Annotated in this window: 57 protein-coding genes, 1 tRNA gene, 1 other RNA gene, 1 pseudogene and 1 riboswitch (1 of these 61 running past the window's edge); of the genes and pseudogenes, 27 read left to right on the top strand and 33 right to left on the bottom strand. The window is 68.3% G+C overall.

Annotated features, from left to right (window positions below; translation table 11 throughout):
• Together GEM_RS04920 and GEM_RS04915 are read right to left on the bottom strand one after the other, a co-directional pair.
• A protein-coding gene (locus tag GEM_RS04920) for a translocation/assembly module TamB domain-containing protein (protein WP_014896343.1) crosses the window boundary here: on the bottom strand, nt 1-3,997 show its 5' portion. 77 nt of this gene lie to the left of the window's left edge; the window shows 3,997 of its 4,074 coding nt (coding positions 1-3,997); its start codon is at nt 3,995-3,997; its stop codon lies off the left edge, out of view.
• A 28-nt stretch (nt 3,998-4,025) separates the two neighbouring features.
• Nucleotides 4,026-5,852, bottom strand: coding sequence for an autotransporter assembly complex protein TamA (locus GEM_RS04915; protein WP_014896342.1), 1,827 nt, complete (start codon nt 5,850-5,852; stop codon nt 4,026-4,028).
• A 253-nt stretch (nt 5,853-6,105) separates the two neighbouring features.
• Between GEM_RS04915 and GEM_RS04910 the strand changes: the two genes are divergently transcribed.
• The 4 genes from GEM_RS04910 to panD all read left to right on the top strand — a co-directional run bounded on the left by GEM_RS04910 (nt 6,106) and on the right by panD (nt 8,682).
• Nucleotides 6,106-6,294 (top strand): DUF3460 family protein, encoded by a 189-nt coding sequence (locus GEM_RS04910; protein WP_006761252.1) that lies wholly within the window; start codon nt 6,106-6,108, stop codon nt 6,292-6,294.
• A 4-nt stretch (nt 6,295-6,298) separates the two neighbouring features.
• Nucleotides 6,299-7,171 (top strand): segregation and condensation protein A, encoded by an 873-nt coding sequence (locus GEM_RS04905; RefSeq protein WP_014896341.1) that lies wholly within the window; start codon nt 6,299-6,301, stop codon nt 7,169-7,171.
• Between the two features lie 243 nt (nt 7,172-7,414).
• Nucleotides 7,415-8,254 carry a pantoate--beta-alanine ligase gene (panC, locus tag GEM_RS04900; RefSeq protein ID WP_014896340.1) on the top strand — a complete coding sequence of 280 codons (840 nt, stop codon included), beginning with the start codon at nt 7,415-7,417 and terminating at the stop codon, nt 8,252-8,254.
• Nucleotides 8,255-8,295: 41 nt separating this feature from the next.
• Nucleotides 8,296-8,682, top strand: a complete 387-nt coding sequence (panD, locus tag GEM_RS04895) for an aspartate 1-decarboxylase (RefSeq protein ID WP_006484038.1) — start codon at nt 8,296-8,298, stop codon at nt 8,680-8,682.
• 158 nt (nt 8,683-8,840) lie between these two features.
• On the opposite strand, the gene GEM_RS04890 is transcribed toward panD, so the two are convergent.
• The 4 genes from GEM_RS04890 to GEM_RS04880 form a co-directional block, all read right to left on the bottom strand.
• A complete protein-coding gene (locus GEM_RS04890) occupies nt 8,841-9,500 on the bottom strand; it encodes a ParA family protein (RefSeq protein ID WP_014896339.1) in 660 nt (219 codons plus the stop codon).
• Between the two features lie 126 nt (nt 9,501-9,626).
• On the bottom strand, nt 9,627-10,040 hold the full coding sequence (locus tag GEM_RS04885) for a DoxX family protein (RefSeq protein WP_014896338.1): 414 nt from the start codon (nt 10,038-10,040) through the stop codon (nt 9,627-9,629).
• 163 nt (nt 10,041-10,203) lie between these two features.
• Nucleotides 10,204-10,332 (bottom strand): hypothetical protein, encoded by a 129-nt coding sequence (locus GEM_RS32125; protein WP_014896337.1) that lies wholly within the window; start codon nt 10,330-10,332, stop codon nt 10,204-10,206.
• Between the two features lie 83 nt (nt 10,333-10,415).
• Nucleotides 10,416-11,918, bottom strand: coding sequence for a cobyric acid synthase (locus GEM_RS04880; protein ID WP_014896336.1), 1,503 nt, complete (start codon nt 11,916-11,918; stop codon nt 10,416-10,418).
• Nucleotides 11,919-11,993: 75 nt separating this feature from the next.
• Here GEM_RS04880 and cobU point away from each other — a divergent pair, with 75 nt between their 5' ends.
• From cobU to GEM_RS04860, 4 genes are read left to right on the top strand one after another with little or no spacing between them, the layout of a single operon-like run.
• Nucleotides 11,994-12,554, top strand: a complete 561-nt coding sequence (gene cobU, locus GEM_RS04875) for a bifunctional adenosylcobinamide kinase/adenosylcobinamide-phosphate guanylyltransferase (RefSeq protein WP_014896335.1) — start codon at nt 11,994-11,996, stop codon at nt 12,552-12,554.
• Nucleotides 12,548-13,492, top strand: coding sequence for an adenosylcobinamide-phosphate synthase CbiB (gene cbiB, locus GEM_RS04870; protein WP_014896334.1), 945 nt, complete (start codon nt 12,548-12,550; stop codon nt 13,490-13,492). The genes cobU and cbiB overlap by 7 nt, the downstream gene beginning before the upstream one ends.
• Complete coding sequence (gene cobD / locus GEM_RS04865; protein WP_014896333.1) at nt 13,485-14,504, top strand: threonine-phosphate decarboxylase CobD; 1,020 nt, start codon at nt 13,485-13,487, stop codon at nt 14,502-14,504. The genes cbiB and cobD overlap by 8 nt, the downstream gene beginning before the upstream one ends.
• Nucleotides 14,501-15,418 carry a cobalamin-binding protein gene (locus GEM_RS04860; protein WP_014896332.1) on the top strand — a complete coding sequence of 306 codons (918 nt, stop codon included), beginning with the start codon at nt 14,501-14,503 and terminating at the stop codon, nt 15,416-15,418. The genes cobD and GEM_RS04860 overlap by 4 nt, the downstream gene beginning before the upstream one ends.
• 76 nt (nt 15,419-15,494) lie before the next feature.
• Here GEM_RS04860 and cobC read toward each other — a convergent pair whose 3' ends face one another.
• The 6 genes from cobC to GEM_RS04830 form a co-directional block, all read right to left on the bottom strand.
• Complete coding sequence (gene cobC / locus GEM_RS04855) at nt 15,495-16,079, bottom strand: alpha-ribazole phosphatase (RefSeq protein ID WP_014896331.1); 585 nt, start codon at nt 16,077-16,079, stop codon at nt 15,495-15,497.
• A complete protein-coding gene (locus GEM_RS04850) occupies nt 16,064-16,840 on the bottom strand; it encodes an adenosylcobinamide-GDP ribazoletransferase (RefSeq protein ID WP_014896330.1) in 777 nt (258 codons plus the stop codon). The genes cobC and GEM_RS04850 overlap by 16 nt, the downstream gene beginning before the upstream one ends.
• On the bottom strand, nt 16,830-17,885 hold the full coding sequence (gene cobT, locus GEM_RS04845; protein ID WP_014896329.1) for a nicotinate-nucleotide--dimethylbenzimidazole phosphoribosyltransferase: 1,056 nt from the start codon (nt 17,883-17,885) through the stop codon (nt 16,830-16,832). The genes GEM_RS04850 and cobT overlap by 11 nt, the downstream gene beginning before the upstream one ends.
• A 52-nt stretch (nt 17,886-17,937) precedes the next feature.
• A complete protein-coding gene (locus tag GEM_RS04840; RefSeq protein ID WP_014896328.1) occupies nt 17,938-18,750 on the bottom strand; it encodes an ABC transporter ATP-binding protein in 813 nt (270 codons plus the stop codon).
• Entirely contained in the window at nt 18,747-19,745 is a 999-nt protein-coding gene (locus tag GEM_RS04835) for a FecCD family ABC transporter permease (protein ID WP_041490454.1), read from the bottom strand. The genes GEM_RS04840 and GEM_RS04835 overlap by 4 nt, the downstream gene beginning before the upstream one ends.
• Nucleotides 19,746-19,836: 91 nt before the next feature.
• Nucleotides 19,837-20,520 (bottom strand): hypothetical protein, encoded by a 684-nt coding sequence (locus GEM_RS04830; RefSeq protein ID WP_014896326.1) that lies wholly within the window; start codon nt 20,518-20,520, stop codon nt 19,837-19,839.
• A 65-nt stretch (nt 20,521-20,585) separates the two neighbouring features.
• Nucleotides 20,586-20,839, bottom strand: a riboswitch (cobalamin riboswitch).
• A gap of 165 nt (nt 20,840-21,004) precedes the next feature.
• Here GEM_RS04830 and GEM_RS04825 point away from each other — a divergent pair.
• The 5 genes from GEM_RS04825 (at nt 21,005) to GEM_RS04810 (ending at nt 23,394) form a co-directional block, all read left to right on the top strand.
• Nucleotides 21,005-21,355 (top strand): ATPase, encoded by a 351-nt coding sequence (locus GEM_RS04825; RefSeq protein ID WP_014896325.1) that lies wholly within the window; start codon nt 21,005-21,007, stop codon nt 21,353-21,355.
• Nucleotides 21,352-21,666, top strand: a complete 315-nt coding sequence (locus tag GEM_RS04820) for a cell division protein ZapA (protein WP_011885730.1) — start codon at nt 21,352-21,354, stop codon at nt 21,664-21,666. Before GEM_RS04825 ends, GEM_RS04820 begins: the two co-directional genes overlap by 4 nt.
• Before the next feature lie 80 nt (nt 21,667-21,746).
• Nucleotides 21,747-21,928: non-coding RNA, 6S RNA (gene ssrS, locus GEM_RS29505), on the top strand.
• Nucleotides 21,929-21,999: 71 nt separating this feature from the next.
• Nucleotides 22,000-22,461 (top strand): EVE domain-containing protein, encoded by a 462-nt coding sequence (locus tag GEM_RS04815; RefSeq protein ID WP_014896324.1) that lies wholly within the window; start codon nt 22,000-22,002, stop codon nt 22,459-22,461.
• A 192-nt stretch (nt 22,462-22,653) separates the two neighbouring features.
• Nucleotides 22,654-23,394 carry an SIMPL domain-containing protein gene (locus GEM_RS04810; RefSeq protein ID WP_014896323.1) on the top strand — a complete coding sequence of 247 codons (741 nt, stop codon included), beginning with the start codon at nt 22,654-22,656 and terminating at the stop codon, nt 23,392-23,394.
• A 136-nt stretch (nt 23,395-23,530) separates the two neighbouring features.
• Here the strand turns inward: GEM_RS04810 and lgt are convergent, their stop codons facing one another.
• The gene (lgt, locus tag GEM_RS04805; RefSeq protein ID WP_014896322.1) at nt 23,531-24,421 is read right to left on the bottom strand and encodes a prolipoprotein diacylglyceryl transferase; all 891 of its coding nucleotides are present in this window, start codon (nt 24,419-24,421) and stop codon (nt 23,531-23,533) included.
• 89 nt (nt 24,422-24,510) lie between these two features.
• Nucleotides 24,511-25,428, bottom strand: coding sequence for a LysR substrate-binding domain-containing protein (locus tag GEM_RS04800; protein ID WP_014896321.1), 918 nt, complete (start codon nt 25,426-25,428; stop codon nt 24,511-24,513).
• 135 nt (nt 25,429-25,563) lie between these two features.
• Here GEM_RS04800 and ilvD point away from each other — a divergent pair, with 135 nt between their 5' ends.
• Together ilvD and GEM_RS04790 are read left to right on the top strand one after the other, a co-directional pair.
• Nucleotides 25,564-27,237, top strand: coding sequence for a dihydroxy-acid dehydratase (gene ilvD, locus GEM_RS04795; RefSeq protein WP_014896320.1), 1,674 nt, complete (start codon nt 25,564-25,566; stop codon nt 27,235-27,237).
• A gap of 125 nt (nt 27,238-27,362) precedes the next feature.
• Nucleotides 27,363-27,692, top strand: coding sequence for a c-type cytochrome (locus GEM_RS04790; RefSeq protein ID WP_014896319.1), 330 nt, complete (start codon nt 27,363-27,365; stop codon nt 27,690-27,692).
• Between the two features lie 151 nt (nt 27,693-27,843).
• Here GEM_RS04790 and GEM_RS04785 read toward each other — a convergent pair whose 3' ends face one another.
• From GEM_RS04785 to GEM_RS04775, 3 genes are read right to left on the bottom strand one after another with little or no spacing between them, the layout of a single operon-like run.
• On the bottom strand, nt 27,844-28,635 hold the full coding sequence (locus GEM_RS04785; protein WP_014896318.1) for a DUF2486 family protein: 792 nt from the start codon (nt 28,633-28,635) through the stop codon (nt 27,844-27,846).
• Nucleotides 28,636-28,660: 25 nt separating this feature from the next.
• The gene (locus GEM_RS04780; RefSeq protein ID WP_014896317.1) at nt 28,661-29,077 is read right to left on the bottom strand and encodes a DNA polymerase III subunit chi; all 417 of its coding nucleotides are present in this window, start codon (nt 29,075-29,077) and stop codon (nt 28,661-28,663) included.
• 34 nt (nt 29,078-29,111) lie between these two features.
• On the bottom strand, nt 29,112-30,623 hold the full coding sequence (locus tag GEM_RS04775) for a leucyl aminopeptidase (RefSeq protein ID WP_014896316.1): 1,512 nt from the start codon (nt 30,621-30,623) through the stop codon (nt 29,112-29,114).
• 122 nt (nt 30,624-30,745) lie between these two features.
• On the opposite strand from GEM_RS04775, the gene lptF reads away from it, so the two are divergent.
• Genes lptF through GEM_RS04760 form a run of 3 tightly spaced genes read left to right on the top strand, consistent with a single transcriptional unit; the run spans nt 30,746 to nt 33,398 of the window.
• Nucleotides 30,746-31,837, top strand: a complete 1,092-nt coding sequence (lptF, locus tag GEM_RS04770; protein ID WP_014896315.1) for an LPS export ABC transporter permease LptF — start codon at nt 30,746-30,748, stop codon at nt 31,835-31,837.
• 3 nt (nt 31,838-31,840) lie between these two features.
• Entirely contained in the window at nt 31,841-32,989 is a 1,149-nt protein-coding gene (gene lptG, locus GEM_RS04765) for an LPS export ABC transporter permease LptG (RefSeq protein WP_014896314.1), read from the top strand.
• A 25-nt stretch (nt 32,990-33,014) separates the two neighbouring features.
• Nucleotides 33,015-33,398, top strand: coding sequence for a sirohydrochlorin chelatase (locus tag GEM_RS04760; protein ID WP_014896313.1), 384 nt, complete (start codon nt 33,015-33,017; stop codon nt 33,396-33,398).
• A 121-nt stretch (nt 33,399-33,519) separates the two neighbouring features.
• Here GEM_RS04760 and cobA read toward each other — a convergent pair whose 3' ends face one another.
• From cobA to GEM_RS04730, 6 genes are all read right to left on the bottom strand, one after another.
• The gene (cobA, locus tag GEM_RS04755) at nt 33,520-34,269 is read right to left on the bottom strand and encodes a uroporphyrinogen-III C-methyltransferase (protein ID WP_014896312.1); all 750 of its coding nucleotides are present in this window, start codon (nt 34,267-34,269) and stop codon (nt 33,520-33,522) included.
• 70 nt (nt 34,270-34,339) lie between these two features.
• Nucleotides 34,340-35,656 (bottom strand): sulfate adenylyltransferase subunit 1, encoded by a 1,317-nt coding sequence (locus tag GEM_RS04750; RefSeq protein ID WP_014896311.1) that lies wholly within the window; start codon nt 35,654-35,656, stop codon nt 34,340-34,342.
• A gap of 22 nt (nt 35,657-35,678) precedes the next feature.
• Entirely contained in the window at nt 35,679-36,641 is a 963-nt protein-coding gene (gene cysD, locus GEM_RS04745; protein WP_014896310.1) for a sulfate adenylyltransferase subunit CysD, read from the bottom strand.
• A 75-nt stretch (nt 36,642-36,716) separates the two neighbouring features.
• Nucleotides 36,717-37,466 (bottom strand): phosphoadenylyl-sulfate reductase, encoded by a 750-nt coding sequence (locus GEM_RS04740; protein WP_014896309.1) that lies wholly within the window; start codon nt 37,464-37,466, stop codon nt 36,717-36,719.
• Nucleotides 37,463-38,005, bottom strand: coding sequence for a DUF934 domain-containing protein (locus GEM_RS04735; RefSeq protein WP_014896308.1), 543 nt, complete (start codon nt 38,003-38,005; stop codon nt 37,463-37,465). The genes GEM_RS04740 and GEM_RS04735 overlap by 4 nt, the downstream gene beginning before the upstream one ends.
• 25 nt (nt 38,006-38,030) lie before the next feature.
• Nucleotides 38,031-39,710, bottom strand: a complete 1,680-nt coding sequence (locus tag GEM_RS04730; protein WP_014896307.1) for a nitrite/sulfite reductase — start codon at nt 39,708-39,710, stop codon at nt 38,031-38,033.
• Between the two features lie 216 nt (nt 39,711-39,926).
• Between GEM_RS04730 and GEM_RS04725 the strand changes: the two genes are divergently transcribed.
• From GEM_RS04725 to GEM_RS31765, 4 genes are all read left to right on the top strand, one after another.
• On the top strand, nt 39,927-40,868 hold the full coding sequence (locus GEM_RS04725) for a CysB family HTH-type transcriptional regulator (RefSeq protein WP_014896306.1): 942 nt from the start codon (nt 39,927-39,929) through the stop codon (nt 40,866-40,868).
• A 64-nt stretch (nt 40,869-40,932) separates the two neighbouring features.
• Complete coding sequence (locus tag GEM_RS04720) at nt 40,933-42,090, top strand: ABC transporter substrate-binding protein (protein ID WP_014896305.1); 1,158 nt, start codon at nt 40,933-40,935, stop codon at nt 42,088-42,090.
• A gap of 95 nt (nt 42,091-42,185) precedes the next feature.
• Nucleotides 42,186-42,270: transfer RNA gene (locus GEM_RS04715), tRNA-Leu, on the top strand.
• A 150-nt stretch (nt 42,271-42,420) separates the two neighbouring features.
• Nucleotides 42,421-42,588, top strand: a complete 168-nt coding sequence (locus GEM_RS31765; protein WP_014896304.1) for a hypothetical protein — start codon at nt 42,421-42,423, stop codon at nt 42,586-42,588.
• On the opposite strand, the pseudogene GEM_RS04710 reads toward GEM_RS31765, so the two are convergent.
• From GEM_RS04710 to GEM_RS04690, 5 genes and pseudogenes are all read right to left on the bottom strand, one after another.
• Nucleotides 42,549-42,950: pseudogene (locus tag GEM_RS04710) on the bottom strand (alpha/beta fold hydrolase); the annotation flags it as partial. The gene GEM_RS31765 and the pseudogene GEM_RS04710 sit on opposite strands and share 40 nt — an antisense overlap.
• Nucleotides 42,951-43,023: 73 nt before the next feature.
• Nucleotides 43,024-43,953 carry a LysR family transcriptional regulator gene (locus tag GEM_RS04705; RefSeq protein ID WP_014896302.1) on the bottom strand — a complete coding sequence of 310 codons (930 nt, stop codon included), beginning with the start codon at nt 43,951-43,953 and terminating at the stop codon, nt 43,024-43,026.
• Between the two features lie 174 nt (nt 43,954-44,127).
• Entirely contained in the window at nt 44,128-44,901 is a 774-nt protein-coding gene (locus tag GEM_RS04700; RefSeq protein ID WP_014896301.1) for an SDR family oxidoreductase, read from the bottom strand.
• A gap of 198 nt (nt 44,902-45,099) precedes the next feature.
• Nucleotides 45,100-45,600 carry a DinB family protein gene (locus tag GEM_RS04695; protein ID WP_014896300.1) on the bottom strand — a complete coding sequence of 167 codons (501 nt, stop codon included), beginning with the start codon at nt 45,598-45,600 and terminating at the stop codon, nt 45,100-45,102.
• A gap of 67 nt (nt 45,601-45,667) precedes the next feature.
• Entirely contained in the window at nt 45,668-46,036 is a 369-nt protein-coding gene (locus GEM_RS04690; RefSeq protein ID WP_014896299.1) for a copper resistance protein CopC, read from the bottom strand.
• Nucleotides 46,037-46,141: 105 nt separating this feature from the next.
• Between GEM_RS04690 and GEM_RS04685 the strand changes: the two genes are divergently transcribed.
• On the top strand, nt 46,142-46,858 hold the full coding sequence (locus tag GEM_RS04685) for a pseudouridine synthase (protein ID WP_014896298.1): 717 nt from the start codon (nt 46,142-46,144) through the stop codon (nt 46,856-46,858).
• Nucleotides 46,859-46,963: 105 nt separating this feature from the next.
• The gene (locus GEM_RS04680) at nt 46,964-47,152 is read left to right on the top strand and encodes a hypothetical protein (RefSeq protein WP_014896297.1); all 189 of its coding nucleotides are present in this window, start codon (nt 46,964-46,966) and stop codon (nt 47,150-47,152) included.
• Here GEM_RS04680 and GEM_RS04675 read toward each other — a convergent pair.
• The gene (locus GEM_RS04675) at nt 47,135-48,172 is read right to left on the bottom strand and encodes an NAD-dependent epimerase/dehydratase family protein (RefSeq protein WP_014896296.1); all 1,038 of its coding nucleotides are present in this window, start codon (nt 48,170-48,172) and stop codon (nt 47,135-47,137) included. The two genes, GEM_RS04680 and GEM_RS04675, sit on opposite strands and share 18 nt — an antisense overlap.
• Before the next feature lie 106 nt (nt 48,173-48,278).
• On the opposite strand from GEM_RS04675, the gene GEM_RS04670 reads away from it, so the two are divergent.
• The 3 genes from GEM_RS04670 (at nt 48,279) to GEM_RS04660 (ending at nt 51,259) form a co-directional block, all read left to right on the top strand.
• Entirely contained in the window at nt 48,279-49,310 is a 1,032-nt protein-coding gene (locus GEM_RS04670) for a CDP-6-deoxy-delta-3,4-glucoseen reductase (protein ID WP_014896295.1), read from the top strand.
• A gap of 295 nt (nt 49,311-49,605) precedes the next feature.
• Nucleotides 49,606-50,790 carry an acetylornithine transaminase gene (locus tag GEM_RS04665; RefSeq protein ID WP_014896294.1) on the top strand — a complete coding sequence of 395 codons (1,185 nt, stop codon included), beginning with the start codon at nt 49,606-49,608 and terminating at the stop codon, nt 50,788-50,790.
• A gap of 13 nt (nt 50,791-50,803) precedes the next feature.
• Entirely contained in the window at nt 50,804-51,259 is a 456-nt protein-coding gene (locus tag GEM_RS04660) for a GNAT family acetyltransferase (RefSeq protein WP_014896293.1), read from the top strand.
• Between the two features lie 33 nt (nt 51,260-51,292).
• Here the strand turns inward: GEM_RS04660 and GEM_RS04655 are convergent, their stop codons facing one another.
• The 4 genes from GEM_RS04655 to GEM_RS04640 all read right to left on the bottom strand — a co-directional run bounded on the left by GEM_RS04655 (nt 51,293) and on the right by GEM_RS04640 (nt 54,944).
• Nucleotides 51,293-51,964, bottom strand: coding sequence for a DUF2278 family protein (locus GEM_RS04655; protein ID WP_014896292.1), 672 nt, complete (start codon nt 51,962-51,964; stop codon nt 51,293-51,295).
• A 294-nt stretch (nt 51,965-52,258) separates the two neighbouring features.
• Nucleotides 52,259-52,975, bottom strand: coding sequence for an ABC transporter ATP-binding protein (locus tag GEM_RS04650; protein WP_014896291.1), 717 nt, complete (start codon nt 52,973-52,975; stop codon nt 52,259-52,261).
• The gene (locus tag GEM_RS04645) at nt 52,975-53,751 is read right to left on the bottom strand and encodes an ABC transporter ATP-binding protein (RefSeq protein ID WP_014896290.1); all 777 of its coding nucleotides are present in this window, start codon (nt 53,749-53,751) and stop codon (nt 52,975-52,977) included. The genes GEM_RS04650 and GEM_RS04645 overlap by 1 nt, the downstream gene beginning before the upstream one ends.
• A 23-nt stretch (nt 53,752-53,774) precedes the next feature.
• Complete coding sequence (locus GEM_RS04640) at nt 53,775-54,944, bottom strand: ABC transporter permease subunit (protein ID WP_014896289.1); 1,170 nt, start codon at nt 54,942-54,944, stop codon at nt 53,775-53,777.
• Nucleotides 54,945-54,954: the final 10 nt, after the last annotated feature.

Below are 54,954 nucleotides of genomic sequence, written 5' to 3'. Positions count from 1 at the left end.
CGACGCCCTGGAACGTGCCGCCGTACGCGGATACCGACCAGAAGCGCGTCAGGTTGATCGTCGCCTTGAATGCGTTGCTCGCCGATTGCAGGCCCTGCTCGAAGCCGAGCACGAAACGCTCGTTGATCGCCTTCGACACCAGCACGACCTGCGGATCGATCAGGCCGACTTCGCTGCGGCCGACCGAGACCTCGTCGAGGCCGAAGGTCTGCGCGACGCGCTTGCCCGTCACGCTGCCGAGCAGCCCGAGCGCCGCCGTCATCGCACCTTGCTGGCCGACGTTGTTGCCCTGGTCGGTGCCGTGCCCGAACAGCAGCCACGACAGCTTTTCGTTGTCGGTGACGTTCGGCTCCGACACCAGCTTGACCGTCAGCGACTGGATCGTGCCGGTGACCTGCACCCCGGCCTCGACCTCCTGGTTGCGCCGCATCGCGAGGATGTTCACGCCCGGATTCGACACGGGGCCGTTGAACGTGAAGAAGCCGTTCTCGATCGCGAGCTTGCGGCCGAACGACGTATACGTCGATCCCTCGGTCACGCGCACGTTGCCGACCGCGCGCAGCGGCACGCCCGGCGCGCTCATCACGGTAATCGTGCCGCGCAGCCCGAGGTCCGCACCGTGGCCCTTGAAGCGGAAGTTGTTGCCGAGGCCGATGTCGATGTTCGCGCGCGGCGCGAGCGACGGCGCCGGCTTGTCCTCGATCTTCTGCGGCTTCGCGACCGCCGTGCCGGTCGGCGTCTCGCCGCGCACCGTCCCGTCCGGCCGCATCACGACGACATCGTCGGACAAGTGCGGCGCCGCGTCCTCCGGCAGGTCGAACAGCGCGCGGTCGACGACGAACTTGCCGTCGATCGACAGCGCGCCGCGCGGCCCGTCGTTCGCGACGGTCGCCTTGCCCGACAGCGACAGCTTGCGATCCGGCGCCGCGAACAGTTCGAGCTTGTCCGCGACGATGCTCGCGGTCAGGTCGGGCGCCTCGCCGTCGAGACGCACGCGGCCGATCGCGCGCAGCGTGCCGTCGCCGCCGTGGAACTCGACCTGCTGGAATTCGACGAGGTTCTCCGCGAGCCTCACACGCACGATGCCGTCCTTCAGCTGCACGCCCTGGTCGACGAGCGTGGCGGACAGATCGTCGCCCGTCAGCATTCCCGACACGTTCGGCTTCACCGGCGTGCCGGCGACCGTCAGCTTCAGCGCCGCGCGCCCGCCGAGCAGGTAGCTCGGCCCGAACAGGTTGCCGGTCGCCTTCAGCGACGGGATGTCGGCGTCGATGCGGCCCGTCAGCGGGCCGTCGTCGGCGACGCCGAATACGCCGTCGCGCAGCGCGAACGGCACCGCGACGTTCGCGTCGAGCGAGCCGACCCGGTTCGCCTTCGCGAGCGCCACCACGTTGAGCCGGTTGCCGGGCGCGAAGCTCGCGCGCGCGGAAAGTTCGGTCAGCCCGAGCGATGCGATGCCGCGCCCGGTCTCGATCGTCACGTCGCCGCCTCGCCGCTTCACCTGCAGGTAGCCGGTCGCGTTCGTGCCGAGCGAGAAGTCCCAGTCGGCGTCGAGCACGACGTCGGTGCGCACGGGCGGCCGCTGCCCGGTCAGCTCCTGGCGGACCTCGAGGAAACGCGCGACCGAGGCGCCGCTCATGGAGCCTGCCGAGCGCATCTGGCCGTGATCGAACACGAACGACTTCAGGTCGATCGCCGCGCCTTCCAGCGTGAGCCGCGTCGCGCCGAGCGTCACGCGGCCGGCGCCGGCCGACACCGTGAGCGGCGCCTGCAGCGCCACCGCCGGCGTGCCGCGGTTCGCAAGACGCGTGACGGTGCCGTCCCAGCGCATCCCGTCGCGGTTCTCGACTAGGCCGCCGTTCGCCGCGAGCGTCAGGTCGATCACGCGGCCGCCGGCCATCCCGAGCGCCGACGCGTCGAGGGTGTGTTTCGCGCGCGTGCCGTCGAGGTTCGCGCGCAGCGATTTCAGCTGCAGCGAGCCGAGCACGAGGTCGGTCGCGTCGGCCGTGAACACGAGCGCGCCGTGCGCGCCGTCGCGGATGTCGGCGTGGCCGTGGGCGGCGCCGATCCGGTTCGAGCCGACCACGACGTGCTCGGCCTTGTAGGTGGCCGTCACGTTCGGGTGCGCGAAGCTGCCGGTCAGGTCGCCCTGCGCCTGCACGAGCCCCTGGACGCCGAAGCCGAGCCGGTCGAGCTCCGGCGCATCGACGACGAAGCGCAGCCGGTCGCCGGGTGCGCCGAAGCTGCCGCGCAGGTCGACGTGGTTGCCCGCGATCGACAGGCTCGCGTTGCTCGGCAGGACCCGCGTGCCGGCGAGCTGCACGACGCCGGCGCCGGTCAGCGGCACGCCGTCGTACAGGCTGTCGCCGAGCTTGAAGGTCGCCTTCGTCGATACCTGCGGCGCGAACGCGCCCGATGCCGTCAGCGTGCCCGATACGCTCGTCTCGCCGCGCTTGGCCGGTGCCTTGGCCGCCGGTTTCGCCGGCTTGCCGCCGCCCGCACCCGGTGCGCTCATCGCGGCGAGCAGCAGCGGATCAAACGCGGTCAGTGTCGCCTTCGCGTCATAGCTCGAATGCGCGTCGTGACGGAATACGCCCGTCAGGTCGATGCGGCCCTTGCCCGCCGTCACGCGCGCGTCGGTCAGCACCGTCTGCTGCGACGTCAGCGCGACCTTCGCGCGCGCACCGAGCGCGAGCTTCGGGTCGTTCAGGTTGAAGTCGACGGTCGTCACGTCGCCCGCGAGCGTCACGCCGAGCGGGCCGCCGAGGCGCATCGGCCGCAACTCCGCGACGAACGCATTCAGGTCGAGATTCGCGACCTTCAGGTCGAAGCGGCCCTTGCCGCCCGTCAGCGTGCCGTTGCCGGTCACGCTGCCGTCGCGGACGAGTTTCAGCACGAGGCCGTCGAGCCGCTGCGCGTGCGCGTCGAGATTCACGGTCGCGTGCGCGTCGACGACCGGCAGCAGGTGATCGCCGAGCGTGCCGGGCTTCGCGTTGACGATCGACACGGGGCCCGTCACCGCGAACCCCTTCGCCGCTGCCGAGCCGGCCGGCGCGGTCACGGGCGCAAGCTCCGCGCGCACCGCGAGATCGGCGGCCGGCGCGCCTGGCGCGATCGCCTGCGGGTTCACGTGATCGAACGCGAGCGATGCGCGCGTGAGCGGCACCGCTCCGAACGGGGCGGCCTCGACGTGCGCACGGCCGTTCAGCTTCATCCCGCTCGCGGAGACGTCGGCGACGAGCGCTTCGAGCGAGCCCGACACGTTCGCGCTCGCGTTGACCGGTTCGTTGGCGAGCTTGCCCACGTAGGTCGCATTGCCCGTCAGCGCGAACGGCTTCACGCCGTCGAGCTTCGCGCGGGCGGTCAGCGCGCCGTACGGCGTGTCGACGCCGTCGAGCGCGAGTTCATGGTGACGGCCGTCGCTGCGGCCGTTCAGCGCGAGATGGTCGAGCTGTGTCGTCGAGCCGCCTTCGTGGATCGCCAGGTGCTCGACGCGCAGGTCGTCGATCCGCAACTGCAGCGGCAGGCTCAGGTCCTGCGGCGTCTTGGCCGGGGTCGACGGTCCCGGTGCAATCCGCACGTCGATCGTGCCGGCACGAAGATAGGCGATGGACAGTCGCCAAGGCGCGCGGGTCAGCGCCCAGCGGCCGTCGAGCCGGTCGATTCGCACTTCCGTGCCGGCGCCGCCGGGACTCGTCAACGCGAAGCCGTGCAGGCGCACGCCGGTCGCGAGCGCGCCGCCCTCCAGCGTGCCCGCGAGCCGGCCGCCCAGCACACGCACGGCCGCCTGCCACGCGAGCCGCGTGCCGCGCTCGGTCGCCGCCGCGGCCAGCACGAGCCCGGCCGCTAGTACGACGAGCAGCACGACCGTCGCGAGCGTCCACGCGACGACGCGGCCCGCACGCACGCGGCGCGGCACACGCGACGGCGCGTCGGGCGCGCGCTCGGGCGAGTCCGGATCATGAGGCGGCGGCGTGTCGTTCGGGTCCTTCGTCATGCGGTTCGTCGTGGATCGGGCAACAGGTTCAGAAAGCGATGCCGAGCGTCAGGTACGGGCGCACGCTGTGGTTGCGCAGCCCGTACGCGACATCGACGTTGATCGGGCCGACGGGGCTGCGCCAGCGCGCGCCGATGCCGACGCCCGGGTAGAACACCCGCTCGCCCCACGCATCGGTCGCGGTGCCGATGTCGAAGAACGTCGCCGCGCCCCAGTCGCGGTTGAACCAGTGCTGGTATTCGGCGGTGCCCGTCATCAGATACTTGGCCGGCAGCACGGAGCCGTCGACGTTGTTGCCGATGCTCTGGTAGCCGTAGCCGCGCACCGAGTTCGAGCCGCCCGCGCGGAACAGCAGCGACGCCGGCACGCCGGTCGAGCTGCCGCTCGTGAACACGCCGCCGAGCTCCGCACGGAACACGAACAGGTCGCGCCGGCCGATCGGCAGGTACTGCTGGCCGCGCGCGTAACCGCGGATGAAGGTCTGGTCGGTCGCCACGCCCTTGATCGCGAAGCCGGCCTCCGCGTGGATCAGGTTGCCCGATCGCGGGAACAGCGGATCGTCGATGTTGCGGCGGGTCCACGCCCACTGCGGCACGAGCGCGCGGCTCGTGGTCGGGCCGGCGCCGTTCTGGTCGAGCCGGTCCTGGTAGTACATCAGCGAGTACGTGTAATCGATGAACTGGCCCGTGCGCGTGCGCTGCACGCCGACCCGCGCGCTGTAGATGCGCGTGTCCGACACGTTGGTGTTCGTGTAAGACGCGAGCACGCTGTTGGTCCAGCCTTTCTCGCCGGGCGGCATCGACAGCTGCACCTGGCCGTACTGCTGGATCTGGTCGAGCCGGCCTGACACGGTGAGCGGCCACGCAGCGCCGAACGTGTCGAGGTAGGTGTACGACCCCTGCACGTGCGGGCCCGTATCGGTTGCGTAGCCGACGCCGCCGCGAATGTTGTTGTACGGGAACTCGCTGACCTTCACGTGCACCGGCGTGCGCTCCGGCTTCGCCGTATCGTCGCCGACGTCGATCGCGACGCTCGCGTAGTACGGCGTGTTCTGCAGTTGCCGCTGCAGTTCGGTGATCCGCTGTACGTCGTAGATCTCGCCTTCCGACAGCGGATTGACGTTCGTGACGATCTTCTCCGGATAGCGGCGCACGCCGTCGACATCGACCTTGCCGATCGTAAACGTCGGGCCGCTGTCGAACGTGACGGCCAGCGTCGCGCGCTGCGTGCGCGGATCGATGCGCGCCTCCGACGACGCGATCTTCGCGCCCAGGTAGCGGCGCGACTGCAATTGCCTGAGTGCCGCGCCCTTCGCACCGTCCCAGCCGGACTGCGTGAACGGATCGCCGGGCTTCAGCGAGAACGCGAACCGGGTGGCGGCCTCCTGCTTCGGATCCTCGGTATCGACGGGCCCCTTGAACGTCAGGTCGACCGTCGACACGATGGTCGGCGGCCCCGGATCGACGGCGACGCGCACGTCGCGCTTGCCGCCGCGCGTGCGCACGTCGGTGCGCACGACCGGCGAGAAATAGCCGGCCGTCGCGGTCAGGTCGCGCACCTGCTGGGGCGTGGCGGTCACGAGGAAGTCGAACTGGTCTTCGCTGACGTCATCGCGCTTCGCGAAGCGCGCAATATCAAGATGGGACTTGAGAAGCTTGCGGATCGAGCGCGGCGCGTCGATGTCGACGTCGTACTTCGCGTAGGCCGGCAGCACGACGACCGCGGCGAGACAGCCCACGAGGGCTGCCCGGGCCGCGGCACCGGTGCCGCGCCGTGCGCGGTCGCCGAGGGCACGGGCCGCGCGCGGGCCCGCCTCATGCGCCGTGTGTGCTTGCTGGTTCGCCTGACCCGCCAAATAGGACCTCGCCCTCGGTTATCGGTTTTTGTGGAAAGCCCTGTATTTGACCACAGGGTGGCGGCCGTGCCCGCACGGGCGCCGCTTTGACGCTTGCGCGCAACGACGCGCCCGCGGGCCGCGCCGGGCGCCCTGCGGGCGCCGGCCAGCCGATTCGACGCGCGATTGCCGCCGGCTGTTCCCCGCGATGCGGTAAAATCCCGCCATCGAGAATCCGGCGCACCGTGCGCCGCCCGAAACGGAAAGCCAAGCCATGCCGTACCAGTCCGACGTCACGCAATTCCTGAACCAGCTCAAGCAACAGAAGCCGACGCTCGAAGCAGAGCAGCGCAAGGGCCGCTCGCTGCTGTGGGACAAGCAGCCGATCGACCTCGACGAGCGTGCCGAGCAGCAGGAATCGCGCGTGAAGCAAACGTCCTACGTCTACTACCAGAACTTCTGACGACGTGAGCGCCGCCGACGAGGCCAGCGCCGCCCGGCAGGACGACGCGATCGCCGCGCCCGCGGGCGCCGATTCGACGCCCGACACGGTGGACGGTGTCGCGGCGTTCGCTCGCCTGTACGGCGAGCCGCTCTTCAAGCTGCCGCAGGATCTCTATATCCCGCCCGATGCGCTCGAGGTGTTCCTCGAGACGTTCGAAGGCCCGCTCGACCTGCTGCTGTACCTGATCCGCAAGCAGAACTTCAACGTGCTCGACATCCCGATGGCGCAGGTCACCGCGCAATATCTGGGTTATGTCGACCAGATCCGCACGTCGAACCTCGAGCTGGCAGCCGAATACCTGCTGATGGCCGCGATGCTGATCGAGATCAAGTCGCGGATGCTGCTGCCGGTCAAGAAGGCCGACACCGGCGAGGAAGCCGAGGATCCGCGCGCCGAACTCGTGCGCCGCCTGCTCGAATACGAGCAGATGAAGCTCGCCGCGCAGCGCCTCGACCAGTTGCCGCAGCTCGGCCGCGACTTCCTGCGTGCCGAGGTCTACATCGAGCAGAGCATCACGCCGCGCTTTCCCGACGTCGACTCGGACGACCTGCGCGCCGCGTGGGCCGACGTGCTCAAGCGCGCGAAGCTCGTCCAGCACCACAAGATCTCCCGCGAGGAGCTGTCGGTGCGCGAACACATGAGCCTGATCCTGCGCCGGCTGCAGAACGCGCGCTTCATGGAGTTCGCCGACCTGTTCGACACGTCGCGCGGCGTGCCGGTCGTCGTCGTGAACTTCATCGCGATGCTCGAACTCGCACGCGAATCGCTCATCGAGATCACGCAGCCCGAGCCGTTCGCGCCGATCTACGTGCGCCTCGCGTACCTGCCCGCGTAACCGGGCCGCCCCACTCTCCCTACGCCATTCAGATCCGTGCCGGCGCTGCACCGCGCCGGCCGCTGCAGGTACGCCCGATTAAAAAGTGAACGATCGTTCTTTTATCGATGCGCCCGGCGGCCAAATCCTCTACAATCCGCCGACGCCCGATGCGCCGCCCGCGCGCCGGCGTTCTCCGCTTCGACCCCGACGCCGCTGTTGCGGCGCCAACGCGCGCATGCGCGAGGAACCCGCTACCCGATCATGAAAGTCATCAGCTCGATCCAGGAACTGCGCGACCAGTTGCGCGGACAGAACCGCACGGCGTTCGTGCCGACGATGGGCAACCTGCACGAAGGTCACCTGTCGCTGATGCGCCTCGCGCGCCAGCACGGCGACCCGGTCGTGGCGAGCATCTTCGTCAACCGCCTGCAGTTCGGCCCGAACGAGGATTTCGACAAATATCCGCGCACGCTCCAGGACGACATCGACAAGCTGCAGCGGGACAACGTCTACGTGCTGTTCGCGCCCACCGAACGCGACATGTATCCGGAGCCGCAGGAATACCGCGTGCTGCCGCCCGACGACCTCGGCGGGATTCTCGAGGGCGAGTTCCGCCCCGGCTTCTTCGCCGGCGTGTGCACGGTCGTCACGAAGCTGATGAGCTGCGTGCAGCCGCGCGTCGCGGTGTTCGGCAAGAAGGACTACCAGCAGTTGATGATCGTGCGCCGCATGTGCCAGCAGCTCGCGCTGCCGGTCGAGATCATCGCGGCGGAGACCGTGCGCGACGAGGACGGCCTCGCGCTCTCGTCGCGCAACCGCTACCTGACGACCGACGAGCGCAAGGAAGCGCCCGAACTCGCGAAGACGCTGCAGCGCGTGCGCGACAGCGTGCTCGGCGGCGAACGCGACCTCGGCAAGCTCGAGCAGCACGCGCACACGCACCTGGCCGAGCGCGGCTGGGTGCCCGACTACATCTCGATCCGCCGCCGCGCGAACCTGATCGCGCCGAGCGCCGCCGAACTCGAGGCCGGCGAGCCGCTCGTCGTGCTCGCGGCCGCGAAGCTCGGCGCGACGCGCCTCATCGACAACCTGGAAATCTGACGGGCGGCCCGCCCTCGCCTCTCACGCATCACGGAGATACCATGCAGCGCCATATGCTCAAATCGAAGATCCACCGCGCGGCCGTCACGCACTGCGAGCTGCATTACGAAGGCTCGTGCGCGATCGACGAAGACCTGCTCGAAGCGGCAGGCCTCATCGAGAACGAACGGATCGACATCTGGAACATCAACAACGGCGAGCGCTTCTCGACTTACGCGATCAAGGGCGAGCGCGGCAGCGGGATGATCTCGCTGAACGGCTCGGCCGCGCGCCGCGCGCAACTCGGCGACCTCGTGATCATCGCGGCGTTCGCGATGGTCGACGAAGCCGAGTTGCAAGCCGGCTGGAAGCCGAAGCTCGTGTTCATCGACGAAGGCAACAAGATCAAGGGCCACCGCGATCACGTGCCGACGCAGAACTGGACGTGATGCAGCCGGCCACCCGCGGGTCCCGGCACGCCGGGTAGCCGCCGCGGCCGCCGCGCCGCGCGACACAAACGAAGGGCCTGATCCGGCACGCTGCCGGATCAGGCCCTTTGTCATTCGAGCAGCCGTGCCCGGCTTCGCCAGCGCCCGGCCAGCCGCGGTCAGGACGCCTTGGCGACCTTCTCCGCTTTCGCGGCACGGCGTTCGGCCCATTCGACGATCGGCCGCCACTGTTCGAGATCCTTCTCGACGCGGCTCTTCGCGACGTCCCACAGCGTCAGGCCGTGCGCGGCGATCTGCACGTAGTTCTGCGTGTCACGCACGTAGCCGAGCACCGGCAGCCCGAGCCCTTCGACGAAGCGGTGCAGCTGGTCGGACGAGCGCGTGCGCGCATCGACCCGCATCCCGACGATCCCGACCTCGACGTTGCCCTTGCGCACGGCCTTCTCGCCGGCGAGGCGCTCCAGAAACTGCTGGGTCGCGAGAATATCGAACATCGACGGCTGCAGCGGCACGATGACCTTGTCGGCGAGTTGCAGCGCGACGTTGAGCCGGTTGCCGTGCAGGCCGGCCGGCGTGTCGATCACCGCATATTCGAGGCCGCGCGGCGGCTTCGACGGCGCGTCCGGATCGAGATCCCAAGCCTCGATCGCCGGCAAGCCGGCCGGCCGCAGGTCGAGCCACGCATGCGCGGACTGCTGCCGGTCCAGATCGGCAAGTGCGACCCATGCGCCCTGCGCCGCGAAATAGCCGGCAAGATTGGTGGACAGCGTGCTCTTCCCCACGCCACCCTTCGGATTCGCCACCACGATAACCGTCATGAATTCCCCCGAAAAAGCCGCGCGGCGCCTGCCGCGTGGCAGGCGCCGCTCGATTGCGGATACAGGGTGCGATGATATCGGCAAACCGGGTATCACCGGAACGGGTTGCGCCGGTGCCCGCCCCGTTTATGCGGTTCGCGTCGCGGCACGCGGTGCGCCGATCGCGAATGCGCCGCCGCCCAGCAGCGCCTGCACCGCCAGCGTGACGGCCCAGAACGCCGGGTATTCCCAGCCGCCGTTCGGCGACGCGAAGCTCCAGCCGTTCGGCAGATGCGCGGAGACCGCGCCGAGCATGAACGGCAGCAGCACGAGCGCGGCGCTCCGCACGCGGAAGCCCGCGAGCAGCGCGAGGCCGCCCGCCAGTTCGACGAAGGTCGTCAGGTAGGCGAGCCAGCCCGGCAGGCCGATCGACGCGAAGAACTGCGCGGTGCCGGGCAGCGTGAAGACGAACACCTTCTGCGCGACGTGCGCGAGGTACAGCACGCCGAGCGCGACGCGCAGCAGCGTTGCACCGAAATCGTTGAGGCGATTGGGGTTCATGGCGAATTCCTTCGTAAGTGGATGGGAATGGATCGCACTCTATTCGAATCAATTCGACCAATAAACACGCAACAAGGCTTTAACTGCCTCCCATCAGGAACGAATCGGGTTGTAAAAAAGGGCATGACCGATCATGCCCCGATACCCGTACCCGAGACGAACCTCATCCGCCACTTTTGCCTTGTGTGGCATCACCCGAGCCGCCCGGCGTGTACGAGTCGCACGCGTGCGCAACCGCCGACGCGCCCAGCAGCACCGCGAGCAGCACGCTCAACCACCATCGAGCCTTCATCGTCACACTCCTCTTGGCGGACCTCCGCCCACCTGAGTTGTATGCGATCCTGCGGAAAATGCCAGTCCGGCCGCGCTCGCGCGTCAGCGGAACTCGGCGTACAGCGCGCGCAGGTCGAGATGCTCGGCGAACGAATCGGCGAGGCGCTCCAGCGACGCCTCACGCAGCGCCGGGTAGTCGATGCGCTCCGCACCGTCGAACCCGGCCCACGCGAGCAGTGCCGCGCACGCGTCGGGTGCGTCGAACAGCCCGTGCACGTAGGTCGCGAGGATCTGCCCGTCGGCGGACAATGCGCCGTCCGTGCGCGCGCCGCCCGGTGCAGCGCCGGCGGCCAGTTCCAGCGCGGGCGCCGCGAGCGCGGGCCCGCGCGTGTCACCCATGTGGATCTCGTAGCCATGCACAGCGGCCGCACCGGGCAGTGCGAGATGCCCCGTCACGTTCTTCAGCGTCTTGTCCGGCTGCAGCGTCGTGTCGAAATCGAGCAGCCCGAGCCCCGGTACGCTGCCGGGTGCGCCTTCGAGGCCGAGCGGATCGTCCAGCGTGCGGCCGAGCATCTGCATCCCGCCGCAGATGCCGATCACCTTGCCGCCGTAACGCAGGTGCCGGCGGATCACCGCGTCCCAGCCCGCGTCGCGCAGCCACGCGAGATCGCGCTGCACGCTTTTCGAACCGGGCAGGATCAGCAGGTCGGCATCCGGCACCGGGCCGCTCTTCCAGTACGTGAATTCGACCTGCGGATGCGCGCGCAGCGGGTCGAAGTCGGTGTGATTGCTGATCCGCGGCAGCGCGGGCACCACCACGCGCAGCACGCCGGCGTCGCCGCGCACGGCGGCGCTGCGCGCCTGCGACGGCAGCATGTCCTCCGCGTCGAGCAGCAGCCCGTGCAGGTACGGCAGCACGCCGAACACCGGCTTGCCCGTCTGCGCGCGCAGCCAGTCGAGGCCCGGTTCGAGCAGCTTGATATCACCACGGAAGCGGTTGATGACGAAGCCGCGCACCCGTGCGCGCTCGCTGTCCGACAGACACGCGAGCGTGCCGACCAGGTGCGCGAACACGCCGCCCCGGTCGATGTCGGCCACGAGCACGACCGGGCAGTCCACGCGTTCGGCGAAGCCCATGTTCGCGATGTCGCCTGCGCGCAGGTTGATCTCGGCCGGGCTGCCAGCGCCTTCGACGATCACCGTGTCGTAGCCGGCGCGCAGGCGCGCGTACGATTCGAGCACCGCATCGAACGCGACCGGCTTGTAGTCGTGATACGCACGCGCATCGAGGTTCACGCGCGCCTTGCCGTGGATGATCACCTGCGCGCCGCGATCGCTCGTCGGCTTCAGCAGCACGGGGTTGAAATCGGTATGTGGCGCGACGCCCGCGGCGAGCGCCTGGAGCGCCTGCGCGCGGCCGATCTCGCCGCCGTCGGCCGTCACCGCGCTGTTGAGCGCCATGTTCTGCGGCTTGAATGGCGCGACGCGTGCCCCCGCGCGGCGCGCGAGGCGGCACAGGCCCGCGACGAGCGTGCTCTTGCCCGCGTCGGACGTCGTGCCCTGGATCATCAACGTGCCGCGCGGCTGCGGTTCGGGTGCGTTCATCGTGTGCAAAGTCGTGGCGAAGCAAAGGCCGCATTATCGCCCGCGTCCGGTCGCCCGCACCGTTACAATCACGCGATGATTCCGCACGACCTCACCTTTGTCCTCGGCGGCGCGCGCTCGGGCAAGAGCGCGCATGCCGAGCGGCTCGCCGCCGACAGCGGTCGCCCCGTCACCTATATCGCCACCGCGACTTCGACGCCCGCCGATGCCGAATTCGAACAGCGCATCGCGCATCATCGCGCGCGCCGGCCGGCCGACTGGGGCTTCGCCGACGCGCCCGTCGACCTCGCCGGCACGCTCGCGCGGCTCGACGATCCGCACGCATGCCTGCTCGTCGACTGCCTGACGCTGTGGCTCACGAACCTGCTGTGCCCGATCGACGGCGAACCGCTCGACGACGCGCAATACGCGACGCAGGTCGAGCGGCTCGAACACGCATTGCGCGGCGCGCGTGCGAAGGTGATCGTCGTCAGCAACGAAATCGGGCTCGGCGTCGTACCGCTCGGGTCGGTCACGCGCCGCTACGTCGACGAGCTCGGACGCCTGAACCAGCGCATCGCCGCGCTCGCGACGCGCGTGACGCTGCTGGTGGCCGGGCTGCCGCTCGAACTCAAGGCCGGAGCGCCGTCATGCTGATATTGTCGCTGCCGGTCGTCGCGATGCTCGCCGTCGCGGCCGCGATCGTCGATCGCATCGTCGGCGAACCGGCCGGCTGGCATCCGCTCGTCGCGTTCGGCCGGCTCGCCGCGCGCATCGAAGGCGTGCTGAACACGGGCCGGCGCGGCCGGGTGATCGGTGTGCTCGCGTGGGGCGCCGCGGTGCTGCCGCCGGTGGCCGTCGCGGCGTGGCTCGCGGCCGTGCTGCCCTGGCCGCTCGCGGCCGCGCTGCACGTCACGCTGCTGTGGTTCGCGCTCGGCGCGAAGAGCCTTGCCGACCACGTCGCGCCGATCGCCGCGGCGCTGCTGCGGCACGACCTCGACGCCGCGCGCGCGCTCACCGCGCGCATCGTGTCGCGCGACACGAGCGAAGCCGACGAAGGCGCGTTGTCGCGCGCGGCCGTCGAATCCGCGCTGGAGAACGGCAACGACGCGATCTTCGGCGCACTCTTCTGGTTCGTCGTCGCGGGCGGCCCCGGCGCGCTGCTGTTCCGGCTCGCGAACACGCTCGACGCGATGTGGGGCTACCGCACACCGCGCTTCCTGACCTTCGGCTGGGCCGCCGCGCGCCTCGACGACGCACTGAACTGGATTCCCGCGCGCCTTACCGCCGCGAGCTACGCGCTGCTCGGCGACACGGCCGCCGCATGGCGCTGCTGGCGCACGCAGGCGCGCCACTGGGACAGCCCGAACGCGGGCCCCGTGATGGCCGCGGGTGCCGGCAGCCTGAACGTGCTACTCGGCGGCCCGGCCGTCTATCACGGCGAACTCGAGGACCGTCCCGCGCTCGGCACCGGCGCGCAGGCGACGGCCTCGCACGTCGTCGCCGCGCTGTCGCTCGTCACGCGCACGCTCGCGCTGTGGCTCGCGCTGCTCGTCGCGAGCGGCGCACTCATCCTCGCTACCCATCATGTCTGACGCACGCATCCCGCACGGCGGAAACCTGCACGAAGCCGCACGCCGCCACGGCATTCCGTACGATGCCTGGCTCGACCTGTCGACCGGCATCAATCCGCTCGGCTATCCGGTGCCGCCGGTCCCGGCCGACGCATGGCGCCGGCTGCCCGACGACGGCGACGCGCTCGCCGCGTGCGCGGCCGGCTACTACGACGCGCCCGATGCCGCGCATGTGCTGCCCGTTGCCGGCAGCCAGGCCGCGATCCGCGCGCTGCCCGCGCTGCTGCCGACCGGCGATGCCGGCGTCGCCCCGCTCGCGTATGGCGAGTACGCGCCCGCGTTCGCGCGTCACGGCCATCGCGTCGTACCGCTCGACATCGACGCGGACGTGCTGCCGGCGACGCTGCATCACGCCATCGTCGGGAATCCGAATAATCCGACCGCCGAATTCGTGCCTGCCGAACGGCTGCTCGGCTGGCATGCGCAGTTGTCGGCGCGCGGCGGCACGCTGATCGTCGACGAGGCGTTCGCTGACACCGGTACATCGCAGTCGCTCGCACGGCACGCCGATCGCCCGGGTCTCGTCGTTCTGCGCTCGGTCGGCAAGTTCTTCGGGCTCGCAGGCATCCGCGCGGGCTTCGTGCTCGCACACCCCGAACTGATCGCCGCGCTGCGCGACAGGCTCGGCGCGTGGACCGTCAGCGGCCCCGCGCGTCATGCGGTCGCCGCCGCGTTCGCCGATCGCGCATGGCAGGCCGCCGCCCGTGAACGGCTCGCGGCCGACGGCGAACGTCTCGCCGCGCTGCTGCGCACGCACGGCTTCGCAGTGCGCGCGACCCCGCTGTTCAGCTGGACCGACGACCCGCGCGCCGCCGCGCTGCATGCGGCACTCGCCACGCACGGGATCTGGACGCGCCACTTCGCGCAACCGTCGAGCGTGCGCGTCGGCCTGCCCGGCAGCGAAGCAGAATGGCGGCGCGTCGCCGACGCGCTCGCGCAGTGTGTCCCGACGCTGCAACAGGAATCCGCATGAGGGTCCGCAGGTTCCGCACGCTGGCGCCGCTCGCGACGCTGGTCGCGCTCGCCCATACGCCGCTCGCTCACGCCGACGTCACGACCCGCGACGACGCCGGAAACACCGTCACGCTGCCCGCGCCGGCGCAACGCGTGATCAGCCTCGCGCCGCACGCGACCGAACTGGTCTACGCGGCCGGCGGCGGCGCGAAGCTGGTCGGCACCGTCACGTACAGCGACTATCCGCCCGCCGCGCAGGCAGTGCCGCGCGTCGGCGACAACAAGGCGCTCGACCTCGAGCGGATCGCCGCGCTGAAGCCTGACCTGATCGTCGTCTGGCGGCACGGCAACGCCGAGCGGCAGACCGATGCGCTGCGCGCGCTGCACATTCCGCTGTTCTTCAGCGAACCGACGCATCTCGACGACGTGGCGACGTCGCTGCGCCGGCTCGGCACGCTGCTCGGCACGGCACCGGCCGCCGATGCGGCCGCGGCGGCGTTCTCGCGCGATATCGCGGCGCTGCGCGCACGCTATTCGGCGCGTCCGCCGGTCACGATGTTCTTCCAGGTATGGGACCGGCCGCTGACGACGCTCAACGGCGCGCATCTGTTCAACGATGTCATTGCGCTGTGCGGCGGCCGCAACGTGTTCGCGGCGCTCAAGCCGCTCGCGCCGACCGTCACCGACGAGGCCGTGCTCGCGGCGAATCCGGAGGCGATCGTGACGACCAGTGCCGGCGCGACACGCTCGGACGCCCCGCTGCCGAGCCTCGCGCGCTGGCGTGCATGGCCCGCGCTGACGGCCGTGGCGCGCAACAACCTGTACGCGATCGACGGCGATCTGCTGACCCGGCCGTCGCCGCGAATCGCGCAGGGCGCGGCCGCGTTGTGCGAGGATCTCGACGCCGCGCGGGCGCGGCGGCCGGCGCGCTGAATCAGCGCTTCGATCCCCTGCTGCGCTGCGCACCCATCCGTGATTGCGAGCCGGTCACACGCCGGCACGCGATCGCCTATTCGTCCCAGTGCACGACTTCCCAACTTCGCGCCGTATCATCCGTACGCAACCAGACTACGCCGCCCGTCGGCACCGGTCGCGACAGCAGCGTATCGAGCGGCACGCGCAGCGCATGCGCTGCGAACGCGCGAATCACGCCCGCATGCGTGAGCGCCCATTGCGGCGCGTTGCGCTGCGCGACCGCGTCGGCCATCCGTGCGACACGCGCGGCGAACTGCGCGACGCTTTCGCCGCCATGCGTGCATGCATGCATCAGGTCCGCGGCCCACGCATCGAGCGCTGCGCGGTCGATGTCGTCCCAGCGCCGCAACTCCCACGCGCCGAAGTCCATTTCCTGCCAGCCCGCGTCGCGCCGCAGCGGCACGTCGAACGCCTGCGCGAGCCGTTCGGCAACCGATGCGCACCGCGTCAGCGGGCTCGTCCACACCTGTTCGGGCAGCGGCGCCCCGAGCGCCGCGAGACGCTCGCGCACGACCTGCGCACCGGCCTCGGCCGGCGCGGCGAGCGGCACGTCGCTGCGTCCGTAGCACACGCCCGGCTCGACCTCGACGGCCGGATGGCGAATCAGGACGATGTCCATCCGAGCACCACCAGATAGATCGCCAGTTCACTCAGCTGCTGCGCGAAGCCGAGACAGTCACCCGTATAACCGCCGATCCGCTTCACGAAATAGCGGGCCGCCCATGCGCGCACGAGCACGAGCGCGACGAACGCCGCGAGGCCCGCGCGCCAGTCCGGCCAGAACAGCCACGGCAGCCCGAATGCGGCGACGACCCAGGCCGCGCGCGCGCCCATGCGCTGCGCGACCGGCTTCGCCTTGCCCTCCGGCCGAACGTAGTCGAGCGACATCAGCAGGCTCACGGCGGCCGCACGGCTTGCCGCATGCGCGGCGATCATCGTCCACGCGGCGCGCAGCGGCGGCATCGCCGCGAGCGCCTGCCATTTCAGGCCGAGCGCGATCACGAGCGCGACTGCACCGAACGTGCCGATCCGCGAATCGTGCATGATCCGCAGCACGTCGTCGCGCGTGTAGCCGCCGCCGAACGCATCGCAGCTGTCAGCCAGGCCGTCCTCGTGGAACGCACCGGTCGCGAGCAGCGTCGCGGCCATCGACAGCCCGACCGCGATCGACGCGGGCAGCACGCGCAGCGCCACGAGATAGACGAACGCGCCCCACGCGCCGACGCACGCGCCGACCAGCGGGAAATAGCGCGCGGCCTGATCGAGGTCGCCGGCCGCATAGCCGATCGCGCGCGGCACCGGCACGCGCGTGAAATAGCCGAGCGCGACGAAGAAGTAGCGCAGTTCTGCGCGTACGCCGCCCACGCGCTCAGGCGTCACGATTGTCGACGCCCGCGGACTCGAAGCTCGCCATCTCGGCGAGGAACGCGGCCGCCGCGCGCACGAGCGGCAGCGCGAGCGCGGCGCCCGTGCCTTCGCCGAGCCGCAGGTCGAGCGCGAGCAGCGGCTTCGCGCCGAAATGCTCGAGCATGCGCCGGTGCCCGGCCTCGTGCGACGCGTGCGAGAACACGCAGTAGTCACGCACGCCGGGCGCGATGCGCTCGGCGACGAGCAGCGCGGACGTCGCGATGAACCCGTCGACGAGGATCGTCATCCGCTCGCTCGCGGCCGCGAGATACGCACCCGTCATCATCGCGATCTCGAAGCCGCCGAACGTCGCGAGCACGTCGAGCGGCGAGATCGCGTGCGAATGCCGGACGAGCGCACGGCCGAGCACCGCGCGCTTGTGCGCGAGCCCCTGGTCGTCGAGGCCCGTGCCGCGCCCGACGCACGCATCGATCGGCACGTCGAGCAGACGGCTCATCAGGCACGCGGCCGACGACGTGTTCGCGATCCCCATTTCGCCGAAGCCGATCACGTTCGTGCCGAGCGATGCGTGCAGGCGCACGCGCGCCGCGCCGGCGTCGAGCGCCGTCCGCGCCTCCTCAGGCGTCATCGCGGGCTCGACCGCGAAGTTGCGCGTGCCGCGCGCGACCGGCAGCGACACGAGCCGGTCCGACACCGGCAGCGGCGACGCGACGCCCGCATCGACGATCTCGAGCGCGCTCTGCGCGACGCCCGAGAACGCATTGATCGCCGCGCCGCCGGCCAGGAAATTCGCGACCATCTGCGCGGTGACCGCCTGCGGATACGGGCTCACGCCTTCGGCTGCGATGCCGTGGTCGCCGGCGAACACGATCGTCACGGGGCGCTGCACGTGCGGCCGCTCGGTGCGCTGGATCAGGCCGATCTGCAACGCGATCGCCTCGAGCTGGCCGAGACTGCCGGGCGGCTTGGTCTTGTGATCGATCACATGCTGCAGGCGCTTGCGCAGCGCGTCGTCGAGCGGCGCAATGGCGGGCGGGAAGTCGGTCGGGTTGGTCATCGGAAGGTTGCCTCGTTGGCGCGGCCGGTGCCGCGCATCGAAAGAAGGAAGATCATCGCCGCTCGGGCCACGCCGGCAGCAGCGCGTCGCGGCCGTTCTCGCGGATCAGCACGAGCGGATAGCCGAAGGCATCGCTCGCGCGTGCCGGCGTCAACACGTCGTGCACGGGGCCCGCCCACGCGTGGCCGCGGCCGTCGAGCAACAGCGCGTGCGTCGCGAAACGCCGCGCGAGATTCAGGTCGTGGCACGAGAACAGCACCGTGCGCGGGCCCGCGTCGAGCCATGCATTCAGCGCGGTCAGGCCATCGATCTGGTGATGCAGGTCGAGATGGGCGAGCGGCTCGTCGAGCAGCATCAGCGGCGCATCCTGGCACAGCGTCGCGGCCAGCGCGACCCGCTGCCGCTCGCCGCCCGACAGCGACAGCACGTCGCGCGACGCAAGCGCGGTCAGCCCGAACGTCGCCAGCGCATCACGCGCGGCCGCGCGGTCGCCGTCGCGCTCCCAGCCCCAACCGCCGAGATACGGAAAGCGGTTGAGCAGCACCGTGTCGAATACCGTCGCGCTGAACGCGTCGTGCAGTTGCTGCGGCATCAGCGCGCGGCGCCGTGCGAGCTGTTCGGGCGGCCATGCGGCGAGCGGCCGGCCGTCGATCTCGACCTGGCCGCCGGCCGGCCGCTGCAACCCCGCGAGCGTCGCGAGCAGCGTCGTCTTGCCTGCGCCGTTCGGCCCCGCGATGCACCAGATCTCGCCGGGCCGGAAGGCCTGCGTGAAGCCGTCGAGCAAGGTACGATCGCCCACCTTCAGCATCAGGTCGACCGCCGCGTAGCTGATGCCGCCGTCGGTGTGCGGCGTGGCATGCGTCATCGCATCGGTCTCCTCAGCAACATCCACAGGAACACCGGCACGCCGATCAACGCGGTCATCACGCCGACCGGCAATTGCGCGGGCGCGATCGCGGTGCGCGCGAGCAGGTCGGCCGCCATCACGCCGCCACCGCCCGCGAGCATCGCGGCAGGCAGCAGCATGCGCTGGTCGTTGCCGAACGCGAGCCGCAGCGCATGCGGCACGACGAGGCCGACGAAGCCGATCGTGCCGGCCGTCGTCACCGCGGCGGCCGCCGCCAGCGACGCGACGAGGTAGATCCGCATGCGCAGTCGCGCGACCGGCACGCCGAGCGCGAGCGCGGTCGCGTCGCCGCGCAGCAGCACGTTCAGCTGCGGCGCGGCGGGCAGCGCGACGCACGCGGCCAGCAGCAACGCGCCCCATGCGAACCATGGCGCCGTCACGCCATTCAGGTCGCCCGTCAGCCAGAAGATGATGCCGCGCAGCCGCGCATCGGGCGCGAGCGACAGCAGCAGCGTGACCAGCGCGCCCCACCCGGCCGCGATCACGACACCCGTGAGCAGCAGCCGCGGCGACGCGTCGCGTGAATCGCCGCGCCACAGCTCGCGGCGAGCCAACCCGAGCACGAGCGCGACCGACACGAGCGAACCGGCGAACGCGGACGCATCGACGAGCCACCACGCGGCGCCCGCGATCATCGCGACGAGCGCGAACCCGGCTGCACCGCCGGACACGCCGAGCACGTACGGCTCCGCGAGCGGATTGCGCAGCAGCACCTGCAGCAGCGCGCCGGCCAGCGCGAGCAGCGCGCCGCACGCGAAGCCCGCGAGCGCGCGCGGCAGCCGCAGCGTGCGCACGATGTCGGCGAACAGCGCGTCGCCGCCGTGCGGCACGAGCGACGCGAGCGCCTGCCACGGCGACATCGGCACGCTGCCGATCGACAGCGACGCGACGAACAGCAACGCGACCACGGCCGCCAGCCCGGCCCAGATCGCTGCGGCACGCGCGGCGCTCATGCGGGGCACGACACCGCGCATGACACGCGAAGCATCGACTTACCGCTGTTGCCGGCTGCGCTTCGGAGTGTTGTAGACATACGCAAGCTCGTCATCCTTGTCGAACTGATGGGTGGGTGCGTGCGCGGACGTACCGCGACGCGGTGAGGTCATTGCACGCGGCCAGCGCGACGATCCCGTCGCCGCCGAGCCGCGTGCCGCCCGCATCATGGCCCGCACGATTCAGGCGCCACGCGCCGCAGAACGAGCGCGTCACGATCATCGACGCCAACGCCACGCACGGTGATCGGCATCCCGATTCCGCGTTTCGCCAACGGCGTCCCGCGACGCGGCGACCGGCCGCACGTCGGTCGCACCAACCTGCCAGGACCGCACCCCTTCGCGCCGCCGCTTCGCGCGGCCGACGTTCTGCGCAATATAGTGGAAGCCGCCGCATCGAGTCGATTCGCGCCGCACTTGCGCCGCTGCCGCGCACGGCTTGCGCACCGCCGGACGCGAACGCGAGCGGCACTGCCGGGCCAGCGCTCACGCGCGCGGCGATGTCCTGCTCATTGAACACCGTGGGTTGCGAAATCGTGTTCACGCGCGCATCGGGCGCGATTACGACAACTTGCGCCGGCGATGATGTGTCGGCAAGCCGCGCGGAAGGCGCTGCCACCGTGACGTCGCGCGTCGTCACCGATCCGGACGAACCGGCATCCGCCGCGCTCGGCGCAACGGCAAGCGACAACCCGCGGCGCGCGCCGAGCGCCATGCGGACGATTGGGGTCAGCATCGAAGACAAGTTCCGTGAAGCACTTGCGCGCCCCGCCTCCCCGCGGGCCGCACGTCATGAAGCCCGTGCAGGCTCCTCGCCTCGGCCGGTATCCGGGCTGGCGGTGTTCCGGCTCGCCTTCCCGCGCGTGTGAAGCGCAGTGGCCCGCGCCCGCGTGCGACACCTGCACGCGAAACGCGCCCGAGCCGACCTGCGTCAGGCGACGCGGCCGCTTACCGTTGCGGGGGCAGCGCAGGTTGGCGATCGTCTGGCGAAGCGCGCCCTGCTTCCCGTTTAACCGCGCGACGCACGCGCGAGCACCGAGGCGGCGCCAGTTTAGGAGCGGGCCGCGCGAGCGTCAAGAAAGCCGCGAAACGCATGCGCAGCGCGTGCCGGACACGCATATTCGCGGCAAGAAGCCGGGGTGTTACGACTGGAAACGTTACAGATGTCGGAATGCGCGTTATTCCGCGCTAAAATGCTGGGTCTTTAGAGGACGCAGCAGATGCTCAACGAACTCGAAACCTTATCTCAAAATATTGGCCGTCTGATCTCGCTGAACAAGCGCTATCACTCGGAACGGCTCGCGCTCGAGGAGCAGGTCGCGCAAATGCGCGCGGAAGCGGACACGGTCCGCGCGGAACTCGCGCAACTGCGCGAGGAACGCAATGCGCTCGCAGCCGAGCGCGACACACTGTCGGCAAAGATCGACGACGCCCAGGTCAAACTGAACGCGATTCTCGAAAAGCTGCCGCGCACGAAGAGCGCCGAGCCAGCCGACAACCAGCTCGATCTGCTGGATGCGCAGGCGCGCACGGATAGCGACGACGCGGCCAGCCACGGAGAACATGCATGAGCACCAAGCAGATCGAAGTCTCGATTCTCGGTCAGCCCTATCGGCTCGCCTGTTCGGCCGAGACCGAAGCGGCGCTGCTCGAAGCCGTCGCGCGCGTCGACGCCGAAATGTCGAAGATCCGCGCGAACAGCTCGGTACGCGGCACCGACCGCATCGCGGTCATGGCCGCGCTGTCGCTCGCATCCGAATTGCTGCGGCTGCAAACGAGCGTGCGGCACGGTGAAGCATTTCCTGCGGAAGAAATCCGTCGTACAATGCACCAGATGAACGAACAGCTCGGCGCGGTGCTCGCACAGCACGAGACGCAGTAACGTTTGATCGATGCGTCGATTCCCCTTGATCTCGGCGATCAACGGTGGTCAAATTGGCGCAACGAAACACAGTTCAGTCAGCTTCCCTGCCTGGTTCGCCAAGGTCATATATTCCTTGAACCAATGCCATGTGCACGGTTGCGGAAATTTGTAGCACGGGCGCGCGCGTCACTCTGTCTGATGTACCCGATGTGCTGCTAACTGCGACCAATTCTGAACCCCAGGTTCAGGATGCCGGCCTAGCGGCCAAGGCGGGGACCTATCCAACGGCATCGGGCGCGTCCCGATGCCGTTTCCTTTTGTAGCAGCCTCTTTCTGCGTCGATCACGATCCATGCAATACTGGCTGATGAAGTCCGAACCGGACGAAGCAAGCATCGACGATCTCGCGAACGCTCCGCAGCGCTCGCTGCCATGGACCGGCGTGCGAAACTATCAGGCGCGCAATTTCATGCGCGACACGATGAAGATCGGCGACGGCGTGCTGTTCTATCACTCGAGTTGCCCCGAGCCGGGCATCGCGGGCCTGGCCGAAGTCTCGTCGACACCCTATCCCGACCCCACCCAGTTCGATTCGCACAGCCCGTATTACGACCCGAAGTCGACGCAGGAAACGCCGCGCTGGTTGCTGGTCGATGTGCGCTTCGTGAAAAAGTCGCCGCTCGTGCCGCTCGCCGCGCTGCGCGAACACGACGAACTCGCCGACATGCGCGTGCTCGCACGCGGCAACCGGCTGTCGATCACGCCCGTCACGCGCACCGAATGGCGCTTCATCACCGAAAAGCTGATGAAGTAGGCGTGCGCAGCGGCGCACGCCAAACGTCAAATCCGGTCAACCCGCGCCACCACCACGGAACTCGCGGCGCGTTCGCGCAGCCTAAGCAACCGCTGTCGCCCGAGCGGGCCGACGGCCGTTTTTTCGTCGCGCGGTACGCCCGCGTCGCGCACGCGTGATCCGCGTGCGCGCCCTCGCACAAGGAGTCCAACAATGACCAGGAAATCCGCACTCGCGCTGTCGCTCGCCCTCGCCGCTGCCGTCCCCGTCGCGCTGACGCTCGCGTCGCCGGCTGCGCACGCGCAGACGGCGAACCCGCACTTTCCAGAGCCGGCCGGCGTGCTGTCGCTGTCGTCGCAGGCCAGCGCCGACGTGCCGCAAGACATCATCCACATCACGCTGTTCTACGAGCAGCAGGCGAAGGACCCGGGCAGCCTGACGTCCGCGCTGAACCAGCGCGCCGACGCGGCGCTCGCGCAGGCGAAGGGCGTGTCGGGCGTCACCGCGCACACCGGTGCGTTCTCGGTGTATCCGAGCACCGATCGCGACGGGAAGATCTCCGCATGGCGCGGCCGTACCGAAGTCGTGCTCGAGTCGCGCGATTTCGCGGCGGCGTCGAAGCTCGCGGGCCAGCTGTCGAACCAGCTGCAAGTTGCGAACGTCGAGTTCTCGCTGTCGCCCGAAGCGCAGCGCGCGGCCGAGCAGAAGCTCACGACCGAAGCGATCAAGTCGTTCCGCGCGCGCGCGGACGAAGCCGCGAAGGCATTCGGCTACAGCAGCTATTCGATCCGCGACGTGAACGTCGGCGGCGGCCGCAACGTGCAGCCGTACCCGCGCATGATGGCGATGGCCGCGGCGCCGATGGACAGCGCGAAGATGAGCGCGCCGATCTCGGTCGAAGGCGGCAAGACGACCGTGTCCGTCACCGTCAACGGTTCGGTGCAGATGAAGTAACGCGCATCGCGCTGCTGTCAGCAGATGCGAAAACGCCGGCCCGATGGCCGGCGTTTTTCGTTTGTGATCCTGCGCGCGATCCGCGTGCCGACCTTGTGCATCGGCATCGCATCACGCGCACACCACACGTCGCGCGTTACGCGACCGCATTCGCCGCGCGGCGGCGATACGCCCACACCAGCATCGCGATGCCCGCGAGGATCATCGGCAGCGACAGCCACTGCCCCATCGACAGGCCGAGTGCGAGCAGGCCGAGGAAGTCGTCCGGTTCGCGTGCGAATTCGACCGTGAAACGTGCGAGCCCGTAGCCGATCAGGAACAGCGCCGACACCGCGCCCATCGGCCGCGGCTTGCGCGCGAAGAAGAACAGCACGAAGAACAGCGCAATGCCTTCGAGCGCAATTTCATAGAGCTGCGAAGGATGGCGCGGCAGCATCTGGTACTGCATGAACACGTCGGCGAGATGCCACTTCTCGACGAGCGCCGGATGCTTCGGCAACCACGCCGCGTCGTCGCGCATCGCGCCCGGGAACAGCATCGCCCACGGCGCGCCCGGATCGGTCACGCGGCCCCACAGCTCGCCGTTGATGAAGTTGCCGAGCCGCCCGGCCGCGAGCCCCGTCGGCACCATCGGCGCGACGAAGTCGGTGACCTGCAGCCAGTTGCGCTTGCGCTGCCACGCGAACAGCACCATCGCGAGCGTCACGCCGAGGAAGCCGCCGTGGAACGACATCCCGCCTTCCCACACCTTGAACACGTCGAGCGGATGCGAGAAGTAGAAGTCGGCCTTGTAGAACAGCACGTAGCCGAGCCGGCCGCCGAGCACGGTGCCCAGCACGCCGTAGAACATCATGTCGTCGATGTCCTTCGCGGTCCAGCCCTGCGCCGCGACATGCGGCAGCTTCAGGCGGATCCGGCCGACGACGATCGCCGCGATGAAGCCGACGAGATACATGAGGCCGTACCAGCGCACGGCCAGCGGCCCGAGATGGATCGCTACGGGGTCGAAATTCGGGTGAATGATCATGGGTTAGCGATGAAGTTTTCGAATGCGGTACGGCGCTCGCACCGGCGCCGCACCGCGCATTGGACGGCGCCGGCGCGGCATCGTTCGCATCAAGTGGCGAGACCGTGCGCACGCACGACGTCGATGAAGCCTGCGAGCACGGGACTCACGTCGCCCGTGCGCCAGACGAGGCCCGTCTCGACGACCGGCGAAACGCCGGCGAGCGGACGGTAGACCACGCCGGTGCGCCGCAGGTTACGCAGCGACTGAGGCACCAGTGCGACGCCCATGCCGGCCGACACGAGGCTGACGATCGTCTGCATCTGGATCGCCTCCTGGCCGATGCGCGGGGTTTCCCCCGCCGCGCCGTAGCAGCCCGTAATGATGTCATAAAAGCCGGGCGCCAAACGACGCGGAAAGATCACGAGCGGCAGCGCGGCCAGGTCGGCCAGATGCACGGGTTCGTCCTCGGGCGCGTCGGGCGCCGCGGCCGCCGGCATCGCGACCACCAGCGGCTCGCGCAGCACCGGCAGGTACGACAGCCCGACCGCATGACGCGGCGGCACCGGCGGTATCACGAGCCCCGCGTCGATGCGGCCCGCGACGAGTTCGTCGATCTGCACGTCGCTCGTCGCCTCCGCGAGCTGCAGGCGCACCTGCGGATAGCGCGCGCCGAACGCGCGCAGCAGCGACGGCAGCAACCCGTAATCCGCGGTCGACACGAACGCGAGCGACAGCGAGCCGGCCTCGCCGCGCGCGAGGCGCCGCGCGAGCGGCGGCAGCGCGTCGGCCGACGCGAGCAGCCGGCGCACGTCGGGCAGCAGTGCCGCACCGACCGCCGTCAGCGCGACCGAGCGCTTGGTGCGCACGAACAGCGCGACGCCGAGTGCCTCCTCGAGCGCCCGGATCGCCTGCGACAGCGGCGGCTGCGTCATCGACAGGCGCTCGGCCGCGCGGCCGAAATGGCGCTCGTCGGCAACGGTCGCGAAATAGCGCCACTGGCGCAGGTCGGGCGTCGGATCGGCCATGCTTCACTCATTCGCAAAACGACTTAATAAGCGACAAATAATATATTGGACATCCCAAAGTGGAAACTCCATGCTTGTTTCATCCGAACCGGCACGCCGTTCGCGGGCGTCGCCAATACAACGATGGAGTCCCCCATGTCGTACAACCGTCGCTCGAAGCACATCACGCAAGGCGTGGCCCGTTCGCCGAACCGCTCGATGTATTACGCCCTCGGCTACCAGAAGGACGATTTCGACAAGCCGATGGTCGGCATCGCGAACGGCCACTCGACGATCACGCCGTGCAACTCGGGCCTGCAGCGGCTGTCGGACGCCGCGGTCGCGGCCGTGAAGGCGGCCGGCGCGAACCCGCAGATCTTCGGCACGCCGACGATCTCGGATGGCATGTCGATGGGAACCGAGGGCATGAAGTACTCGCTCGTGTCGCGCGAAGTCATCGCCGACTGCATCGAGACCTGCGTACAGGGCCAGTGGATGGACGGCGTGGTGGTCGTCGGGGGCTGCGACAAGAACATGCCGGGCGGCATGATCGCGCTGGCGCGGCTGAACGTGCCGGGCATCTACGTTTACGGCGGCACGATCCGTCCCGGCCACTGGAAGGGTCGCGACCTGACGATCGTGTCGTCGTTCGAGGCGGTCGGCGAGTTCACGGCCGGCCGGATGTCGCAGGAGGATTTCGAAGGGGTCGAGCAGAACGCGTGCCCGACGTCCGGCTCGTGTGGCGGCATGTACACCGCGAACACGATGAGCTCGTCGTTCGAGGCGCTCGGCATGTCGCTGATGTATTCGTCGACGATGGCGAACCCCGACGAGGAGAAGGTCGATTCGGCCGCCGAATCGGCGCGCGTGCTGGTCGAAGCCGTGAAACGCGACCTGAAGCCGCGCGACATCATCACCAAGGCGTCGATCGAGAACGCGGTGTCGCTGATCATGGCGACCGGCGGCTCGACCAACGCGGTGCTGCACTATCTCGCGATCGCGCACGCGGCCGAGGTCGACTGGACGATCGACGACTTCGAGCGCATCCGCCAGCGCGTGCCCGTGATCTGCGACCTGAAGCCGTCGGGCCAGTACGTCGCGACCGACCTGCACCAGGCCGGCGGGATCCCGCAGGTGCTGAAGATCCTGCTCGATGCGGGCTTGCTGCACGGCGACTGCATGACGATCACCGGCCGCACGATCGCCGAGGAACTGAAGGACGTGCCGGGCGTGCCGCGCGCGGACCAGAAGGTGATCTTCCCGATCGACCGCGCGCTGTACAGGCAGGGCCATCTCGCGATCCTGAAGGGCAATCTCGCGGAAGACGGTGCGGTCGCGAAGATCACCGGCCTGAAGAACCCGGTGATCACGGGCCCCGCGCGCGTGTTCGACGACGAGCAAAGCGCGATGGACGCGATCCTCGGCGACAGGATCCGCGCGGGCGACGTGCTCGTGCTGCGCTACCTCGGCCCGCAGGGGGGCCCCGGGATGCCTGAAATGCTCGCGCCGACGTCGGCGATCATCGGCAAGGGGCTCGGCGAGTCGGTCGGCTTCATCACCGACGGCCGCTTCTCGGGCGGTACTTGGGGCATGGTGGTCGGCCACGTCGCGCCCGAAGCGTTCGTCGGCGGCACGATCGCGCTCGTGCAGGAAGGCGACTCGATCACCATCGACGCGCACCGACTGGTGCTGCAGCTGAACGTCGACGACGCGGAGCTCGCGCGCCGACGCGCCGCGTGGAAGCAGCCGGCGCCACGCTACACGCGCGGCGTGCTCGCCAAGTATGCGGCGCTCGCCCGCCCGGCGAACCAGGGCGCCGTCACCGGCTGATGCGCGTCGGCGGTCATGCGCCCCGATTGCAGACGGCCGACCGGGAAACGCGCAAAACGTGCTTTTGCTTTGCTTTTATAATGCGCGAACCGTGAAGCCGGCCATCCCCGCCGGCGGAGAACCGCATGAAACAGACGATATTGCGCGCGCTGTTCGTGACGCTGCTGACCGGCAGCGCCGCGGCGGCGCACGCCGACCAGGCCGGCGACGGGCTCGCGCTCGCGCAGCGCAAGAACTGCATGGCCTGCCATGCGGTCAGCAAGCCGCTGATGGGCCCGTCGTTCCACGACATCGCCGGCAAGTATGCGGCGCGCACCGACGCCGTCGATTACCTTGCTCAGTCGATCGTGAAGGGTAGTGTCGGTGTGTGGGGCGGCGTGCCGATGCCCGCGAATACGCAGCTGACGAGCGCCGAAGCGCACACGCTCGCGCAATGGGTGCTGTCGCTGCATTGAGCCGGGTGATCCGGCGCGCGCACGCGCCGTGTGCGGTGCGCTTTCGCCCGCCCTGTTGCCCCGCGCTGCCAACGGGCCGGTGGGGCCGGTGATCTCGTCGACGACGACCGGAACCGCGCCCGCGGCCCCGGCGCACGAAACGACCGTCCGTTCAGCCTGAATGACCGGTCCGGCGGCGGGCGATCTCTTCGTCGACCGCGTCGCGAACCCAATCCATCACTTCCGTTTCGAGCGCCAGCGCGACTTCGCGCGTGATCTGGCCGACCAGCCAGGCCGTATGGTCGTGCAGCGCGTCGCGGCAGCGGGCCTCGATGGCCTCGCGCCCGTCCCCGCTCAGATAATTCGTCAGCCGATTGCGCAGACGCTCGGCGATATGCTGCGCGTCCTCCGGTGTCAGCGCGGCGGCCACATGCGGATCCGGTGGTTGCGACGCGTCGGGAGCGCGGTCCGGCAGCCACGCGGCTGCAGCCAGCCCGGCAGCGGCCGGCAGGACCGCCTGCGGCAGCACCGCGTCGTCGGCATGGACGGCCGGCTCGCGCGGTGCCGCGGCGAAAGCGGGCTGTCGAGCATCGTCGGCAGCGAGCGCCGACCGCAGCGGCGCATGCATCGCAGCCGATTCCTCGGTGACGACGTACTCGGCGGCACCGGATGCGGCCGGTGCGTCGCTATCGCCCGTCGCGCCCGCATCGCCGGGCAGCTCGACGGCCGGGACGTCAGGTGTCGGCACCGGTTCGACCACCACGGATTCGGGGTCGGCTCCCGTGTGTTGCAACGGGACGGTTGCAGTGGCTGCGTGATCCGGCGCGACCACCTCGGTCAGCACCGGAACGGCGGCATCGTCGCGCGGCGACGCATCGGTCGCGGACGAACGCGGCGGCACCGGCTTGCCCGGCACCAGCACGTCGGTCAGCGTCGGGATCGAGGATGATTCGGCTTGTGTCACGGCAACGCTCCGTCGACGGTTTCGGTCAGCTGCCCTGCTTGTAGTTGTTCAGCGCGTATCCGCGATCGCGGTAGAAGCGGTAGCGGTCGCGGCCCGCGGCCAGCTCGTCCGGCGCATTGCCGACCACTTCGAGCAGGCGCTCGAAGCGGGCGAACTGCGCGGGCACGGCCGCGCCGAGGTTCAGCAGCACGTGATGATGCGGCGCCTGGTCGAGGTCGGCGGTCAGCACGATCGGCGTGCCGGCCGCGTGCGCGCTGTCGACGCCGCAATGCGGGATGAAATCGAGCGGCGAAAACGTCCAGAGCTGCTCGTCGAGTGCGCGCAAGCGCGCGGGTTCCGCGAGCACGACGACCGGCTGCCCGGCCAGGTAGGCCTTGCGCAGCAGCCGGCACGCGTACGCGAGCGAATCGCCGACGTTCGAATGGAAATCGATTCGCGTCATTGCTCGCGTACCCGCATCGTCGTGAGACCCGCCATCACTGGCCGGCGCGGTCGATCAGGAACTGCGCGAGCAGCGGCACCGGACGGCCGGTCGCGCCCTTCGCGGCACCACCCTTCCATGCGGTACCGGCGATGTCCAGGTGCGCCCACGGATAGTTTTCGGTGAAGCGCGAGAGGAAGCACGCAGCCGTCACGGCGCCGGCCGGACGCCCGCCGATGTTCGCGATGTCCGCGAAATTCGACTTCAGCTGATCCTGGTACTCGTCGTCGAGCGGCATGCGCCATGCCGGGTCGTTCGCTTCGCGCGAGGCGTCGAGCAGTTCGCCCGCGAGCGCATCGTCCTTCGAGAACAGGCCGCTGTTGTGGCCGCCGAGCGCGATCACGCACGCACCCGTCAGCGTCGCGACGTCGATCACCGCGGCTGGCTTGAAGCGCTCCGCGTAGGTCAGCGCGTCGCACAGGATCAGGCGGCCCTCGGCGTCGGTGTTCAGCACCTCGATCGTCAGCCCCTTCATGCTGGTGACGATGTCGCCCGGCTTCGTCGCGTTGCCGCCCGGCATGTTCTCGCAGGTCGGCACGATCGCGACGACGTTGATCTTCAGGCCCATTTCGGCAACTGCACGCATCGTGCCGAGCACCGAACCCGCGCCGCACATGTCGTACTTCATCTCGTCCATGCCCTCGCCCGGCTTCAGCGAGATACCGCCCGTGTCGAACGTGATGCCCTTGCCGACCAGCACGACCGGCGCGGCCTTCGCGGCGGCGCCCTGGTAGTGCAGCACGATGAACTGCGGCGGCTCGACCGACGCACGCGCGACCGACAGGAACGACCCCATCTTGAGCGCCTGGATCTGCTTCAGGCCGAGCACCTCGGCCTTCAGGCCCCAATCCTTCGCGATCTGCTTCGCGGTGTTGCCGAGATAGGTCGGCGTGCACACGTTACCCGGCAGGTTGCCGAGGTCGCGGGTCAGGTCCATCCCGTTCGCCAGCGCGACAGCCTGCTTGATCGCCAGCTTCGCCGCCTTTTCGTCGGACGGATCGACGCTGAACACGACGCGCTTGAGCGTATGCGACGCCGGCTCCGGCTTGCTCTTCATCTGCGTGAAGCGGTACGTCTCGTTGCGCAGCGCGAGAATCGCCGCGCGCACGCCCCAGTCGGAGCCGCGCTCGTCGACCGGCAGTTGCGCGAGCGAGAACGTGACCTGGACGACCTTGGTCGCCAGCAGTGCGCGCCACGCGGCCGTCACTGCGTCGTTGTAGGCTTTCTGATTGAAAGCATCCTGCTTGCCGAGGCCGACGAGCAGCACGCGCGACGCGCCGATGCCCGATACTTCGTGCAGGAACAGGGTCTTGCCGCGCTTGCCGTCCATGTCGCCGGCCTTCACCACGCGCGAGATCAGTCCCTTGGTGGCCGTGTCGATGTCGAGCGCCGCGCCCGAGAGGGTCTGCGCCTCGAAAATGCCGAGCACGATGCAGTCGGACTTCCCGGTCAGGAACCCCTTGGCCTCGCCTTTGCTCCAATCACAGCCTTTTATGCTAAAGTCCATCGCGCTTGTCCTCGGATAAAATCTGGGCTAAGGATGAAAGCCGCAATTATCCGCTATTTTTCCCCTGGCGGCGCGAGCGCTCCACCACGCGTGCGCAGCCTCCCGCCCTCTTCTCATCAAGAATGATCTTCGAACGCTCCCTCCAGCGCGAGCTTGCGTATACGGCTGGCGCCGTGTTCATGGTGCTGCTCACGATCATGCTCACGACGATGATGATCCGCATCGTCGGCTATGCCGCGTCCGGCGAAATCGATCCGCGGGACGTGCTCGTGCTGATCGGCCTGACCGTCATCGGCTATCTCGCCGTGATGCTCGTCGTCACGCTATTCGTGTCGATCCTGTTCGTGCTGACCCGGTGGTACCGGGACTCCGAAATGGTCGTCTGGCTCGCGTCGGGCGTGAGCCTCACGCGCCTGATCAAGCCGATCGGCGTGTTCGCCACGCCGATCGTCCTGCTGATCGCGTTCTTCGCGTTCGTCGGCTGGCCGTGGTCGAACCAGCAGAGCAAGATGATCAAGGCGCGCTTCCAGCAGCGCGACGAGATCTCGCTGCTCGCGCCCGGCCAGTTCCGCGAATCGGCCACGAACCATCGCGTGTTCTTCATCGAGAAGATGTCGCCGGACCAGAGCAAGGTGCAGAACGTGTTCGTCACGTCGACCGAAAACGGCAAGGTGAATGTCGTCGTGTCGCACACGGGCCATACGGAAACCCGTGACGGCGACCGTTTCGTCGTGCTGGAAGACGGCCGCCGCTACGACGGCACGCCTGGCCAGCCGAACTTCAAGATCATGGAGTTCCAGCGCTACGGCGTGAAGATCACGAGCACCCCGGTCACCAACGTGCCGACCACCAACAGCACGCCAACACCGGAGCTGCTGCGCAACCCGACGCGTGACAACCTCGCGGAATTCGCATGGCGCGCGGGGCTGCCGCTGATCGCGATCAACCTGCTGGTGCTCGGCATCCCGTTGTCGTACCAGAACCCGCGCCGCAGCCGCACGATCAACCTCGTGATGGCCGTACTGATCTACCTCACTTACTCGAACCTGCTGAACGTCGTCCAGGCGCAGATCGAACAGGGCAAGATGTCGTTCGGCGTCGGCCTCGTCGGCCTGCACGCGGTCGTCGCGGTGATCGTCGCGTTCATCTTCTGGTTGCGCGTGCGCAATCGTCCGCTGTTTACACGCGCGCTGTTCGGCCGCTCGGGAGCATGATCGATGCGGCTCTATGAAAAATACTTCGCGCGGCAGATCTACGTCACGTTCGTCTTCATCCTGTTCGCGTTCTCGGGCCTGTTCTTCTTCTTCGACCTGATCAGCGAACTGAACTCGGTCGGGCACGGCAACTACAAGTTCGGCTACGCGGTGCTGCGCGTCGCGCTGCAGACGCCGTCGCGCTTCTACGAGATCATCCCGGTCGCCGCGCTGATCAGCGCGATCTACGTGTTCGCGCAGATGGCCGCGAACTCGGAATTCACGATCTTCCGCGTGTCGGGCCTCGCGACCAACCAGGCGCTGCGCTCGCTGCTGAAGATCGGCATTCCGCTCGTGATCATCACCTACCTGATCGGCGAGTTCGTCGGCCCGTACGCCGACCAGCTGTCCGAACGCGTGCGGCTGCAGGCGCTCGGCGCGTCGGTGTCGTCGAACTTCCAGTCGGGCGTGTGGGTGAAGGACACGCTCGCGGCCCGCGAGAACGGCGAGCAGGTCACGCGCTTCGTGAACGTCGGCAGCCTGTCGCCCGATTCGACGATCAGCAATGTGCGCATCTACGAATTCGATTCGAAATTCCAGCTGCAGAACGTGCGGATCGCCCAGACGGGCAGCTACGAGCCGCCGGGCCACTGGCTGCTCAAGGGTGTCACGGAGACCGAACTGACGCCGATCAAGCCGATCAGCGGCCAGCCGGCCGACGCGCTGAACCCCGTATACCGGTCGCAGCAGGTGACGCTGCCCGAATACCGGCTGCGCTCGGACCTGACACCGCAGATCCTGTCGGTGCTGCTCGTGTCGCCGGAACGGATGTCGATCATCAACCTGTTCCGCTACATCCAGCACTTGCACGAGAACCAGCAGGACACGCAACGCTACGACATCGCGCTGTGGCGCAAGCTGATCTACCCGTTCGCAGTGTTCGTGATGCTGGTGCTGTCGCTGCCGTTCGCCTACCTGCATACGCGCGCCGGCGTGGTCGGCGTGAAGGTGTTCGGCGGCATCATGCTCGGCATGAGCTTCCAACTGCTCAACACGCTGTTCTCGCACATCGGCACGCTGAACACGTGGCCCGCGCCGCTGACCGCGGCGACGCCGGGCCTGATCTATCTCGCGCTCGGCCTGTTCGCGCTCAAGTGGGTCGACCGGCACTGAGCGCCGTCACGACGGAGGCTTCGACATGAGTTCGCACGGCATCGTCCTGTTCGGCCACGGCGCACGCGATCCGCGCTGGGCCGAGCCGTTCGAGCGGCTGGCCGCGCGGCTGCGCGGTGCCGGCGCGTCCGCGCCGCATGTGTCGCTCGCGTTCCTCGAACTGATGACGCCGTCGCTCGACACGGCCGTCGCCGCGCAGGTCGCGGCCGGCTGCACGCGCATCACCGTGGTACCGGTATTCTTCGGCCAGGGCGGCCATGTCCGTCGCGACCTGCCGCAACTCGTCGATGCGTGCCGCGCCGTGCATCCGGGCGTCGAGATCCGTTGCGCGACGGCCGTCGGGGAAGACGACGGCGTGCTCGATGCGATCGCACGCTACTGCATCGACCAGGACGGCCGCGGCGCGTAAGCGAATCGGCGAGCCCAAAGAAAAAAGCGCCGGCTTGCGAAGCCAGCGCTTTTTTTTCGCCCGCAGACCGGCGGCACTCGATGCATCGCTTGCCGCACCTGTCGCTACGTCGACTCAAGCCTCAAGCGGCATCCTGCAACGCACCGCCGTCTTTCGCGCGCCGCGTCCGTTCGGCGAATGCATCGCCGATCATCAGCAAGCTCGGTTCCGCGGGATCGAGCCAAGCCTGCGCGTCACCCGCCGCCATCTGCGCGAGCGTCAGCGTGAGCGTGCGCTCGCGCGCGGTGCTGCAGGCCTCGACGATCGCCACCGGCGTCGCGGGCGCACGGCCCGCGTCGATCAGTTCCTGCGCGATGCCGGGCGCGCTGTCGCGGCCCATGTAGTAGACGATCGAATCGGCGCGTGCCGCTTCGCGAATCTCGTCGCTGCCCGCGGCACGGCTGTGCGTCGCGAACGCGACACTGCGCGACACGCCGCGCAGCGTCAGCGAGCGCTTCAGCGTTGCCGCGCCGGCCAGCGCCGCGGTGATCCCCGGCACGACCTCGTAGTCGATGCCGGCCGCCTCGAGCGCGCGCATTTCCTCTTCCGCGCGACCGAACAGCATCGGGTCGCCGCCCTTCAGCCGCACGACGCACGCATGCTCGCGCGCCGCGTCGACGATCTGCTTGTTGATGAAGTGCTGCGCGGTCGAGCGCTGCCCGCAGCGCTTGCCGACCGCGATCTTCCGCGCGTTCGGCGCGTAGTCGAGCATCGCGGGCTCGACGAGCGCGTCGTGCAGCACGACGTCGGCTTGCTCGAGCAGCCGCGCGCCACGCACCGTGATGAGGTCCGCGGCGCCCGGCCCTGCTCCGATCAGATACACCTTGCCCATGTTTGTCGCTTCGCTAGTCCTGCTACGGCGGCGGCCGCCCGCGCCGCCGCGAGGCGGCGCGCAGCGCCGGTTAGGCCGAGAACGCCCGGATCATGCCGGCGGCGACCGTGTGGTGCGTCGCCTCGTCGATCAGCACGAACGCACCCGTGCCCGGATGCGCATCGTACGTGTCGCAGACGATCGGCTTCTGCAGCGTCAGCGCGACGCGGCCGATGTCGTTCATCTTCAGTTCCTGACGGTCGGTCGCGTGCGACAGCGTATGCACGTCGAGCACTTGCTTGACCGCGCCGATCTTCGCGAACACCGTGCTGGTGGTCTGCTTCAGCAGGTACTTGCGCTGCGGCGACAGCGGCGTCTCGTCGAACCAGCACAGGTCGGCCTCGAGCTTCTTCGCCGGCTCGACCGGCTCGGCGGTCGTGACGAACATGTCGCCACGCGACACGTCGACATCTTCCGCCAGGCGAATCGTCACCGTCTGGCCCGCGAATGCATGCGCGACGGACGCGGTGCCGCCCGGCACCGGCGCGACGATCTCGGCGATCGTCGCGGTGCGGTTCGACGGCAGCACGACGATTTCGTCGCCGACCTTCACCTCGCCCGACTCGATCCGGCCCATGTAGCCGCGGAAATCGTCGGCCGAGCTGCCGTCCTGGCGTGCGACCCACTGCACCGGGAAACGCAGCGCGTCATGCGCCTGCGTCTCGACCGGCAGCGATTCGAGCACGTCGAGCAGCGGTTCGCCCGCGTACCACGGCATGCGCTCGCTCGCGCCGACGATGTTGTCGCCCTTCAGCGCCGACACCGGCACGAAACGCACGTCGGTCAGGCCGAGCTGCTTCGCGAGCGCGACGTACGCGTCGCGGATCTCGTTGAAGCGCGCTTCGCTGTAGTCGACGAGGTCCATCTTGTTGATCGCGACGATCACGTGCTGCAGGCCGAGCAGCTTGACGATCGCGCTGTGGCGCTTGGTCTGCGGCAGGAGCTGCACGAGGCCGTTCTCGACCGTGATGCGCGTCGCGTCGATCAGGACGATCGCCGCGTGTGCCGTCGACGCGCCCGTCACCATGTTGCGCGTGTACTGCTCGTGGCCCGGCGTATCGGCGATGATGAACTTGCGCTTCGCGGTCGCGAAGTAGCGGTATGCAACGTCGATCGTGATGCCCTGCTCACGCTCGGCCTCGAGCCCGTCCGTCAGCAGCGCGAGGTCGAGCTCGTCGCCGACCGTGCGCTTGTTCTTCGCGCGCGACAACGCGGAAAGCTGGTCGGACAGTACGGCCTTGCTGTCGTACAGCAGGCGGCCGATCAGCGTGCTCTTGCCGTCGTCGACGCTGCCTGCGGTGATGAAGCGCAGCACGCCGAGGTCTTCGTTGTTCTCGATGATGCTCATGATGTGAATGTCCTCGTGTGCTTCAGAAATAACCTTGCTTCTTGCGCTGTTCCATCGCGGCCTCGGACGCCTGGTCGTCCATCCGGGTCGCGCCGCGCTCGGTGATCTCGGTCACCGCCGTCTCGGCGATGATCTTCTCGACGTCGTCCGCATCGCTCTCGACCGGGCACGTGCAGCTGATGTCGCCGACCGTGCGGAAGCGCACCTGGGCGATCTCGCTCGACTCGCCGTCACGCATCGGCGTGAGCGGCGTGACCGGCACGAGCAGCCCGTTGCGGCGCACGATCTCGCGCTCGTGCGCGTAGTAGATCGACGGCAGTTCGAGGTTCTCGCGCGCGATGTACTGCCACACGTCGAGTTCGGTCCAGTTCGAGATCGGGAACACGCGCAGGTGCTCGCCCTTGTGCAGGCGGGCGTTGTACAGGCTCCACAGTTCCGGGCGCTGCGCCTTCGGATCCCACTGGCCGAATTCGTCGCGGAACGAGAAGATCCGTTCCTTCGCACGCGCCTTCTCTTCGTCGCGGCGCGCGCCGCCGATCAGCGCCGTGTAGCCGTGCTGTTCGATGGTCTCGAGCAGCGTGACGGCCTGCGCGGCGTTGCGCGAATCGGTTTCGCGGCGCAGCACGACGGTGCCGCGCTTGATCGAATCCTCGACGTGGCCGACCACCAGCTCGGCGCCGAGCTCTTGCGCACGGCGATCGCGGAAGTCGATCACTTCCTCGTAGTTGTGACCCGTGTCGATGTGCACGAGCGGGAACGGCAGCGTCGTCTTGCGGTTCGCGCCGAGGCCGAATGCCTTCAGCGCGAGGTGCAGCACGACGACCGAATCCTTGCCGCCCGAGAACAACAGCGCCGGCTTGCTGCACTCGGCGACCAGCTCGCGCAGGATGTGGATCGACTCGGCTTCGAGCCAGTCGAGGTGGCCCATGCGGTCGTCGGCACCGGTGGGCGGGGCAAAGGCGGATTGCTCGAGCGTCGTGCTCATGATTTCAGTCCTTCTCTTCTGGGTTCGTGCCGCCCGCTGTCGCAGGCGGCGCAATATTCGGTTTCTTGTCGGCTTTCAGTGCGCGGCGCCGGCATCGGCGGTCGCGGGAATCGGCGTGATCGTGATGTGCAGCCCGCATTCCTTCGTGTCGCGCGACTCCCACCACCAGCGACCCGCACGGCTGTCCTCGCCGGGACGGATCGCACGCGTACAGGGTTCGCAACCGATGCTCGGGTAACCGCGCGCATGCAGCGGGTTGACCGGCACGTCGAACGCCTTCAGGTACGCCCACACGTCGGCTTCCGTCCAGTCGGCGAGCGGGTTGTACTTCGCGATCCCGCGCGCTTCGTCCTGTTCTTCCTCGTGCAGCTCCGCACGCGTGACCGACTGCTCGCGGCGCTGGCCCGTAACCCACGCGCCGACGTCGGCCAGCGCGCGGTTCAGCGGCTCGACCTTGCGGATGTGGCAGCACGACTTGCGCAGCTCGACGCTTTCGTAGAAAGCGTTCAGGCCGTGCTCGGCGACGTACTGGTCGACCGCGTCCTGCTGCGGGTGAAACTGCTCGATCTCGTAGCCGTAGCGCTCGCGCACACGGTCGATCATGCCCAGCGTTTCCGCGTGCAGGCGGCCGGTGTTCAGCGAGAAGATGCCGATCGACACGCCCTTCGACAGGATCGCGTGCGTGAGCAGCATGTCTTCCGCGGCGAGGCTGCTCGCGAACTTCACCTTCTCGTGGCGCGCGCCGATCTGCGCGAGCAGCGCGTCGAGGCGCTCGACCTTCGCGGCGAGTTCCGGCGTCAGCACGGTGGCGGTCGCGGTGCTCATGCGCTCACCTTGACGTCGGCCGCGGCAGCGCGGCGGCGAAACAGCGGCGCCGGCTCGTCGAACGCGCCCTGGTAACGCTGCGTGAATTCGCCCCACGCATTCAGCGCGTCGTGGATGTCCTTGTCGGCACGCACCGCGAACGCGTCGAAGCCGCAACGCGACATGTACAGCAGCTGGTCGCGCAGCACGTCGCCGATCGCGCGCAGCTCGCCCGTCCAGCCGTGGCGCTCCCGCAGCAGTCGGCCGATGCTGTAGCCGCGGCCGTCCGCGAAGCGCGGGAAGTCGACGGCGATCAGCGAGATCGCGCCGAAGTCGGCCACGAGATCGGCCGGCTCGCTGTCCGGCGCCAGCCACACGCCGAGTTCGTCCTTCGTCTTCGCGGCGACGAGCGCCGCTCGCTCCGCCTGCCACAGCGCGAACGGCACCAGCACCTTGCCGGCCGGCAATGCGTCGACCGCGGGCAGCGCACCGTCTTCCGCCGCGCGCACGACCTGCCATGCGTCGTCGATCACTGCGCGGTTCTTGATAATCGAAGCCATCTGCAAATTCCTTCTACCCGGTTGGTTACGCGTTCACTGCCTGGCGCGCCGCATACACACGCTCCTTGAACGGAGCGATGCCGATGCGATCGTACGTGTCGATGAAGCGCTCGCCGTCGACGCGCGCCTCAACGAACGTGTCGATCAGCTTCGCGATCACGTCCGGCACTTCTTCCGCGGAGAACGACGGCCCGATCACGCGGCCGAGGCGCGCGCCGTTGTGGCCCGTGCCCTGCTCGCCGCCGAGCGATACCTGGTACCACTCGGCACCGTCCTTGTCGACGCCGAGGATGCCGATGTTACCCACGTGATGATGACCGCACGAGTTCATGCAACCGGAAATGTTCAGCGACAGGTCGCCGAGGTCGTACACGTAGTCCAGGTCGTCGAAACGCTGCTGGATCGCCAGCGCGATCGGGATCGACTTCGCGTTCGCGAGCGAGCAGAAGTCGCCGCCCGGGCACGCGATGATGTCGGTCAGCAGGCCGATGTTCGGCGTCGCGAAACCAGCCGCTTTGGCCTTTTCCCACACCGCGAACAGGTCGCGCTTCTTCACGTTCGCGAGAATCAGGTTCTGCTCGTGCGACACGCGCAGTTCGCCGAACGAGTACGCGTCGGCCCAGTCGGCCACCAGGTCCATCTGCGCGTCGGTCGCATCGCCCGGGGCCACGCGGTGGTCCTTCAGCGACAGCGTGACGGCGGCGTAGCCCGGCACCTTGTGCGGCGCGACGTTGCGCTCGACCCAGCGCGCGAACGCCTTGTTCTCGAGCAGGTGCTGTTCGAACGACGCGTCGGTGTCGGCAAGCTTCTCGTAGACGGGCGGCTGGAAGTACTGCGACACGCGGTCGAGTTCGGCCTGCGTGAGCGTCGACGGGCCGTCCTTCAGATGCTGCCACTCTTCCTCGACCTGCTGCGCGAACTTCGCGGGCGACAGCGCCTTCACGAGGATCTTGATCCGCGCCTTGTACAGGTTGTCGCGGCGGCCGTAGCGGTTGTACACGCGCAGCACGGCTTCGCAGTACGTGATCAGGTGCTGCCACGGCAGGTCTTCCTTGATCACCGCGCCGACGATCGGCGTACGGCCGAGGCCGCCGCCCGCGAGAATGCTCGCGACCACCTCGCCCTGCTCGTTCTTCTTCAGGTAGACGCCGAGGTCGTGGATCTGCACGGCCGCACGGTCGTCCTTCGAGCCGGACACCGCAATCTTGAACTTGCGCGGCAGCCACGCGAATTCGGGATGGAACGTCGACCACTGGCGCAGGATCTCGGACCACGGACGCGGATCGATTTCCTCGTCCTGTGCGACGCCGGCGAACTGGTCGGCCGTGATGTTGCGGATGCAGTTGCCCGACGTCTGGATCGCGTGCATCTGCACCGACGCGAGCTTCGCGAGGATCTCGGGCGTATCTTCCAGCTCGACCCAGTTGAACTGGATGTTCGAGCGGGTCGAGAAGTGGCCGTAGCCGCGATCGTGCTCGCGGGCGATGCGCGCCAGCATGCGGAGCTGCTCGCTGCGCAGGTTGCCGTACGGAATCGCGATGCGGTGCATGTACGCGTGGCGCTGCATGTACAGGCCGTTCTGCAGGCGCAGCGGACGGAACTCGTCTTCGCTCAACTCGCCCGACAGGCGGCGGCGCACCTGATCGCGGTACTGCGCGACTCGCTCGTCGACGATCGTCTGGTCGTACTGGTCGTACTGATACATTCGGGGACCCCAGGGTTTTCGTGGTGACCGCGCGACGTCCTAGCCACGTCGCGCCCGAATCTCCGTTCCGCCGCCACCGCCGGCCTTCCGCGGCCTGGCTGGATTGCTAATGACGAAAACAGATATCCATATTTGAAAAACTCCGGTGAATCGTAATAAACTCGCCTTATATTTCAAACGACTAAAAAATTCTGTTGATATGCGGAAGGGTTATAAATGAACCTGCACCAATTTCGCTTCGTGCGCGAGGCCGTCCGGCAGAATTTCAACCTCACCGAGGCCGCCAAGGCGCTGTATACGTCGCAGCCGGGAGTATCGAAGGCGATCATCGAGCTCGAGGACGAGCTCGGCGTGGAGATCTTCACGCGGCACGGCAAGCGCGTGCGGTCGCTCACCGAGCCGGGCAGGATCATTCTCGCGTCGGTCGAGCGGATCCTGCAGGAAGTTGAAAGCCTTAAAAGGGTCGGAAAAGATTATGCAGCGCAGGACCAGGGCAACCTGACGATCGCCGCAACCCACACACAGGCCCGCTACTCGCTGCCGGCCGCGATCGCCGAGTTCAAGAAGCGCTTCCCGAAGGTGCACCTGTCGATCCTGCAGGGCAGCCCGACGCAGGTCGCCGAGATGGTGATCCATGACCAGGCTGATCTCGCGATCGCGACCGAAGCGATCTCCGACTACAAGGAACTCGTGTCGCTGCCCTGCTTCCAGTGGCATCACGCGGCCGTGGTGCCGGCCGACCATCCGCTGCTCGAACGCAAGCCGGTCACGCTGGACGATCTCGCGCAGTACCCGCTAATCACGTACGACGACGCGTTCGCGGGCCGCAAGAAGATCAACCATGCGTTCGCGCTGCGCGGGCTGTCGCCGGACATCGTGCTCGAGGCGATCGACGCCGACGTGATCAAGACCTATGTCGAGCTCGGCCTCGGCGTCGGGATCATGGCCGACATCGCGTTCAACCCCGAGCGCGACCGCAACCTGCGGCTGATTCCGGTCGGCCACCTGTTCGGCAGCAACGTGACGCGCGTCGCGCTCAAGCAGGGCGCCTACCTGCGCAGCTATGTGTATACGCTGGTCGAGCTGCTGTCGCCGACGCTGAACCGCAAGCTGATCGAACAGGCGCTCAAGGGCGAATCCGAATCGTACGAGCTTTGACCGAGATGTATGAACGCAGGGGCGCACATCGCGCCCCTTTTTCTTGCCCGACGGAGATTCCCGCATGACGCTTCCCGCCCTGTTGCGCCGCGCCGCCGGCGCCGCCCTCGTGCTCGCCTGCTCGGCCGCGCATGCCGACCTGAAGGTCGGCGTCGACCTGTCGTCGACCGGCCCGGCCGCCGCGATCGGCATCACCAGCAAGAACGCGATCCTGATGTGGCCGAAGACGATCGCCGGGCAGCCGGTGCAGGTGACGGTGCTCGACGACGGGTCCGACCCGGGCGCTGCCGTGCGCAACATCCGCAAGCTGGTCGACGAGGATCACGTCGACGTCGTAGTCGGGCCGAACATCACGCCCGCCGCACTCGCGGCGCTCGACGCGGTGGCGACTGCCCAGACGCCGATGATCACGCTGGTCGGCTCCGGCGCAATCGTCGAGCCGCAGGACGGCGCGCGGACCTGGGCGTTCAAGATGGCGCAGAGCGACCGCGCGATGGCCGACGTGATGACGCGCTACATGGCCAACCACGGCGTGAAGACGGTCGGCTTCATCGGCTTCGCGGACAGCTACGGCGACAGCTGGCTGAACGAGTTCACGCGCTTCGCCGAGGTACGCAAGATCCGCGTGATCGCGACCGAGCGCTTCAACCGCACCGACGCGAGCGTGACCGGCCAGGCGCTCAAGCTGATCGCGGCGAAGCCCGATGCGATCCTGATCGCGGGCTCCGGCACGCCGGCCGTGCTGCCCCAGCGCACGCTGATCGAGCGCGGCTACAAGGGCGCGATCTACCAGACGCACGGCATCGCGACGCCGGAATTCATCAAGCTCGGCGGCAAGGACGTTGACGGGACGCTGTTCCCGACCCAGCCGGTCGTCGTCGCGCGCACGCTGCCCGCCGACCATCCGGCCCGCAAGGCCGCACTCGCGTTCGTCGATGCGTATGAAGCGCAATACGGCGCCGGCACGGTCACGCAGTTCGCGGGCGACGCGGCGGGCGTGTACCCGCGCCTCGCCGACGCGGTCGGCCGCGCGCTGAAGTCCGCGCAGCCCGGCACGCCGGCGTTCCGCGCGGCGCTGCGGCACGAGCTCGAACGCGCGCACGAGCTCGTCGTGCCGAACGGCGTAGTCAATGCCAGCGACAAGGATCATGTGGGGCTCGATCAACGCGCGAGCGTGATGGGGATCGTGAAGCACGGCCAGTTCGTCTATCTGAGCCAGTAACACGAGGTCGGTTGCCGGGCAGCTTGCCCGGTGCGCCGTTTTCCGACATAATCCGCGTTTCGCCGCACACAATCGCATGTGCGGCCAGGATCAAAGCCCAGGTGGTGAAATTGGTAGACGCAGGGGACTCAAAATCCCCCGCCGCAAGGCGTGCCGGTTCGATTCCGGCCCTGGGCACCAGTATTTCGCAGCGTCATGCGCTGCACTGTCGAAACCCGCGCAAGCTAGCCGCTTCGCGGGTTTTTTGTTTTTCCCGCGTGCATGGCACACGCAACGCGCACACGCCCGCGGCGGTCCAAGCATCAGGACACGCAAGCACGGAGGCCGCCCATGTCCACGCGCGTCATTTCCGGCCGGATCTGCCGCGGCATGCTTGCCGCGCTGCTGTCGATCATGCTGGGCGGATGCGACCTGCTGCGCGAACCGCCCGTGCCCGACTGGCCGGGGCCGCATGCGCCCTACCCGTTCCCGGACAACATTCCGCACCGGACCGAGTGACCCGTTCGACCGACTTCGCACAGGCGAGCGCGCCGCGCGTTCAGCCGTGCTCGCAGAACCGCATCCGCAATCGCTTCCGGCGCCTCGCGCTGCGGGACGTGTCCGACGCCGTCCAGCACACGCTCGTAGCAGCCGGTGAAGAACCGCTCGCGTGCCGCGGAGGTCTCCGGCGCGGTGCAGGTATCCGCGCCGCCGTGCAACACGAGCGTCGGCACCGACAGCACGGGCGCGGGCGTCAATTGCACGGTGTCTTCCGCATATGCGGCACCGCCGTCGACGAATCCCCAGCGATAAAGGTACGAGTGCAGCACCACCTCGGCCCAGTCCGGCCCGTCAATCGCAGTGGCGGCCGTGTCGAAGTCGAAGTCGAAGTCGAAGTCGAAGTCGAAGTCAGCGAACAGCAGATGACCCGAGCGTGCGCGCAAGGCGCCGCTTTCAGTCGCTGCGCCCGCTCGTGCCCGTATCGTTCAGCGCATCCGCCATCAACTCCCCGAACCACTCGATGAACGCGTTGAGCCGTCTCGACCGGTGCCGGCGGTGCGGATACACGGCCGACACGTCCATCGGCGCAGCCCGATGGCCGGGCATCACCTCGACCAGCGCACCGCTGTCGAGCAGATGCATGACGTCGAAGCGCGGAATCTGGATCAGCCCCATCCCGGCAATGCAGCTCGCGATGTAGGTTTCTGCGTTGTTGACGATCACCCGACTGGGCAGCGTCAGCGTGTGCCGCCCGCCGTCCGCACAGTATTCCCAGCCGAGCTCGCGGCCGGTCGTCGGCGACGCATAGCCGATCGCCCAGTGTCCGTGCGCGAGCGCGTCCGGATGCTCGGGTACGCCGCATTCGCGCAGGTAATCGGGGCTTGCGCAGTTGACCAGCGCGAACTGTCCGAGCGGCCGCACGACGAGGCTGCTGTCCGCGAGCCGCCCGACCCGGATCGCGCAGTCGACGCCTTCCTGCACGAGGTCGATCGAGCGGTCCGTCGAGCCGAGCGACAGCTGCAGCTTCGGGTAGCGGCGAAACAGCGACGGCAGCGCAGGCGCGATCATGCGGCGTGCGATTCGGCTCGGCGCGTCGACGTTCAACCGCCCGATCACGTCGCGATCGCGGCGCCGGAACAGCCGGTCGAGCTCGTCGGCTTCCGCAAGCAGGCGCCGGCCGCGCTCGAGCAACAGCGCGCCATCGGCGGTCAGCTGGACCTGCCGCGTCGTGCGATGCAGAAGGCGCGTGCCGAGCGCCGTCTCGAGTTGCTGGACGGCCGCCGACACGGTCGCGCGCGGCACGTCGAGCGCACGCGCGGCCTTGATGAAGCTGCCCATCTCGGCAACCTGGAGGAAGATTCTGACCTGGTCCAGCTTGTCCATCGGCGGAAGACATGGGTTCGGACGACCGTCACCGGCAAGTGCCGCGCGTCGCGGCCGGTTCCGGCGGCACAGAAAAACGGGCGCGCGGCTTCATGCCCGCGCGCCCGTCCATTGTCCATGCAAACGGTCCATTGCGGTGCACCGAGCGCCCGCGACAACCGCCGGCACGGCCCGTTACTTGGTCGTATAGCCGCCGTTGATCAGGATCGTCTGGCCGGTGATCCACCAGCCGTCGGTCACGAGATGGCGGATGAACGGCACGACGTCCTCGATATCGGTGAGGCCGGTCTTGCTGAACGGCGACAGCGCGGCCGCCGTCTTGTGATACGCGACCGCATCGGCGCCTTCGGCCGGGTAGAAGAACGGCGTGTCCATCGGACCCGGCCCGACCGCCGTCACCGAGATGCCGCGCGCGCCGTATTCCTTCGATGCGGCGCGCGTGAAGTGCTCGACCGGCGCCTTCGACCCTTCGTAAGCCGCATAGAACGGCGTGAACGCACCGAGCAGCGACGTCACGAGCGTGACGAGCTTGCCGTGATCCTCGAGGTGCCGCCCCGCTTCCCTGATGAAGAAGAACGCCGACTTGCTGTTGACCGCGAACATCTCGTCGTATTCGGCCTCGGTGATTTCGGTGAACGGCTTCTTCAGCACCTTGCCGACGGTGTTGATCGCGATGTCGATCTTGCCGAAGCGCTGCTTTGCGTCGTCGAACAGCTGCTCGACCGCGGCGGCCGTTGTCAGGTCGGCCTGGAACGTCGCGGCTTGCGCACCGGCCGCGCGCACGGCGGCTGCCGTCTCCTCGGCCTGCGCCTGCGAGGCCGCGCTGTTGTAGTGAATCGCCACCGCCTTCGCGCCGTGGCCGGCCAGGTCCCGGGCGATCAGGCCGCCGAGGTTCTTGGCGCCGCCGGCGATCAGGACGACCTTGTCTGCGAGCGTATGAGTGGCCACGGTTGACTCCTTTTTGCGGTGAATGAAGCTAGGAGTGTAGGCACGCACGGCGCGCGGGTCAGCCGGGCGCGGCTGGATGGATTATCCAGAAAAGCGATCCAATTCAGCGGCCGGAATGGTGGCCTGCCCCACTGACAGTAGCCTCGAAATCGTCTCGCCGGCAACGCGGCACGACTCACGGCCACCGGGCCGCAAGCGTCAGCGCGCGTACAGCGCCGCGTCGATCTTGCCGAGCAGCCACTGCATGCCGGCCAGATGCTGCTGGTCGTGGCTGCACAGGTAATGAACGAGTCCGCGCACGGTCAGCGCGCCGTAGCCGTCGAACTCCCCGGTGCGCGCGAACTGCTCGGGCGTGAGGCGTGCCACGAGGTCGAGCGTTTCACGCCGCGCGTCGCGAATCGCCGCGAGCACGTCGGAGGCATACGCGGCGTCGTAGCGGCGCTCGGTCGCGAGCGCGTCGCCGTCGACCGACACGAGCAGCGGGTGATCCTCGTCGAGCATCCGCCGCAGCCGCACGTGGTAGCCGTCGATCTCGATGTCGCGCACGTGGCAGAGCTGCCCGAGCGGCGAGAAATGCTCGCTCGGGATCCCGCTCCAGTCGGCGGGGGTCCAGCGCGCGTAGCCGTCCGGCACGGCGGCGAAATGGGCTTCGAGCTGGCGGGGAAAATCAGCGAGTGCGTCGAGCGTCGTCGGGTTCATGCGGCAGACTCCGTGTCTGATGAAGGCGGCGGCAGCCCCGGCACGGGCCTGCCGCCGTTGCACTACTTCACGCTGAAGCGGTACGCCCCTGCGTGCGATGCCCGTCGGTCGCGACGGCCACCCATTTCACCGTATAGGCACCCGCGCCGAGCGCGGTCAGCGGCACCGTCATCCGCTTGCGGTTCGCGGCGTCGATCTTCGCGTGGCCGTCGGAAAGCGGCTTGCCCTCGCCGTCGACGACGACGATCGAGCTGAACGCCGGCTCCAGCGTCTCGGTGAAATCGATCGTGACGGCGACCGGCGCGGCGGCCAGCGCCGCGTTCGCGGCCGGATCGCTGGTCGCGACGTGCGCGTGCGCGAACGCGGCCGACGCAACCGTCGCGGCCAGCAGGACGGCCGCAGCCTTGCGGCCGAACAGGAGCGGATCGAATGACATCGGCTTTCCGGGAAGATTGAACGCGCGCCGCGACGCTCCGGCAGCTTACCAGCGCAGGCACGTTCGTGCCGGTGCCAGCCCGCCGCTTGATAGAATGCGCGCGCTATGGATCTCGAACGCATTCTCTACACGCAGGGCTTCGGCTCCCGTCGCCAGTGCCGCGGCCTGATCGAAACGGGCCGCGTCACCGTCGCGGGCGCGAGCACGACCGACCCCGACGCGACATTCGACACCGACGGCCTCGTGTTTACGGTCGACGACATCGCGTGGCCGTTCCACGCGCACGCGTACCTCGCGCTGAACAAGCCGGCCGGCTACGAGTGTTCGCGCGATCCGCAACATCACGCGAGCGTGTTCAGCCTGCTGCCCGCGCCGCTCGTCGCGCGCGGTGTGCAATGCGTCGGCCGCCTCGACCAGGACACGACGGGCCTGCTGCTGCTGTCCGACGACGGCCAGTTCGTGCACGCGTACACGTCGCCGAAGCGCAAGGTGCCGAAAACCTACGTCGCCACCGTGCGCCATCCGCTCGACGACACTCAGCTGGCAGCGCTGCGCGCCGGCGTGCAACTCCACGGCGAGCCGAAACCGATCGCGGCGGTCGCCGCCGACGCGCGCGATACGCACGCGCTCGCGCTGACCGTCCTCGAAGGCAAATATCATCAAGTGAAACGCATGGTCGCGGCGGCCAGCAATCGCGTCGAGGCGCTGCACCGCGAAAGCATCGGCGGCTTCACCCTGCCGGACGATCTGGCGCCGGGTGCGTGGCGCTGGCTCGGGGCAGACGACCTTACAGCACTGCGCAATCCCGTCAAAACCCTGTAAGGGAAAATCCGCACGACCGTTCGGAGTCCGGCCGCATCGCGGCCGCGTGATCCCCCGCTATACTGAAATCACAAGCTGTAAGAGCAGCGATGCAGGGGAGACATCATGAACTTCAACCATTCTTTCGAACTGTCGTACGTGACGATCGCCTTCGCGGTCGTGGGCGCCATCGTGATCGGCGGGTTGCTGGCCACGATGCACATGAAGCACAAATATCACCCGAACCTGATCGGCGCGCTGATCGGCGCGTTGCTGTGCTTCCTGCTGATCGAAGCGTTACCCGCGCTGACCTGACGTGCCGCCCGGCGCGAGCGTTTGAAGGAATTCGTCTACGGTCGGATAGCGCAACGTCACGCACAATTCGGCCTTGAGCCGAGCATTCGACAGGCGCCGCGACTCCCGCATGAACGACAGGAGCGTCGGCTCGAGCTGGCGCTCGGCGTCCGCGCGGCTGACACGCGGCGGCGGCGGCAGGCCGAATGCCTGCGCGACCCGGTCGAAATACTCTCCCATCCGCAGTTCGCTGTCGTCCGACGCGTGCACGGCGCGCGCCGGCTTGCCGCGCACGGCCGCGCGGCGCAGGATCATCGCGAGATCGTCCGCATGGATGTGGTTCGTGTAGACGTCGTCGGCCGCGTCGAGCGCCGGCGTGCCGCGCTCGAGCCGCGCGAGCGGCAGCCGGTTCGCCGCGTAGATGCCGGGAATGCGCACGATGCGCGCGGACAGCACGCCGCGCACCGTCGCCGCCCGCAGCTGACGCTCGGCCGACACGCGCCGGAACGCCCGCGGATTCGCGGGGCGCAGGGGGTGCGTTTCGTCGATTCGCGCACCGCCGCAATCGCCGTATACGCCCGTCGTACTGGCGTAGACGAGCGTCGGCGCACGAAGGGCGTCGGGTACAATACGCGCTTCCCGAGCCGGCACGCCGGCCTGTCGGGCGGCAGTGCGCAGCGTCCGGAGCCGGCCGACCGACGACACCGACGGTGCAAACGGGCGCCGCGCAGGCACGGACAATGCGGCGATCAGCGCACGCGTGCGGCGATCGTCGCGGCCGTCGGATTGCGGTGGCGCGAGATGCAGGATCGTGCGGGCAAGGCCCGCGATACGGCCGAGCGTCGCCCGGCGATCGAGGTTGCCGACGATCGGCGTCGCGCCGGCCGCGCGCAATTCGTCGCAGCGGCCCGGATGGCTCGTCAGCGCGACGATGCGCAGGTTGCGGCGTGCGGCGCGCCATTGCGCGACGCAGCGCAGGCCGACGTCGCCGCAGCCGACGATCAGTGCGCGCGGCCGGCGCAGGATTCGAGTCGCGATCATGTTGGTTGCGAAGTCAGTAGCCACCGTTGCGCGGTGCGCAACGGGTTTGCATTGTAGCCGCCGTGCGCGAAATGCACGGTCCCCACATTTTGTTCTATTTGGTTCTATGGCATTCAACGTTACTCTCAAGCAAAGCGGCCGGCAGTTCCAGGTCGAGTCGGACGAAACCGTGCTGGCGGCGGCGCTGCGCCAGAACGTCCATCTGCCTTACGGGTGCAAGAACGGCGCGTGCGGCTCCTGCAAGGGCCAGATCGTGTCGGGCCAGATCGAACAGGGCCCGCACGCCGCGTCGGCACTGTCCAACGACGAGCGCACGCGCGGCCTCGCGCTGCTGTGCTGCTCGAAGGCGCAGTGCGACCTCGAGATCGACGTGCGTGAAATCGCCGGCGTCGACGGCGTGCAGGTGAAGAAGCTGCCGTGCCGGATCGCCGCGCTCGAGCGCCGCGCCGACGACGTGATGGTCGTGAAGCTGCAGCTGCCCGCCAACGAACGCCTGCAATACCTCGCGGGCCAGTACGTCGAGTTCATCCTGAAGGACGGCTCGCGCCGCAGCTACTCGATGGCGAACGCGCCGCACGAGGAAGGCCCGGTCGAGCTGCACATCCGCCACATGCCGGGCGGCAAGTTCACCGACCACGTGTTCGGCGCGATGAAGGAGCGCGACATCCTGCGTTTCGAAGGCCCGCTCGGCACGTTCTTCCTGCGCGAGGATTCCGACAAGCCGATCGTGCTGCTCGCGTCGGGCACGGGCTTCGCGCCGATCAAGGCGATCATCGAGCACGTGAAGCATTCGGGCATCACGCGCCCGATGACGCTCTACTGGGGCGCGCGCCGCAAGAAGGACATCTACCTCGGCGAGCTCGCCGAGCAGTGGGCACGCGAGATCCCGAACTTCAAGTACGTGCCGGTGCTCTCCGAGCCGGACGCCGCCGACCAGTGGACCGGCCGGACCGGCTTCGTCCACCGCGCGGTGATCGAGGACCTGCCCGATCTGTCGGGCCACCAGGTGTACGCATGCGGCGCACCGGTGATGGTCGAATCCGCGCAGCGCGACTTCACGCAGCACCACGCGCTGCCGGCCGACGAGTTCTACGCGGACTCGTTCACGAGCGCCGCCGATCTCGCGCATCCGGTTTGAACACCGGGCGCGCCCGCGCCCCCGCTGCGGGCGCCGCCATGTCACATCCGTGGCATCGCGGCGGTTTACAGTGAGGCGCGGGATGCCTTATGCTTGCGCACATGAATCGCTTCCTGTCCGCTCTCCGACGTCGCCGCTCGCCGCTCCGCCCGGATGCCGCCGGCTCGTCACGGACTCGCGCGTAACCCTCCTCCGCTTCACCGGTTACGCACAAGCTGTTCGATCCACCAGCCACGGCATTCCGTGGCTTTTTTATTGCCCGTTTCCCTTTCAACGTCCGCTGGAGTCTGCTGCCATGCCCCTGAACGATTACCCGATCGACTCGCTGATGTACATCACGAACCGCCCCGACATCGTGTTTACGCACGGCAAGGGTTCGTGGCTCTACGATCACACGGGCAAGCGCTATCTGGACTTCATCCAGGGCTGGGCCGTCAACAGCCTCGGCCACTGCAACGACGGCATCGTCGAAGCGCTGAAGACGCAGGCCGAGAAGCTGCTGAACCCGTCGCCCGCGTTCTACAACGAACCGATGGCGAAGCTCGCGGGCCTGCTCACCCAGCACAGCGTGTTCGACAAGGTGTTCTTCACGAACAGCGGCGCGGAAGCCAACGAAGGCGCGATCAAGCTCGCCCGCAAGTGGGGCCGCAAGTTCAGGAACGGCGCGTACGAGATCATCACGTTCGACCACAGCTTCCACGGCCGTACGCTCGCGACGATGTCGGCGAGCGGCAAGCCGGGCTGGGACACGATCTACGCGCCGCAGGTGCCGGGCTTCCCGAAGGCCGAGCTGAACGACATCAACTCGGTCGAGCGGCTGATCACCGACAAGACCGTCGCAGTGATGCTCGAGCCGATCCAGGGCGAAGGCGGCGTGATTCCGGCGACGCGTGAATTCATGCAGGCGCTGCGCGCGCTGACGAAGCAGCACAACCTGCTGCTGATCGTCGACGAAGTGCAGAGCGGCTGCGGCCGCGCGGGCACGCTGTTCGCGTACGAGCTGTCCGGCATCGAGCCGGACGTCATGACGCTCGCGAAGGGCATCGGCGGCGGCGCACCGCTCGGCGCGCTGCTGTCGAAGGCCGACGTCGCGGTGTTCGAGGCCGGCGACCAGGGCGGCACGTACAACGGCAACCCGCTGATGACGGCGGTCGGCTATTCGGTGATCTCGCAGCTCGTCGCGCCCGGCTTCCTCGAAGGCGTGCGCGCGCGCAGCGAGTATCTGAAGCGCAAGCTGCTCGAGCTGTCGGAGGAGCGCGGCTTCCAGGGCGAACGCGGCGAAGGCCTGCTGCGCGCGCTGCTGCTCGGCAAGGACATCGGCCCGCAGATCGTCGAGAAGGCGCGCGACATGCAGCCCGACGGCCTGCTGCTGAACGCGGCCCGCCCGAACCTGCTGCGCTTCATGCCCGCGCTGAACGTGACGACCGAGGAAATCGACCAGATGATGGCGATGCTGCGGTCGGTCCTCGACACGCTCTAAGGAGTCCGCCGCGATGGATGCCGCCGCCGATGCTGTCGCGATCCGCCCGTTCGAACGCACCGACACCGATGCCGTGCTCGCGGTCTGGCGCGATGCGTTCCCGCAGTACGACGAAGCCGGCGCGCCGCCGCACCGCGATCCGCGGCGATCGATCGAGCTGAAGCTCGCGACGCAGCCGGAGCTGTTCTTCGTCGCGACCTGCGGCGCGCGGGTCGCCGGCACGCTGATGGCAGGTTTCGACGGACATCGCGGCTGGCTCTACTCGTTCGGCGTGTCGAACGACGCACGGCGGCTCGGCATCGGCCGGGCACTGATCGCGCATGCGGAACGCGCACTCGCCGCGCGCGGTTGCCTGAAGATCAATCTACAGGTGCTGCCCGGCAACGACGATGCGTGCCGCTTCTATGCGGCGCTCGGCTATCGCGTCGAGGAACGCATCTCGTTCGGCAAGACGCTGCCGGCCGCATGACGAACGATCGGCCGCGGCCGGCGGCCCCCGCCATCACCGCGTGATCGTCCCCGCGCCCGGCAGCGGATTGCCGAGCGCGTCGGTCGGCACCGCCTGCCGTTCGAACGCCGCGAAATACGCGGCCCATTGCGACTCGTTCACGCGCACGATCAGCGCGCCGTCCTGCCACACGTCGTTGTGATCGTTGTGGTCGTCGCCCGCGCGATGCAGGTAGTTCGAGCCCGTCGAACCCTGGTTCATGTGCGTGTCGTGAATTCCGTTGCCTTCCGAATACGTGCGGCCGAACACGACGACGTCGAGCCCCTGCGACTGCGCAGCGTTGACGAGCCGCTGCAGCGACGGGATCGGCTCCGCGTTTTCGGTGCCGTCCATCACCGCGCTGGCGCGCCACGCGCCCGTCTCGTTCAGGATGTCGCTGCGCAGATAGTCGAGCGCGGGCAGCGCGGTTTGCCCGGTCAGATCGGTGTAGCCTTCGGCCGCGGCCGCGAGCGTCGCCGTGACCGGATGATGGAAATCGTAGACGAGCTTGTAGTTCAGCAAGTCGTCCGCGTCGTTGGTACCGACGTTGATCGCGACGTCCCAGTCGCCGGTCGGCAACGCGAGCGTCAGGTGGATGTGATACTGGATCTCGCTGCCATGCGGCGAGCCCTTCAGCTGCGCCACCGACTTCACCTTCGCCTTCACGAAACCGTAGTCCAGACTCATGCGTGCTCTCCGTGTCCCGATGGATCGACCATGCTACGCAGCCCGCGTGTCGGTTTGCGGACGGCCGGTTGCGGACGGCCGGTCGCGGACGGCCAGTGGCGGACGGCCTTTGCGCTGCCGTATCCCGCGCCGCATGGTCGGCGTCACTGTGGAATGAATGGAGTCGCATCCGCACGCACAGTTCGCCACCGGGCGCGCCACACGAAAAAAAGGCTGTCACGACATTCCGTGACAGCCTTTCGAAAGCCCTTGCGCGGCACGCCGGCATTCGCCGTCGCACCGCACCGGGCCCGCTCATTCACCCAGATACGCGGCCCGCACCTTCGGATCGTCGAGCATCTGCTTCGCATCGCCTTCCATCGTGACCGTGCCCGAGTCCATCACGTAACCTCGGTCGGCCGCCTGCAGCGCGAGGCGCGCGTTCTGCTCGACCAGCAGCACCGTGATGCCTTCCGCCGAGATCGTGCGCACCACTTCGAAGATCTTCTCGACCATGATCGGCGACAAGCCCATCGACGGCTCGTCGAGCAGCAGCAGCTTCGGCTTCGACAGGATCGCGCGCGACATCGCCAGCATCTGCTGCTCGCCGCCCGACAGCGTGCCCGCGAGCTGCGTCGCACGCTCCTTCAGGCGCGGGAAGAAGCCGAACATCCGGTCGACGTCCTTCTTGATCTGCTCGTTGTCGTTGCGCAGGTACGCGCCCATCTGCATGTTCTCGATGATCGACATCCGCGCGAAGATCCCGCGGCCTTCCGGCACCATCGCGAGGCCGCGCTTGAGCAATTCGTGCGACGGCACGCCCTTGATCGACTTGCCGTCGTACTCGATGTCGCCCGCCGAGTACGGCTTGAGACCCGTGATCGCCTTCATCGTCGTGGTCTTGCCCGCGCCGTTCGCGCCGATCAGCGTCACCAGCTCGCCCTGGCGGACTTCCATGTCAACGCCCTTGACGGCCTGGATGCCGCCATAGTTGACCTGCAAGCCCTTGATTTTCAACATTGCCGCTGCCATCAGTGCACCCCTGCGCCGAGATATGCCTCAATCACCTTCGGATTCTTCTGCACGTCCTGCGGCAGACCCTCGGCGATCACCTTGCCGTAATCGAGCACCGTCATCCGGTTGCACAACCCCATCACGAGCTTCACGTCGTGCTCGATCAGCAGAATCGTGCGGCCGTCCGAACGGATCTTGTCGAGCAGGCGCGTGAGTTCGACCTTCTCGGTCGCGTTCATCCCGGCCGCCGGCTCGTCGAGCGCGAGCAGCTTCGGGTCGGTTGCCAGCGCGCGTGCAATCTCGAGACGACGCTGGTGGCCGTACGACAGGTTGCGCGACGTGTAGTCGGCGTACTGCAGCACGCCGACGTACTCGAGCAGCTCGATCGCACGCTCCTTGATCTCGCGCTCTTCCTGGCGTTCGGCCGGCGTCTGGAACACCGCGCCGAGCAGCCCGTGCTTGGTGCGCACGTGGCGGCCCACCATCACGTTCTCGAGCGCCGTCATGCCGCCGAACAGGCGGATGTTCTGGAACGTGCGCGCGATGCCCGTCTTCGCGACCTGGTGCACCGCGGTCGGCTTGTATTCCGCGCCATCCAGCTTGAACTCGCCGGAGTCCGGCGTGTACAGGCCCGTGATCACGTTGAAGAACGTCGTCTTGCCGGCGCCGTTCGGGCCGATCAGGCCGTAGATCTCGCCTTCCTTGATCTGCAGGCCGACGTCGGACAGCGCTTGCAGGCCGCCAAAGCGTTTGTTCACGCCTTGCACGGACAGTCGGATTTGCTTGTCGCTCATGTGTGTATCCCCTGGTCCGTTGGTTAAGCGCGCACCGGCTTCTTGCTGCTGCGCTTCGCCAGTTTCGCGATCTTGTCCTCATGCTTCGGCGCCGGCCACAAACCTTCCGAGCGATACAGCATGATGACCACCATCGCGAGGCCGTACAGCGCCTGACGGATCACTTCGGTGTCGACGATGTCATGACCGAACAGCGCGTGCTGCAGCGGGCTCATCGTCGAGCGCAGGAATTCCGGGAAGATCGCGAGCAGCACCGCACCCAGGATCACGCCCGGGATGTGGCCCATACCGCCCAGCACGACGCAGGCCAGCACCACGATCGATTCCCAGAACGTGAACGACTCGGGCGACACGAAGCCCTGGAACGCGCCGAACATCGCGCCCGACAGGCCGCCGAACGACGCGCCCATCGCGAACGCAAGCAGCTTCACGTTACGGGTGTTGATGCCCATCGCCTTCGCGGCGATTTCGTCTTCGCGGATCGCTGCCCAGGCACGGCCGATACGCGAGTGCTGCAGGCGCGTACAGACCCAGATCACCAGCAGCGCGCACAGCACGAACAGGTAGTAGTACATGTAGACCGACGGCAGCTGGAAGCCGAAGATCGAGTGCGTCTGCGCGAGGCTGAAGCCGCCGACGTGCACCGGATCGATACCCGTGATCCCCTTCGGGCCGTTGGTGATGTTCACCGGACGGTCGAGGTTGTTCATGAAGATCCGGACGATTTCACCGAAGCCGAGCGTGACAATCGCCAGGTAGTCGCCGCGCAGGCGCAGCGTCGGCGCGCCGAGCAGGATCCCGAAGGTCGCCGCCACCGCCATCGCGATCGGCACGATGATCACGAACGGCACGTGCAGGCCGTTCGGCGCGAGCGCCGCGATCCACTCGAACTGCGAGGTCAGGTGCGGCGAGCTCAGCAATGCGGCCGTGTACGCGCCCACCGCGTAGAACGCGATGTAGCCCAGGTCGAGCAGGCCGGCGAAGCCGACCACCACGTTCAGGCCGAGCGCGAGCATCACGTACAGCATCGCGAAGTCGAGCACGCGAACCCAGTAGTTGCCGCCGGCCGAGCCGATGATGATCGGCGCCGCGATCACGAAGGCCGCGGTCAGGATGCCGATGATGACGGTCTTGGCGGTATTGCGCTCTTCGACGAGCGACGTCGAGGATTCGATCGGTTGAATGGATGTCATGTTGTTTGCT

Source organism: Burkholderia cepacia GG4, assembly GCF_000292915.1.
Classification (GTDB): domain Bacteria; phylum Pseudomonadota; class Gammaproteobacteria; order Burkholderiales; family Burkholderiaceae; genus Burkholderia; species Burkholderia cepacia_D.
This window is presented reverse-complemented; position numbering and strand designations above follow the sequence as displayed.

Bases quoted from the DNA above. Each gene is read 5' to 3' on its own strand.
- GEM_RS04910 (WP_006761252.1), top strand. From the start codon at position 6,106: ATGCCGTACCAGTCCGACGTCACGCAATTCCTGAACCAGCTCAAGCAA.
- panC (WP_014896340.1), top strand. From the start codon at position 7,415: ATGAAAGTCATCAGCTCGATCCAGGAACTGCGCGACCAGTTGCGCGGA.
- panD (WP_006484038.1), top strand. From the start codon at position 8,296: ATGCAGCGCCATATGCTCAAATCGAAGATCCACCGCGCGGCCGTCACG.
- GEM_RS04890 (WP_014896339.1), bottom strand. From the start codon at position 9,500: ATGACGGTTATCGTGGTGGCGAATCCGAAGGGTGGCGTGGGGAAGAGC.
- GEM_RS04885 (WP_014896338.1), bottom strand. From the start codon at position 10,040: ATGAACCCCAATCGCCTCAACGATTTCGGTGCAACGCTGCTGCGCGTC.
- GEM_RS32125 (WP_014896337.1), bottom strand. From the start codon at position 10,332: ATGAAGGCTCGATGGTGGTTGAGCGTGCTGCTCGCGGTGCTGCTGGGC.
- GEM_RS04880 (WP_014896336.1), bottom strand. From the start codon at position 11,918: ATGAACGCACCCGAACCGCAGCCGCGCGGCACGTTGATGATCCAGGGC.
- cobU (WP_014896335.1), top strand. From the start codon at position 11,994: ATGATTCCGCACGACCTCACCTTTGTCCTCGGCGGCGCGCGCTCGGGC.
- cbiB (WP_014896334.1), top strand. From the start codon at position 12,548: ATGCTGATATTGTCGCTGCCGGTCGTCGCGATGCTCGCCGTCGCGGCC.
- cobD (WP_014896333.1), top strand. From the start codon at position 13,485: ATGTCTGACGCACGCATCCCGCACGGCGGAAACCTGCACGAAGCCGCA.
- GEM_RS04860 (WP_014896332.1), top strand. From the start codon at position 14,501: ATGAGGGTCCGCAGGTTCCGCACGCTGGCGCCGCTCGCGACGCTGGTC.
- cobC (WP_014896331.1), bottom strand. From the start codon at position 16,079: ATGGACATCGTCCTGATTCGCCATCCGGCCGTCGAGGTCGAGCCGGGC.
- cobT (WP_014896329.1), bottom strand. From the start codon at position 17,885: ATGACCAACCCGACCGACTTCCCGCCCGCCATTGCGCCGCTCGACGAC.
- GEM_RS04840 (WP_014896328.1), bottom strand. From the start codon at position 18,750: ATGACGCATGCCACGCCGCACACCGACGGCGGCATCAGCTACGCGGCG.
- GEM_RS04835 (WP_041490454.1), bottom strand. From the start codon at position 19,745: ATGAGCGCCGCGCGTGCCGCAGCGATCTGGGCCGGGCTGGCGGCCGTG.
- GEM_RS04830 (WP_014896326.1), bottom strand. From the start codon at position 20,520: ATGCTGACCCCAATCGTCCGCATGGCGCTCGGCGCGCGCCGCGGGTTG.
- GEM_RS04825 (WP_014896325.1), top strand. From the start codon at position 21,005: ATGCTCAACGAACTCGAAACCTTATCTCAAAATATTGGCCGTCTGATC.
- GEM_RS04820 (WP_011885730.1), top strand. From the start codon at position 21,352: ATGAGCACCAAGCAGATCGAAGTCTCGATTCTCGGTCAGCCCTATCGG.
- GEM_RS04815 (WP_014896324.1), top strand. From the start codon at position 22,000: ATGCAATACTGGCTGATGAAGTCCGAACCGGACGAAGCAAGCATCGAC.
- GEM_RS04810 (WP_014896323.1), top strand. From the start codon at position 22,654: ATGACCAGGAAATCCGCACTCGCGCTGTCGCTCGCCCTCGCCGCTGCC.
- lgt (WP_014896322.1), bottom strand. From the start codon at position 24,421: ATGATCATTCACCCGAATTTCGACCCCGTAGCGATCCATCTCGGGCCG.
- GEM_RS04800 (WP_014896321.1), bottom strand. From the start codon at position 25,428: ATGGCCGATCCGACGCCCGACCTGCGCCAGTGGCGCTATTTCGCGACC.
- ilvD (WP_014896320.1), top strand. From the start codon at position 25,564: ATGTCGTACAACCGTCGCTCGAAGCACATCACGCAAGGCGTGGCCCGT.
- GEM_RS04790 (WP_014896319.1), top strand. From the start codon at position 27,363: ATGAAACAGACGATATTGCGCGCGCTGTTCGTGACGCTGCTGACCGGC.
- GEM_RS04780 (WP_014896317.1), bottom strand. From the start codon at position 29,077: ATGACGCGAATCGATTTCCATTCGAACGTCGGCGATTCGCTCGCGTAC.
- GEM_RS04775 (WP_014896316.1), bottom strand. From the start codon at position 30,623: ATGGACTTTAGCATAAAAGGCTGTGATTGGAGCAAAGGCGAGGCCAAG.
- lptF (WP_014896315.1), top strand. From the start codon at position 30,746: ATGATCTTCGAACGCTCCCTCCAGCGCGAGCTTGCGTATACGGCTGGC.
- lptG (WP_014896314.1), top strand. From the start codon at position 31,841: ATGCGGCTCTATGAAAAATACTTCGCGCGGCAGATCTACGTCACGTTC.
- GEM_RS04760 (WP_014896313.1), top strand. From the start codon at position 33,015: ATGAGTTCGCACGGCATCGTCCTGTTCGGCCACGGCGCACGCGATCCG.
- cobA (WP_014896312.1), bottom strand. From the start codon at position 34,269: ATGGGCAAGGTGTATCTGATCGGAGCAGGGCCGGGCGCCGCGGACCTC.
- GEM_RS04750 (WP_014896311.1), bottom strand. From the start codon at position 35,656: ATGAGCATCATCGAGAACAACGAAGACCTCGGCGTGCTGCGCTTCATC.
- cysD (WP_014896310.1), bottom strand. From the start codon at position 36,641: ATGAGCACGACGCTCGAGCAATCCGCCTTTGCCCCGCCCACCGGTGCC.
- GEM_RS04740 (WP_014896309.1), bottom strand. From the start codon at position 37,466: ATGAGCACCGCGACCGCCACCGTGCTGACGCCGGAACTCGCCGCGAAG.
- GEM_RS04735 (WP_014896308.1), bottom strand. From the start codon at position 38,005: ATGGCTTCGATTATCAAGAACCGCGCAGTGATCGACGACGCATGGCAG.
- GEM_RS04730 (WP_014896307.1), bottom strand. From the start codon at position 39,710: ATGTATCAGTACGACCAGTACGACCAGACGATCGTCGACGAGCGAGTC.
- GEM_RS04725 (WP_014896306.1), top strand. From the start codon at position 39,927: ATGAACCTGCACCAATTTCGCTTCGTGCGCGAGGCCGTCCGGCAGAAT.
- GEM_RS04720 (WP_014896305.1), top strand. From the start codon at position 40,933: ATGACGCTTCCCGCCCTGTTGCGCCGCGCCGCCGGCGCCGCCCTCGTG.
- GEM_RS31765 (WP_014896304.1), top strand. From the start codon at position 42,421: ATGTCCACGCGCGTCATTTCCGGCCGGATCTGCCGCGGCATGCTTGCC.
- GEM_RS04705 (WP_014896302.1), bottom strand. From the start codon at position 43,953: ATGGACAAGCTGGACCAGGTCAGAATCTTCCTCCAGGTTGCCGAGATG.
- GEM_RS04695 (WP_014896300.1), bottom strand. From the start codon at position 45,600: ATGAACCCGACGACGCTCGACGCACTCGCTGATTTTCCCCGCCAGCTC.
- GEM_RS04690 (WP_014896299.1), bottom strand. From the start codon at position 46,036: ATGTCATTCGATCCGCTCCTGTTCGGCCGCAAGGCTGCGGCCGTCCTG.
- GEM_RS04685 (WP_014896298.1), top strand. From the start codon at position 46,142: ATGGATCTCGAACGCATTCTCTACACGCAGGGCTTCGGCTCCCGTCGC.
- GEM_RS04680 (WP_014896297.1), top strand. From the start codon at position 46,964: ATGAACTTCAACCATTCTTTCGAACTGTCGTACGTGACGATCGCCTTC.
- GEM_RS04675 (WP_014896296.1), bottom strand. From the start codon at position 48,172: ATGATCGCGACTCGAATCCTGCGCCGGCCGCGCGCACTGATCGTCGGC.
- GEM_RS04670 (WP_014896295.1), top strand. From the start codon at position 48,279: ATGGCATTCAACGTTACTCTCAAGCAAAGCGGCCGGCAGTTCCAGGTC.
- GEM_RS04665 (WP_014896294.1), top strand. From the start codon at position 49,606: ATGCCCCTGAACGATTACCCGATCGACTCGCTGATGTACATCACGAAC.
- GEM_RS04660 (WP_014896293.1), top strand. From the start codon at position 50,804: ATGGATGCCGCCGCCGATGCTGTCGCGATCCGCCCGTTCGAACGCACC.
- GEM_RS04655 (WP_014896292.1), bottom strand. From the start codon at position 51,964: ATGAGTCTGGACTACGGTTTCGTGAAGGCGAAGGTGAAGTCGGTGGCG.
- GEM_RS04650 (WP_014896291.1), bottom strand. From the start codon at position 52,975: ATGGCAGCGGCAATGTTGAAAATCAAGGGCTTGCAGGTCAACTATGGC.
- GEM_RS04645 (WP_014896290.1), bottom strand. From the start codon at position 53,751: ATGAGCGACAAGCAAATCCGACTGTCCGTGCAAGGCGTGAACAAACGC.
- GEM_RS04640 (WP_014896289.1), bottom strand. From the start codon at position 54,944: ATGACATCCATTCAACCGATCGAATCCTCGACGTCGCTCGTCGAAGAG.